The organism is Flavobacterium sp. CR10 (genome assembly GCF_055814415.1).
This window is the reverse complement of record NZ_CP185985.1, coordinates 1,035,865-1,093,535: the sequence shown is the minus strand read 5'-3', so window position 1 is coordinate 1,093,535 and position 57,671 is coordinate 1,035,865. Positions and strand designations below refer to the sequence as shown.

Below are 57,671 nucleotides of genomic sequence, written 5' to 3'. Positions count from 1 at the left end.
GTGGCGAATATGATACAGCTTCGGCTTTTGCTTTTTGGATGGCTTCTAAAATATTGAAAAATCAGGAAATCCCTGAAATTACAAAAGTAAATGCTGTCGAAAAATCAGACTACAAAAAGATTTTATTATACAATCAATTAAACGGAAAAAACCATAGTTTTACGCTGCTGTCAAAATGATAACGCACAAAAACATATCACTGTTTTTTATCTTTTTATTGCTTTTATTGTTTCTTTTGAATCTGTATAACGCAATTCATTTTCTGTGGTTTGTTGTTATAATTCTAGTTTGGATTGGAATAAATGCTTTTGGTTCTGCTAGAATTTCTTCTAATTATCATGTAAAAGCATTTTGCAGTAATCCTTTAGAAACAGAAAAAAAAATCGCCTTAACTTTTGATGACGGTCCGAGCATTTATACTTTGGAAGTTTTAGAACTTCTGAAAAAATACAACGCCAAAGCAACCTTTTTCTGTATTGGGAAAAACATCGAAACGCATCCTGAAATTCTCCAAAAAGTGATTGATGAAGGGCACTTAATTGGAAATCATTCCTATTCTCATTCTAAATTTTTTGATTTTTATAATGCTAAAAAAATAACCGAAGAAATTCAGAAAACAGACACGCTTCTAGAAAAATTCACTTCTAGAAAAATAAACTTTTTTCGTCCGCCTTATGGAGTTACAACTCCTTCCATCAGAAGAGCTTTAAAAGTAACCGGACATAAAACAATTGGCTGGAATATCCGTTCTCTTGACGGAGGAACAAAAGATCAGGAATTAATTTTCAATCGGTTAATTAAACATATTTGTCCCGGCGGAATTGTACTTTTGCATGATACGGGAAAACATTCTGTTTTAGTCTTGGAACAGTTTTTGCAATTTTTACAAAAAAATAATTATCAAGTCGTTTCTATTGAAGAACTTTTGAATCTTAAAGCTTATGAAAATTGAACGCGGATAAAACAGATTCGCTTGCGCGAAGATGCGGATAAAAACGGATTTTATTAAAATATGAAAACTCAGATAGCTATACTAATTTTATTTATTTCAGGCAATTTGTTCGCTCAGGAACAAAAAATGACCGATGCTGAAATTGCGTCTTTTAAGCAAGATGTAAATGTTGTGGCTAAAAAAATCAAAACTTTAACTACCGATTTTGTTCAGTACAAGCATTTAGATTTTTTATCAAAAGACATTGAAACTTCAGGAAAAATGGTTTTTAAAGAGCCTGCTTTACTTCAATGGCAATATAAGAAACCGTACAATTACAGCATTACTTTCAAAAACGGAAAAATCCTGATTAACGACGAAGGAAAGAAAAGCGCAGTTGATATTGGAAACAGTAAAATCTTCGCTCGAATCAATAAATTAATTGTGGGAAGCGTAAGCGGAAATATGTTTGATGATAAAGAATTTACGATTTCGTATTTTAAATTGAAAGGTCAGAATCTGGCAAAGTTTATTCCGAAAGATGCGACGCTAAAAAAATACATCAAACAAATCGAACTGACTTTTGACAAAGAAGAAGCAACCGTTGTTCAAGTAAAATTGTTAGAATCATCTGAAGATTATACTCGAATTGTACTTAAAAATAAAGTGATCAATGCAAAAATCGACGATTCAGTTTTTACTAATTAATTGCTTTCTGGCAATTGTTTTAATTTCTTGCGGCTCGGTCACAAAAAATTATACGCCTAAAAAATTAGACAAAACGTCTTATACCGTTCCGTATTTCACAGATTCAAAAACCGATTATGTTTATAAAACAAACATAACTGTATACGGAAATGAATTGTCTGGAATTTTTATTGCCAAGAAAATAAACGACACTACACACCGAATTGTTTTTACAACCGAATTCGGAAACAAATTGATGGATTTTGAAATTTCAGAAACCGATTTTAAAGTCAATTCTATTGTTTCAGAATTGGATCGAAAAATATTGATCAATACTTTAAAAGAAGATTTTAGACTGCTTTTAAAGAAAGAATATCAAATTCAGGAACAATTTGAAAACGAATCAGATGACATTTATAAATCGGCAGATGGTAAACGCGATAATTATATTTTTATCTCCAAAAAAGATCAGAAATTAGAAAAGATCGTTCATTCGTCAAAAACAAAAGAAAAATTTACACTGCTTTTCAGTTCAGAAAACAATATTTTTGCTGAGAAGATTCAGATAATTCACCAGAATATTAAATTGAAAATTGAGCTGAACTATTTCAAATCAGAATAAAAGCTTAATCTAACCCTAAACTTTAAATCAATTAGAAATGAAAAAATTTGTTGTACTTGCATTTATTATATTAATCGGAATCCAAGCAGAAGCGCAGGTAAAAGTTAGTCCTGGACTTAGAGGAGGTTTGAATGTGTCAACATTAACGAATATAGACGATAATAGTTCTAAAACCGATTTTTATGTTGGTGGATTGGTAGATATTAAATTCAATAAATTTTTCTCGTTACAACCAGAGATAACATATTCTAGACAAGGTGATGAAGGAAGAGAATATTTTGATAATGGCAGTTACCGTAATATAAATTATGAACTAAATTATATAACGTTTGGAGCTGTTGCAAAATTTAACTTTGGTGGTGGAGGTTTTCATGTTTTGGCAGGACCTTCTTTAGATTTAAAAGTTGGTGATAATTACATCAACACTGATCCTGAAGATTTTGATCTTGCATTTGTTGGAGGTATTGGATACACATTGCCAAACGGATTGACTTTTGAAGCTAGATTAAAACAAGGATTAGTTGATATTTATGGATATGAAGGTGTTCACAATGACTATTATTATGATGATGTAATTTTAAATCAGGTTTTTCAAATTGGAATTCGTTATACTTTTAAAACAAAATAAATAATGATTTTAGAAGATTTTTATAAAATACTATCAGAAGAAAAAGTATCTGATTCGAAATATACAATTACAATTTTAGTCAATGAAAATCATGAGGTTTTTAAAGGGCATTTCCCTGGAAATCCTATTATGCCTGGTGTTTGCATGATTCAGATTATCAAGGAACTTACAGAATCTATTACAAAAAGTTCATTGATGATTCAGTCTTTGGCAAATGTAAAATTCATGGCACTGATTAATCCTGAGGTTACACCAGAATTACGTTTGGAACTGGATATTACAACGACTGAAGAAGGTTTGGTAAAAGTGAAAAACACGACTTACTTTAACGACACAACTGCTCTTAAATTGAGTAATGTGTACAAAAAAATATAATTATGAAACTGTTACTGACATTACTTTTATGGGTTAGTTTTGCTGGAACGCCAGATTTGGCTTCTATCCGCAAAATGTATGCTGATGTAGCAAAATCAGAAAGCAATGCCAAAGATTTTGTCGCAAAACTTTCTGGAGTTTCAAATAACGATGATAAAATTTTAGTGGCTTACAAAGCAGCTTCAATTTTAGTAGATTCTAAATTTGAAAAGAAATTAAGGCAAAAAATGGACCGTTTTAAAGAAGGTGCAAAATTGCTTGAAGCAACGATAAAAAGTGATCCAAGCAATATTGAAATGCGAATGATCCGATTAAGCGTTCAGCAAGATGTTCCTGCTATTACGGGTTATAAGAAAAATATCAAAGAAGATAAAAAATTCATCACAACGTATTATGCATCACAAGGTGCCGCTTTGAAAGATTATCTTAAAGACTTTGTTTTACAATCTGAAAGTTTCTCTGAAAAAGAGAAGCAATTTGTAAAGTAAGCTCAATAAATACCACATGAAATCACAGCAGGAATTACTTAGTTCGATTCACTTTTGCGTTATTGTGCCTACGTACAATAACCAAAAAACGCTGAAAAAAGTACTGGATTCTATTTTAGATTTCACCACAAATATTATTATTGTCAATGACGGTTCAACTGATTCTACTAGCGAAATTTTAAAATCGTATTCGCAAGTGACTCAAATTCATCATCCTAAAAATTTAGGAAAAGGACGAGCGCTAAGAAATGGATTTAGAAAAGCGTTGGAACTGGGTTTTGAATATGCCATTACAATCGATTCTGACGGACAGCATTTTGCCGCTGATATTCCTGTTTTCTTGAAAGCAATACAAGACGAGCCAAACGCTCTCTTGATTGGAAGCCGAAATATGACACAGGAAAATGTTCCGAAGAAAAGCAGTTTCGGAAACAAGTTTTCCAACTTTTGGTTCAAGTTTGAAACTGGAATCAAGCTAGACGATACACAGTCCGGATTTAGATTATATCCGCTTCGATTGTTTCCAAAACGTTTTTTCACTAATAAATTTGAATTTGAAATCGAAGTTATTGTGCGTGCAGCATGGAAAGGAATTGTGGTAAAAAACATTCCGATTCAGGTTTTGTATGATCCTGCTGAAAGAGTTTCGCATTTTCGTCCGTTTCAAGATTTTACCCGAATTAGCATTTTAAATACGGTTTTGGTAACCAATGCCTTGCTGTATATAAAACCAAGAGACTTTTTTAGAAGAGCAAAAAAAAAAGGTTTTAAAAAATTCTTTCTAGAAGATATTTTAGAAAGCAACGATTCTAATTTTAAAAAATCAGCTGCAATTGCGCTTGGTATTTTTATCGGACTTTCTCCTTTTTGGGGATTTCAGACCGTATTGCTTTTTACGTTTGCAGCTTTGTTCAGACTAAACAAAGTCATTGCTTATCTCACTTCAAACGTAAGTTTTCCGCCTTTTATACCGTTTATTATTTATGCTTCGCTTCAAGTTGGGAGTGTTTTTGTCAGCAGCGAAACGCCACTGGTTTTGGACAGTTCAATAACTCTTGACGATATTCAAAAAAATGCTACACAATATATCGTAGGAAGTCTTATTTTAGCAACCGTTTCAGCACTATCAGTTGGCTTTATAAGTTATTTGCTTTTAACGGCTTTTAGTTCTAAAAACAAACCGAAAATTTAAGTTAAGTTTGCCACAGATTAAAAGGATTAAAATGATTTTTACATCTACTTTGTCAGGCTGAGCGAAGTCGAAGCCAACGTCCAATTGGAATGCCCTTCGACTTCGCTCAGGGTGACAGACTAAGACTAACCCTTTTAATTGGCAGCAAAAAAACAAAATAAATTTATGCCCTTTTTCAAATTAAGAATTCGTGAAAATTCGTGAAATTCGTGGCAAACCGACGCAGATTAGAATCTTTTTAATCCTTTTAATCTGTGGCAAAAAAAAATAATAAATAACCATGCATCAATACTTCTACGCCATTCATTTATTTGTAAACCGAAGAAAATCTCTTTCGGTGCTGTTGGCTGTTTTGATGCTTTTAGTTTTTGGATTTTTCGCTTCAAGATTAAAATTTGAAGAAGACATTACCAAACTTATTCCAACCAACGATAAAACCGACGTTACCGCCAAAGTTTTAAAACAGCTAAACTTTGCCGATAAAACTACCGTAATTTTCAGCTTAGATAAAAATGGTTCTGCCGAGGATTTGAAAGAAATGGCAACTATATTTTCTGACAGTGTTTCTAAATCCTGTAAACCTTACATAAGTGGAATTCAAGGAAAAATAGACGAAGAAAACATTCAGGAAACTATTGATTTTGTTTACAATAATTTGCCTCTTTTTCTAGATGATAAAGATTATGCAGCTATCGAAAAGAAGCTTCAAAAAGATAGTATCGCAGCGACTGTTCAAGGAAATTACAAATCGATTATTTCTCCGTCTGGATTTATTACCAAAGATTTTATTCTGCAAGATCCGTTTGGGATTTCTTTTATTGCTTTAAAAAAATTACAGCAATTAAATATTGGAGACGATTTTACACTCGAAAATGGTTTTGTAATGACTAAGGATAAAAAGAAATTACTGCTTTTTATCACTTCGAATATTCCATCAAGCGAGACAGAAAAAAATAGCATTTTTGCTGAAAAGCTTAAATCGATTCAAGAAAACTTAAATGCAAAATTTAAAGGCAAAACCTCTATTAGTTATTTTGGTTCTGCTTTAATTGCTGTTGCCAATGCCAATCAGATTAAGGGAGATATTATTTTGACAACATCGATCGCGATGTTTACTTTAATGCTGATTCTGATTTTATTTTATAGAAAAGTCTTAATTCCGCTGATTATATTTTTGCCGACCGTTTTTGGCGGTTTGTTTGCCGTTGCGTTTTTATATTTCGTTAGAGAACAAATCTCAGCAATTTCATTAGGAATTGGTTCTATTTTACTCGGAATTACAATCGATTATTCTATACATATTCTCACACATTACAAACACAACAGCGACGTAAAAACATTGTACAAAGACATTACAATGCCCGTAATTATGAGCAGTTCTACAACTGCGGTTGCTTTTTTATGTTTGCTTTTTGTAAAATCGGATGCTTTAAATGATCTCGGAATTTTCGCTGCGGTTATTGTTATGGCAACGGGCGTTTTCTCACTTTTGATTGTTCCTCATTTATACAAGCCAACAGAAAATCCGGCTGAACACAAGAAAAATGTGATTGATAAAATGGCTCATTTTTCTTTTCATAACAACAAAATCTTAATTGGGCTTTGCGTTATCATTACCATAATTTGCTGTTTTACTTATAATGATGTTGGTTTTAATAACGATTTATCTCAGCTGAATTTTATTCCGAAAGAAATTAAAGCTGCCGAAAAACAGTTGGAAGAAAGCACCAGTTTAACTTCCAAAACAATTTATGTCGCTTCTTACGGAAAAACAATGGAAGAAGCTTTACAACACAATAGCAAACTTTTTGCCGATTTATCAAAGGAAAAAAATCAAGATAAAATTTTGAATTTCAGTTCTGTTGGCGGCATTGTGCTTTCACAAAAGGAACAATTACAAAAAATTGAAAAATGGAATTCATTCTGGACTTCACAGAAAAAACAATTCATCCAATCAGAATTAATTGCTGAAGGTTCAAAACTTGGTTTTAAGCCCACAACATACAATCTGTTTTTTGATCATTTAGATTTTGATTTCAAACCTGTCTCGGCGGAAGAATTTTTAAAAATAAAAGCACTTCAGTTACAAGAATTTATTACAGAGAAAAATGGTTTTTACACCGTTTCAACTTTAGTAAAAGTTGCTCCAGAACAGCGAGATGCTTTTGTAAAATCAGCTTCAGCAAAAGAAAACGTAATTGCAATCGATCGTCAGCAGATGAACGAAACGTTTTTCAGCACTTTAAAAACCGATTTTAATTCGCTTGTAAATTATTCTTTTGTTGCTGTAATCTTAATTCTGTTTTTCTTTTTCCGAAGAATCGAATTGGTAATCATTAGCTGTATTCCAATTGCGTTGACGGGAATTGTGACGGCTGGAATTATGGGCATTTTTGGCATTCAGATGAACATTTTCAGTATGATTGTCTGCACCTTAATTTTTGGTCACGGAGTCGATTTTAGTATTTTCATGACTAGTGCGTTGCAAAAAGAATATACCAATGGAGTCAACGAAATTGCCATTTACAGAACCTCAATTATTCTGGCAGTTATCACGACAATCTTAGGAATTGGTGCAATGATTTTTGCCAAACATCCTGCGCTTACTTCCATTTCACTGGTTTCATTAATTGGGGTTTTTGCCGCGCTGATCATTACATTTATTTTCTATCCGATTTTATTTAAGCTGTTTTTATCAAATCGTCCGAAAAAAGGAAATCCGCCGTTTCAATTGCGAACATTTATTCATGGCGTAATTTCATTTGCTTATTATGGTTTGGGCGGAATCGTAATGTCTATTTTCAGTTTTACGATTATGCCGATTTTGCCTTTCAGCAAAAAATCAAAAATGAAAGTTTTTCGATATGTGGTTTCAAAATTCATGAAATCGGTATTGTATTCCAATCCGTTCATACGCAAAAAAGTCGTTAATAATTTCAATGAAACTTTCGAAAAACCAGCCGTAATTATTGCCAATCATTCTTCGTTTCTGGACATTTTAGCGATCGGAATGCTAAGTCCAAAAATCATTTTCTTGGTGAGCGATTGGGTTTACAACTCTCCTATTTTTGGCGGTGTTGTGAGAAAAGCGGGATTTTATCCTGTTTCTGAAGGTCTTGAAGGCGGAGTGGAACATTTGCGTAAAAAAGTCAACGAAGGATATTCTTTGATGGTTTTTCCGGAAGGAACAAGATCAGAAAACAATGTTGTAAAAAGATTCCACAAAGGTGCATTTTTCCTTGCTGAAGAATTTAATTTGGATATTATTCCTATTGTAATTCATGGCGCGTCAGAATTAATTCCAAAAGGTGATTTTGTCATTCATCACGGAAAATTGACGGTTACCATCTTAGAAAGAATTACACCAGAAAATCTTTCTTTTGGAGCCAATTATGCCGAAAGAACTAAGCAAATCAGTACTTTCTTTAAATCTGAATACCGCAAAATAAGACAAGAACTTGAAGGTCCAGATTATTTTAAAACAATGCACATTAACAGTTACGATTATAAAGAAATCGAAATTGGAAATAGCGTGAAAAAAGATTTGAAACAGAATCTGGAAGTTTATTACAACCTAAATAAACACATTCAGCCAAAAGCGAAAATCCTACATTTAGGAAACGATTACGGGCAATTGGATGTTTTGTTGGCTTTGCAAGAACCACAGCGAAAGATATTTTCTTTTATAAATGATGAAGAAAAATTACTGGTTGCCAAAACGAATTATATCGTTACAAAAAGAAAAATATTATATCTCGAGAATTTAGAATCGGCACTTGAAAATCATTATGATGTTCTTTTGGTTTCTGATGAAAGTCAAGAAGATGAAATCGAGAAAGTAATTTCGAACGTTACTTCTGTAATTTTAGTGAATTGTTCTCGTTTAAGAAATCAATTTGAAGATTTTGAAGTGGTTTCTAAAGAAAATGCCTTAGTTGTTTTAAAGAAAAAATAATGAAAAAACAGTACGATGTAGTTATAATTGGCAGCGGTTTAGGCGGACTGGTTTCTGCTGTTATTCTTGCAAAAGAAGGCTACAGCGTTTGTGTACTCGAAAAAAACAATCAATACGGCGGAAATCTTCAGACTTTCGTAAGAGATAAAACCATATTTGATACCGGAATTCATTATATCGGAGGTTTAGGCGAAGGCCAGAATCTTCACCAATATTTCAAATATATCGGAATAATGGATCATTTGAATCTGAAAAAAATGGATGAAAATGGTTTTGATATAATTTCTTTTGATGACGATAAAACCGAATATCCACACGCTCAAGGTTTCGAGAATTTCATTGAAAAACTCACTCAATTTTTTCCTGAAGAAAAAGAGAATTTAGAAAAGTATTGCCAGAAAATAAAAGCAGTTTGCAAAACATTTCCGCTTTACAATCTGGAATCTCAGGGAAAATACGATGATGAGATTTTAGCGCTTAACGCGAAAGAAACTATCGATTCTTTTACTAAAAATGAAAAACTGAAAGCGGTTTTATCTGGATCTAATTTTCTGTATGCTGGAATAGCTGAAAAATCACCTTTTTATGTACATGCACTTATTGCCAATTCATACATTGAAAGTTCTTGGCGATGCATAAATGGCGGAAGCCAAATTACAAAACAGCTTCTTAAACAATTAAAAAAATATGGAGGCGAATTCTTCAAACATAAAGAAGTCATAAAAATTGAAGTTGAAAACCAAAAGGTGAATTCCGTAAAAATAAAAGACGGAACTGAGGTTTCGGGAACGTTTTTTATTTCGAATATCGAGCCGAAAACGACTTTGAAAATGGCTGGTCAGGAAAACTTCAGAAAACCATTTTTCAATAGAATTCAAAATCTCGAAAACGTACTTTCTGCTTTCAGTTTATACATTGTTTTTAAACCCAAAACTTTTAAATACATCAATCATAATTATTACCATTTTAAAAGTGCAAATGATGTTTGGACCGCGCACGAATATGACGAAAACTCATGGCCAAAAACTTTTATGGCTTCAATGAATCCGTCAAAAAAAGATGAGGAATGGGCAGATGGAATAACGGTTTTGACTTATATGAAATATGAAGATGTCAAAACTTGGGAAGATACTTTTAATACCACTTTTGAAGAAAATGATCGCGGCAAAAGTTACGAAGATTTCAAAGCTGAAAAAGCCGAAAAGCTTTTAAAAGAAATCGAAAAAAAATTTCCCGGAATTAGAGATTGCATCCAATCCGTTTATACTTCTACCCCGCTTTCCTATCGCGATTATATTGGCGGAGACGGCGGAAATATGTACGGATATGTTAAAGATTCCAATAATCCAATGAAAACTTTGATTCCTAACAAAACTAAGATAGAAAATCTTTATCTTACAGGCCAAAGTATTAATATGCACGGTGTCTTGGGTGTTACGGTTGGAGCGGTCATAACTTGCTCTGAAATTGTAGGAAAAGAATATCTGCTGGAAAAAATTAAAAAAGCATCTGAATAAATTATTTATGAAAAACCGAATCTTATATATTTTCTTCGTCGGTTTTTTAAGTTTGCTGACTTCCTGCGGTACTTCAAAATCAAAAAAACACACTCCCGATCTTACGGGTTTAAACAATACAAAACCTGTTGTAAACAAATTATCTGACAGTATTTTTATTACTGGAAAAAATTCGCTTGTAAAAAATAAACAAGGCCTTTGGGAATTATATGTAGAAGGCGATCCGCTAGAAATTGGACTTTCGACTGGCGCTCTGACCGATTCGCTTTTGCACAAACAGCAGCGTATTTTTTTCTCTAAAATTACCGATTTAATTCCGTCAAAATTTCAGCAAAAACTGCTTCGTCAGTTCTTGAAATGGTACAATCGAAAATTGTATTTGAATGTTCCTGACGAATATCAAACGGAAATTTATGGCGTTTCGCAATACACTTCAAATGACTTTGATAATATCGCACCGCAATATCAGCGCAGTTTATATCTGCATGCCGCGCACGATATTGGGCACGCTTTACAAGATCTTGCTTTGGTTGGCTGTTCTTCTTTTGCGGCTTGGAACGAAAAATCGGAAGATGGGAATTTAATTTTGGCTCGAAATTTTGATTTTTATGTCAATGACGCTTTCGCGGAAAATAAAATAGCTGCCTTTATAAAACCAGAAGAAGGTTATCCTTTTATGATGGTAACTTGGCCTGGAATGATTGGTGCCGTTTCTGGAATGAATTATAAAGGATTGACTGTAACGATAAATGCTTCAAAATCTAAAATCCCGCTTAGCGCAAAAACTCCGATTTCAATCTTGACTCGTGAAATTTTACAGCATGCTAAAAATTTAGATGAGGCTGTTGCAATCGCAAAAAAAAGAAAAGTATTTGTCTCTGAATCAATTATGGTCGGAAGTGCCAATGACAACAAAGCGATTTTGATTGAAGTTTCGCCAAATAAAATGGACGTTTATGATGTTCCAAACAGTGATCAATTAATTTGTTCCAATCATTTTCAAGGTGAAGCTTTCAAAGAAGATAAAAGAAATCTGGAACAAATTGCCAACAGCCATTCTGAATACCGTTACGAAAGAATGCAGGAATTGCTATCTGAAAATTCAAAAGTAAATCCTGAAATTGCTTCGGAAATTCTTCGAAACAAAGAAGGTTTAAAAGATATTTTTTTAGGATATGGAAACGAAAAAGCCTTGAACCAACTGCTGGCGCATCACGGAATTATATTTAAACCAAAAGAAAGATTGGTTTGGGTTTCGGCAAATCCGTATCAATTGGGCGAGTTTATATGTTATGATTTAAATGAAATTTTTGGTGAAAACAGAAATGCAACAAAATCTTTTCAAAAGGAAAATCTAAACATTGCCAAAGATCCTTTTTTAGAAACAGTTGCCTTTCAGAATTTTAAAAAATTCAAAATGGAAGATCACAAAATAGACTCTATCTTGAAAAAGAAAGAAACTGTTTCTGCAGAATTTCTCCAAAATTATCAAGCATTAAACCCCGATTATTGGGTTGTATATTATAAGGTAGGATTGTACTTTTACCAAAAAAAGGAATTTCTTCAGGCAAAGCTTAATTTTGAAAAAGCTTTAAGTCACGAAATCACCACGGCTCCTCAAAAAGAAGAGATTGAAAAATATTTAAAAAAAGTCAAAAGAAAATTACAATGATTCCAGCAATAGAAAAAGATTCTTTAGAAGAGATTAAAATTTTTCAAGAAAAAAAATTAGCCGAACTTTTAGCTTATATCAGCGAGAATTCTCCTTTTTATAAAAGACTTTTTGCAGGACAGAATATTGATATTTTGAAAGTAAAAACGCTGGAAGATTTACAGCATTTGCCTGTTACAACCAAAGAAGATTTACAGCAATACAATGATGATTTTTTGTGTGTCCCACAGCATAAAATTATCGATTACGCTTCGACATCAGGAACTTTAGGAGATCCTGTAACTTTTGGTCTAACCGATTCTGACTTGGATCGTTTAGCCTACAACGAAGCCATTTCGTTTGCCTGTGCAGGAATTGCAGAAGGCGATGTTGTTCAATTGATGACGACAATCGATAGAAAATTTATGGCTGGTCTTGCCTATTTTCTCGGACTTCGAAAACTGAAAGTGGGCGTAATTCGGGTTGGAGCGGGAATTCCTGAAATGCAATGGGATTCGATTTTAAAATACAATCCGAGTTATTTGATTACGGTTCCTTCTTTCCTTTTGAAATTAATTGAATACGCCGAAATGCACGGAATCGATTATAATAATTCGAGCATAAAAGGGGCAATTTGTATTGGAGAATCTTTGAGAGAACAGGATTTCTCGATGAATATTTTATCCAAAAAAATTACAGATAAATGGAATATTAAGTTGTTTTCGACTTATGCCTCTACTGAAATGAGTACTGCTTTTACAGAATGCGAACACGGAAAAGGCGGACATCATCATCCAGAATTGATCATTGTAGAAGTTTTAGACGAAAATAATCAGCCTGTAAAAAATGGAGAAACTGGAGAACTTACTTTTACTACTTTAGGAATTGAGGCGATGCCTTTACTGCGTTTCAAAACAGGCGATATGGTTCAGTTTCATGACGAGCCTTGCGCTTGCGGAAGAAATACTTTACGTGTTGGCCCAGTTGTCGGACGCAAAAAACAAATGATTAAATATAAAGGAACAACACTTTATCCGCCAGCAATGAACGATGTTTTGAGCAGTTTTGATAATATCGAAAATCACTTGATCGAAATTTCAACCAATGATTTAGGTACTGATGAAATTCTAATTAAGATTGCAGCTAAAAATCAAACCCCAGAATTTTTACAGGAAATAAAAGATCATTTTAGAGCCAAATTAAGAGTTACACCTAAAATAGAATTTGCTTCAAAGGAAATTTTGAATCCATTGGTTTTTAATCCAATGAGCCGAAAACCAATTCGATTTTTTGACTACAGAACTTCGTTCTAAGTTGCTAAGATACTGAGATTCTAAGGTTCTAAGTTTTTCTTTTTTAATATTAAATAAGGATAAAAAACTCAGAACCTTAGCATCTTAGAAACTTAGAATCTTTTTAATTGAACTAAAAGTTGTAATTTTGCAAAAAATTACGAAGATGGTCAAGATTGGCAACATAGAACTACCCGAATTTCCTTTACTACTAGCACCGATGGAAGATGTTAGCGATCCGCCGTTTCGCAGATTATGCAAAACGCATGGAGCTGACATGATGTATTCTGAATTTATTTCATCGGAAGGATTAATTCGTGACGCTATAAAAAGCCGCATGAAGCTGGATATTTTTGATTACGAACGTCCTGTTGGGATTCAGATTTTTGGAGGTGATGAAGAAGCGATGGAAATGTCGTCTAAAATCGTTTCTACTGTAAAACCAGATTTAGTAGATATCAATTTTGGGTGTCCTGTGAAAAAAGTGGTTTGCCGTGGTGCAGGAGCAGGAGTTTTAAAAGATGTCGATTTGATGGTTCGTTTAACAAAAGCGGTTATCAAAGGAACTGATTTGCCAGTTACGGTAAAAACACGTTTGGGTTGGGATGAAAACTCAATCAATATTGACGAAGTTGCTGAAAGACTTCAGGATATTGGTGTTCAAGCTTTAACAATTCACGCTAGAACTCGTGCGCAAATGTATAAAGGTCATTCTGACTGGTCGCATATTGCGCGTGTAAAAAACAATCCAAGAATTACAATGCCAATTTTCGGAAACGGAGATATCGACAGTCCTGAAAAAGCATTAAAATATAAAAACGAATACGGAATTGACGGAATCATGATTGGTCGTGCTGCAATTGGTTATCCGTGGATTTTTAACGAAATCAAGCATTATTTCAAAACGGGTGAGCACTTGCCTGCTCCAACAGTTATCGATCGTGTTGAAGCTGCAAGAAATCATTTAAAATGGTCAATGGAATGGAAAGGCGAGCGCTTAGGAATTGTTGAAATGAGACGTCATTACACGAACTATTTTAAAGGAATTCATTCGTTTAAAGAATTCAAACAAAAACTAGTTACCACAGATGCTCCTGAAGATTTATTCGCGATTATGAAAGAAATCGAAGAAGTTTATGCTGGATATGAGTTTGTTTAAAAAGTAAAAGAAAAGCCTTCAGAAATTGAAGGCTTTTTTATTTAATATATTTTTGTCTAAAATTATTCTATAATATTTTTTCCAGAATTTCTTTTAGCAAGCTCAATTACTGAGTTTAATTCTGAAAAGAATAATTCAGCTTCTTTTTTATTTCGAATGGATTTAGTCAAATTATCACTATAATTTACTTCTGTAACATCTCTTTCATCAACAAGGTTTTTTTCCGAAGCAGAAGCTAAAGCAATTTCCTGAATTTTATTAATCTTATTTTGAATTGATTCTTTCATAAATCTCAAACTATTTATTTCTTTCAGATAAAATGTTGTTTATCTCATCTTTCTTATGAGAGTAATGTTTTTTCTGAGGATGAAAGGAAATCTCTTTTAAAGTTGGACATTCTAATAATGGTACTAAATCGCCACTCTTACAATTCCAAAAATTAATTTTTTCTACCTTCTTCATACTTCTCACAAAATCTAGTGAATCTAAATCTGAAATTAATAATTCTTTTATACTTTTATTATTATTCAAAAAAGAATAATCAATTAATTTTTTACTTCCTTCCAAGGCTAACCATTCCAAGTTATCTAATTTTGCTAAACAGTCTGCATTCAATAAATTAGAATTATTCATTAACCAACATCTTTTTAATTTTTTCAGGTTTTCAATGCCATTAAGTGAAACCAGATTCTTTGAATTATCTAATCTTAAAAAAGTTAATTCTTCTAAATGAGCCAAGTCAAAACAATTTTCCTTAAAATATCTAGAAAAATAAAGCTCTTTTAAATTTATCAGAGAATTTAAATTTTTATAACTTTCATTATTAAGGTATAATTTTTCTAATTGGTTTAATTCTGCAAAATCAATATCTACCGGCAAAGCTAATGTGAGATCACACAATTCCTTTAAAGAATAAACGGCCTCAATATTTCTAACACTTTGAAGTTTAAAAGAATTATCAATTGATAGCTTTTTAATAAAAGTCTTATTTTTTAAAGGCGATAAATCTAAATCGCATTTAAAATCGCAGTCATCAACAAAACCTTTTATACGGATTGAATCATACGTTTTTTTCTCCGCTACATCAATACCTTCTTCCAAATACCGGGGATCGATTTCATACGCATTTATCGAGTCATTGTAAGTATGTCTTTTCATTAGCAGTTTTTTACAAAAATAGATTATTTTTCTTACTTTTTAACAATCCTAATCTATAAAAAAAGACCTTCCAATTAGAAGGCCTTTTTTCGTTTTATTACACTTGAACTCGTTTCCACTTTCCTCTTTTATAGAAAAATATCCCTGCTAAAGTAATCGCAGTTTCTGCAACTGGAATAGCTATAAAAACTCCTGTTGGTCCCATATTGAAATGCTTCGCTAAAACGAAAGCAAGCGGAATTTGAAACAGCCAAAAACCAAAGAAGTTAATTCCAGTTGGTGTCCAGGTATCTCCTGCTCCATTGAAAGTGTTGATCAAAACCATCCCAATTCCGTAGAAAATAAATCCGATGCTCATGATCTGCAACGCTTCAATCGCAATGGTTTTTACCTGCTGATCATTCGTGAAAAACGAAATAATATATTGCCCGAAAACCAAAGTAATAATCATGATTGAAGCCATGAAAATTACATTATATCTGGCTGTTGTATAAACCGATTTTTCTGCACGTTCGATTTGTTTGGCTCCTAAGTTTTGTCCAACCAAAGTGGCTGCTGCATTACTTAATCCCCAAGCGGGAAGTATGAAAAACATCATAATTCTCAAAGCAGTCTGATATCCCGCAGAACCGTGGTCTCCACCAGTTGTTGCCACTAACTGCGCTAAGAAAATCCAGCTGCAAGAAGCAATTACAAATTGTAGAATTCCAGGAGCTGCAATTTTTACTAAAGCATTTATTTGAGTAAAATCTGGAGCGAAATATGGTATTTTGATTTTTAAAACTCCATTTCCAAAAAATAAATGATAAACTTGATACAAGACCCCAATACTTCTTCCAATAGTAGTTGCTAGAGCTGCTCCAATTAATCCGAAAGCTGGAACTGGCCCGAAACCATTAATTAAAATCGGACATAAAATGATATTGCAAATATTGGCAATCCAAAGACTTTTCATTGCAATTGCTGCATTTCCCGCTCCACGAAAAATTCCGTTTATCAAGAACAAAAGCATAATACACAAGCTCGAACCAATCATAATTTGCGTAAATCGGAAACCATGTTCGGCAGATTCTACAGAAGAACCCATCAGAATCAAAATCTCTTTTGCGTATATAATTCCGAAAATACTTAATACACTATTAATTGCAAATGCTATAATAATGGCTTGCATTCCAGCTTTTGCTGCTGCAACAGGATCTTTTTCTCCAATACGCCTCGCTACAACTGCTGTTGCCGCCATACTCATTCCTATGGCGAGAGAATAAATTACTGTCAACACCGATTCGGTTAAACCAACCGTCTGAATAGCAAAACTGCTGTGTTCCAAATGTCCAACAAAATATAAATCGACCAAAGCAAAAACCGATTCCATCATCATTTCTAAAACCATTGGAATGGCCAATAGAATTACTGCTTTTTTAATACTCCCAGAAGTATAGTCAAAAGATTCGTCGCCTTTTAAAGCCTGTTTAATTGTGGTAAAAATTTTGGAAATAAAACTTTCCTTTATAGATGTTTCTGTCATGATATTTTAGGATAAATGATAAAATTGGTCCAGATGTATCTTGAATCTGAACTAAAAAAGTAAAATGTAAGTATCCTAATTATTCTAAAAAATAAAATAGGATTAGGCAGAAACAATCATATGCTGTAGATTTTCAAGGCGGTAAATATAAGTAATATTTTTAAAGAAGAAATTAATCTAGTAATTTTTTACTTACGCGACTGCTTGCAATTAGCGAAGCAACAAACCCTAAAGAGATAATTGTTGTCATAACAATAAGAACATTTTCTACTGTAAAAACAACTGGGTAAGCCAGAGTTGGCGTAATCATGATAAGTTCAAATTTCTGCTGTAATATCACGAGAATAATACCTAAAATAAGTCCGATCAAGCCACCAAATACGCTTAATAAAGTTCCTTGCAACAAAAATATTTTTCGAAGATCACCAATATCTGATCCTAAATTGAAAAGTGTTTTTAGATTTCCTTTCTTTTCTAAAATCATCATAATCAAGGCGCCAATCAAATTAAAAAGTGCTACAATGATTACTAAGGTAAATATGAGATAAACCGCGATATTTTCAGTATTGAGCATTTTGTATAAAGACTCGTTTAACTGGGCTCTATTTTTTAAAGTGATCTTATTTTTAAAAATAGAATTAAGTTTTGATTTTACAGCGCTTTCATCTGCGTTTTCTTTTAATTTAAATTCTAATCCCGAGATTTGATTGTGCTTGTACATTAACAATTCTTGCACTAAACCTAAATCTGCAAATACGTATTTTGAATCTAAATCTTCGCTGATGGAATAAATCCCAACAGGCAAAACATCAGTTTTATTGAAAGCCTCTTCTGGATTTTCGATTCCGCCCTTTCCTGGTTTTGGAGCAAAAATCTGTAGCGGATTTTCAAAATCCAAAATTCCCATGGAGAAATTTTGAGCTAAACCATAACCAATTACAACTTGAAAACTATCTGGTTTTAGCCATTGACCATTAAAAAGTTTTTTCTTGATATCGTTAACAACTGGATATAAGCTGTCAACACCTTTTAAATAGGTAACTTGCTGTTTGTCTTTAAACAAAAACAAAACACGTTCTTCTATAATTTTGGTGTAAGAAGCGACACCATCTATTTTTTTGATTTGATTTTCCTGATCGGGCGTAATTAAAAATGATTTTCCATAAGTGCTTGTCAATTTTAAATCAGGATCGATTTCGTTTGTAAACGAAAGACTAAAAACCTTTAACCCACTGAAAACAGATAAAACTACAAACAAAGCCATTGTACCAACAATGATTCCCATGCTGGCAATACGGTTGATAATATTGATAGCATTATTTTTACTGCTGCTAAAAATATAACGTTTGGCTATGTATAAAGGGAAATTCAAATTATGATTTTCTTCTTTTTTCTAAAAGATCACGATTTTCTATTGGGTTTTCTTTTCCTGCAAGTGCATTGTCAATTTTCTCGATATAATCTAGAGAATCGTCTATAAAGAAAACCAAATTCGGAACACGACGTAATTGCAAACGTACACGCTGTGACAAATCATGTTTGATTAAATTTGAATTTGTTTTTATGGCTTCTAAAGTTTCTTTGGCTTTTTCTTGCGGAAAAATGCTTAAATATACTGTCGCTATAGATAAATCTGTAGTTACACTTACTTTGGATACTGAAATTACCAAGTTTGTAATTCCATTTTTTCTCACTTCACCTTGCAAAATGTCAACCAGATCTTTCTGAAGAACACCGCCTATTTTTTTCTGTCTATTTGTTTCCATACTGCAAAAATACTACTTTTAAATTTTACTCTCTACAATTTCAAATGAACAATGAAATGATTTTTATATTCTGATATCGTTTTCTTCAAAATAACTTCATTTCTTTTGCTAAATAACGCTAATTCGTCCTTTTTAATTCTCTCTATTTCAATATTTAAAGATGATAAAAATCATATTTATTGTCTGAAATATTTTACACCTTTAATATAAAATAAAAGCCAAAATATTATGAAAAAAAGAGAACCAATCAGTCACATTATGACAAAAACTGTAGTTACTGCAAACGAAAAAGATGATCTTAAAACAGTAGTCGAAAAATTAAAAGCAAATACAATCCGTCACATTCCAATTGTAAAAGGTAAGGAAGTAATTGGAATAATCAGCCGAACAGATATTAACCGATTGACTTTTGGTGCTTTGTTTGAAGGTCAACAAAATGCCGATGAAGCGATACTAGAAATGCTAACCATCTCTCAAGTTATGACTTCGAAACCGAAAACAGTATCATCTGATACTATCATTCGAGATTTAGCAGAAATTTTTGTGAAAGAAGATTTTCATGCTCTTCCAGTTGTTGATAAAGGCGAACTAAAAGGAATTGTAACAACTACTGATGTTGTAAGATATTTTCTAGAACAATATGATTAAATTATAATTGAATAAAAAAGGGAGCTAAATGCTCCCTTAATTTTTTATCTGCTTTGCAGCCATCCTTCCGGATTATTGTTTGATGTATTTTGTAGAATAAGGAATTTTATAATTGTTTTTCCTGTATCTCCACTTGTTCTAACTCTTCCTATAGTCTGTTTAGTTGTCACTTTATCTCCTTGACTTACCGAAACCGAACTTAAGTTTTGATATACCGTAAAGTAATCTCCATGCTGAATCACAACTGCTTTATTTACTGGCGACAATACGATAACTTTAGAAACTTCTCCAGCAAATACTGCTCTAGCGCTTGCTCCATCCTCTGTAGTAATCTCAACTCCAGAATTATGAACAGTGATTGAAGGATGTAGCGGGTGTGGTTGATCTCCATAACCAAGCGAAATAAATCCTTTTTCTACTGGCCAAGGCAATCTTCCTCTGTTTGCTTTAAAGTCTGCTGCTAGAATTTTATCTTCTGGAGTTAGTGCGATTTTTGAAGAAGAAACTGGTGCTTTTGCTTCACTAGAACCTGGATTTGCTTTTGCTCTTTCGGCTGCCGCTTTTCTATTTGCTTCTGCAATCGCTTCACGGATTAATCGGTCAATCTGTTTGTCAATTCTCTTCGCTTCATTTTGTTTTGATCGAATATCAGCAGCAATTTTATTTTTATCTTTTTTAAGGGCATTAACCAATTTCTGCTGCTCTTTTTTCTCTGCTTCTAGAGTAACTTTCTCCTTTTGATTTTCAGCAATAATCTTCTTTTTTACTTGTCTCTGCCCATCCAATTTAGCATTAAAATCAACTAACTGAGCTGTTTTTGATTGAATTTCAAGACCTTGATTTTTTCTGAATGCAGTATATTGCTTTAAATATTGTGCTCTTTTATAAGCTTGCAAAAAACTTTCAGAAGATAAAATGAACATTGCTCGGCTTTGCTCAGAACGGCTTTTGTATGATTTTAAAATCATCTCAGCATAGTCTTCTTTTAAAACTTTTAGTTCTTTTTTAAGTTTATTTACCTGAACCTGATTAATGTACATATCATTACTAATCAGCCTTTCTTGTTTTGCCGTTGTATTGATTAATTTCTCTTTAAGTTTGATTTTATTTGCCTGAATTAAATATTCGTTTACGGCAGATTTCTCTTTTTTTCGAACAGATTGCAACATCTTTTCGTTATCTCTGATTTCCTGCTGAATTTGAGCTTTACGCTGCTCCAGTTTTTCTTGCTGAGAATCCTGCGCCCATACAAATGTAGTGGCACAAATTAAAACTAGACTTAGGAGAAATTTTGGCATGTTTCTGTTTTTATTTTTGCAAATTTACTTAATTGTCATCTTTTTATAACCGCTCGGAACGCTATAAGGAAAAGTAAGTTGTTCATTAAATGAAATATTGTTGTAATTCAAATTAATACTTGTTTTGCCTTTTGGCTGAACGGCATTGATTTCTATACTCGTTGGAAGTATCCCTTGATCAAAAGTTTTGCTGTCTGAGTAAGCAATCTGTAATGTTCTATTTTCAGATGGTTGCGAAATCTCTTCTTTCTGAATTAAATATTTCTCTCCATCCAAGAAAAAAGTCTTTTTTAAATTAGCATCTTTTTCTTCGTCAAGTCTGAATAAATTATCTACGATTGTTTGAGTATATTTTCCTTTTCTTAAATCGTCAAAAGCTTCTCCAACCAATAGATTTTGAACTTTACTATAATCTAAATCTGTTCCTAACCATTTACTTAAACTAGTAAAATCTCCTTCGTAATAAGTACTGTTTATTTTCTCATAATAACTCACTGCATCAGGAGTTATTAAAGCTTTAGCCATTGTGATTCCTAAAAAACGAACACTTATTAGAATCTGCTTGTCTTTTTCAATTCTAATTTCAGCTGTAACATTCTGGCTTTGCTTTTCATCAACATATTTTGCACTTGCTTTTATGTACAAAGTCGAAAAATCTAACTTGTTGTCGTAATGTTTTTCAATTACTTTTTTGTCTTCTTTCTCTACAATTGTCTGGCTTGTATTTCCTTGCACTGCTACTGCTTTGGATTTGCATGAAACTACGGCAATAGACAATACTAGTATTGATATATATTTTTTCATCTAAATTTTATTTTTTCTTTTTTAATAATTCATTTGCCTTCAAAAAGTATTCCTCTTTTTTCTTCGCATCTCCCAATCCATTGTATGCCTCTCCTAACTGAATATTAAAATTTGATTCTAATTTTACGTCATCCACTACATAATCAAGACCCATTTCTAAGACGGTTTTTGCATTTTTAAATTGTTTCTGCTGATTGCTCCCTAAACCAGCATAATAGTAAAATTGAGCCTGACTTGGATAAACTTCAATCAGCATCATAGCTCTTTTGGTCATTGGCTCGTATTGTTTTGCCTGCGCATAAGCATCCAGCAATAACATATTAGTTTCAAGATCTGTATCTGAATTCGCTTTTAAATCTTTTTCATAATATTTAATAGCATTTTCAAACTGTCCTTTGCTATGGTAAAATTTTCCAATTTCTTTGGCGACATCAACATTCTTATCATTATCAAAATAAGAAATAGCTTTTTCTAAATCGGCAGAATACTGTGGATTTTTATTTACATAAATCAAAAATTCATTCAAAGTTCTATGTTTGATTTTTGAATCGATTTTTGAACTTGCCAAAATCACGTTCATCGATTTTATAGCTTTATCTGCCTGATTGGCATCTAAGTAGGTTTTGAACAAACTCACCTGTCCCCATTCTGAATTTGGAATTTCTTTAGCCAGCTGTTTTGCTACTTCCAGCGATTTCTCATTTTCATTGTTTTTTGAATACAATAAAATAAGATTCAAATAATTGGATTCTTCTTTCGGATCTTTTTTAATCTGCTGAATTAGATTGTCAATTTCAGCATTCTGATATTTCCCTTGCGATAAAATCTGAGCCTTGTAAATTTCGCGATCAGAAGATTTTCCGAACTTATCGTTCATTTCGTTAATCGCGATCAATGCCTTATCGTACTGATTGGTAATCATGTACAACGAAATCAAGTCATCTTTATATTCTTCGTCAAAAACAATTATTTTTTGAATAATTTCAATCGCCAAAGGATAGTTTTTTGTCTCGTAACTTACATCGTAAATTCCAAGCCAGAACCATTTGTTTTTAGGATCAAGCTGTGTGGCTTTCTCAAAAGCGGTTTGTGCATTTTGATATTCTTTAAGCGCAAAATAGTTTTTTCCTAATTCAAAATAAGCAACTGCATCATTGGGTTTAAGTTTAATACATTTCTCCAATGATACAATGGCTTTATCATAATTTTCAATTCCTTTTTGTTTTAATGATTCATAAAATGAGTCTTGATATTCGTCTGTTGCCATAGCAATATCCTCGGGTTCTGTCTGAGCAAAAACCGAAAATGATGTGCTGAATAAAGCAAAAACCAATATTGTAAAAACTCCTTTTTTAATCATTTCTAAAAATTACATTTTAAACAAAACGAAACTTTCTCAATTTTTATTTTATTCTAAAACAGCGTAATCTCCAATGCTGATGCTTGTAAATTTTCCATCGTAACTTACATGATTTCCGATCATTGCATTGTCTAAAGCAGCATTTTTAATTTGAGAATAAGTCTGGATCAAACTATTTTTGATTGTACTGTCTGACACGTGGCATCCTTTTCCAAGAGAAACATTTGGACCTATTGTCGTGTTTTTCAGAACAACATTTTCTCCAATATAACAAGGAGGAATAATTGTTGAATTTTCTAAAGTCACACCATAATCTACTAAATGCTCTCCATCATTGTGAAGAAAACCAAGCATTCTTGTGTTTGTTTCAACTGTAACGTCTTTGTTACCACAATCCATCCACTCATCTACGCTTCCTGTTTTGAAAACTTTTCCGTTTGCCATCATCGCTTTGATACCATCATTAATCTGGTATTCTCCACCATTCTGAATATTATTATCTAAAACATTTTGAAGTTCATTTCTCAAAATTCCAACTTCTTTAAAATAATAAATTCCGATAACAGCTAAGTCACTAACAAACTCTTTTGGTTTTTCAACCAATTCTATAATTTCATTATTTTGGTTCAGTTTTACAACACCAAAAGCCTCTGGCTGATCTACTTGTTTTACCCAGATTACCGCATCTGCTTCTGGATCTAATTCAAAATCTGCTCTAATTAAAGTATCTGCATAAGCAATTACAGCTGGACCAGAAAGAGATTCTTTTGCACACATAATAGCGTGTCCAGTTCCTAGTGGCTGATCTTGACGATAGATGGAAGCTTTTGCTCCTAATCCTTTTGCTAGATCTTCTAAACTTGCTACAACATCATCTCCAAAGAAAGCTTCGTCTCCTAAAATAAAAGCAACTTCTTCAATTGGTTCTTTTAATATTTTGGCAATATCTTCAACTAAACGGTGTACGATAGATTTCCCTGCAACTGGAATTAAAGGTTTTGGAACCGTTAATGTATGAGGCCTCAATCTTGATCCGCGGCCTGCCATTGGCACAATTATTTTCATTCTTTATTTGATTTTTATGGGAAGATCTCTAAAAATCTTCATTGGGTTTGGTCTTTGTTTTTCTATTATTTTTCTCCAGTGCTTCCAAAGCCTCCTTCACCTCTTGATGTTTCAGAAAGTGTTTCAACTTCAATCCATTCAGCTCTTTCGTGTTTTGCAATAATCAGCTGTGCAATTCGCTCTCCATTTTCGATTACAAAATCGTCATTAGATAAATTTACTAAAATTACTCCGATTTCTCCTCTGTAATCTGCATCAACAGTTCCTGGCGAATTCAAAACCGTTACGCCTTTTTTAGCAGCCAGTCCGCTTCTTGGTCTTACTTGTGCTTCATAACCAATCGGCAACTCGATAAAAAGTCCTGTTTTTACAATAGTTCTTTCTAAAGGTTTTAACGTAATTGGTTCTATAATATTGGCACGCAGATCCATTCCTGCAGAAGCAATCGTTTCGTAGTTTGGTAAATCGTGCTGTGATTTATTGATAATTTGAATTTTCATTTTTTGAATATAATTTTTTAAAGCGTCTTATTTTCTTTTCATTATTCCTTTAATAGTATCTTTTTCAAAATGGTAAACCATGTACATAAAGATTAAAAGAAGCGGAATTCCAACATAATATTTTTCTCTAAATCCGTAAAATGAGATTATTGAAAATACTATTGAAACGCCTAAATAAGCACCAATCTTGTTCATATCATAAGGAATTGGATAGTATTTATTTCCTAAAACATAAGAAATAAGCATCATACTTCCGTAAGCTGAAATAGTTGCAATTGCAGATCCGTAATAGCTGTATTTTGGAATTAAAAGATAATTTAAAATTAAGGTAACAATAGCTCCAACAATAGAAATGTAAGCTCCAATTTTTGTTTTGTCTGTTAATTTGTACCAAACCGATAAATTGTTGTAGATACCCAAAAAGAAATTTGCCAAAATAATTAATGGCACAACTTTCATAGCTTCCCAATACGATTTGTTATCTAATAATAAATATTTTAAAACGTCTGCAAAAACAATTACTCCTAATAAAATTAATGATCCCAAAATCACAAAGTATTTCGTAATTACCGCGTAAGTCTGGGGAGCATTTTCATTTTTGGCATGACTAAAAAAGAAAGGCTCAATTCCTAATCTAAAAGCTGTAGCAAAAAGAACCATAAACAATCCTAATTTGTAGCAGGCAGAATAGGCTCCAACTTCAGATTTTGCCAAGTTTTCAGGAAGTAAATATCCTAATAGAATTTTATCGAAATGTTCATTTACTGCAAAAGCCAATCCGGCAACCAAAATAGGAAGTCCGTATTTCATCATTTTTTTCCAAAGTACGGGATCGAATTTTCGTCCAAGCGAAAGATAATTTGGAGAAAGTACCACAAAAGTTGCTAAACTTGCCAGAAGATTGGCAATGAAAATATAAGCAATCTGGAAATTTTGAACATATAAATTATCCCAAATAGAATTTGGGTTTGCCTCTGCCAATTTTGGAAGATACATCAAGAAAAATATATTCAGCAATAAGTTTATAACAACATTTCCAATCTTGATAGCCGCATAAACCATTGGTCTCTGATTGGCTCTAAGTTTTGAAAATGGAATTAAAACTAGTGCGTCTAAAACTAAAATCCATACCGTATAAGTAATGTATTGAACATCAACTTCGGCTAAATTTGCTAGTGTATTTCTAAAAATCAATCCAGCAAAAAGAAAGATTATTGAGGTCCAAAATATAGAAATGGTAGAAGTTGCGATTACATTTTTCTTGTCCTCTTCGGCACTATAGAACCTAAAAAATGCCGTTTCCATTCCATAAGAAAGCACCACGTTAAAGAAAACCATCCAAGACAATACAATCGAAACTTCACCATACTCAGCTGTAGGCAAAATTCCAGTATATAATCTCACTAATAAAAAACTCAGCATTCTCGGTAAAACTGTAGCCAGTCCGTAAATTGCCGTTTGCTTGAATAGATTTTTATATAATCCCAAAATATAATTCTAATAATGTTTGTAAGACAAAAATAACCATTTCTTTTGTTTAATGGTGTTTTTGTTGATGCAATAAAGAAAACTTCTATTGTTTTTAAACCGTTAATTTCTTTTCGTCCAAAATTTTCACAAAATGAAATCCTTTCGGAGCATAACCCTGATTATAATAAAATCGATGTGCTCCAAAATTCCCTGTAAATGCATCTAAAACGATACTGCTGCAATTTAACTCAATGGCTTTTTTCTCTATATAATCGGTCAGCATTTTTCCAATTCCTTTAGATCGATATTCTGGATTAACAACAAAATTGTCAATCTCAAGATATTTTCCAGTCCAAAGTTTTGTTGCCGACCAACAGCCAGTCAGACCCAGACAAATGTCATCTTCAAATACTGCAATTTGAATATAATTATGCGGGAGCATTTCAGCCAGAAATGTTTCATATTTCTCAATAGATATATTTGGATATAAAAATCGAATCGTATGGATTTGAGCTACCATATCTTCAATGGTTTTAAGCTCTTTTATTTGTAAGGCCATTGTTTATAGAAATAGGATTCAAAAATACTTAAAATATAGACTAGGAGAACAGGTTTTGCTCTTTGAAAATAAATTAAACTTAACAAAAAAAGGAAATCCTTGACAGAAACTATTCTTAAAACACTTATATTAAGATAATTATGTATGATTTTTTAACACAACATGTGAAATATATAAAATAGAGATGAAAATTATGTAACATTTTTTTAACAGTCTTTTTTTAAATTTGTTACAAAGGGATTGGGAAAGCTAGATACAACCCTTCAAAAAAAGAAAGCACTGGGACTGATAAAGCTTGTTTGTTCCCATAAAAGACAAAGCATAAGGGATTGATTCAGCTGTATTGTAACCCTAATAAAAACAGAGCACTGGGACTGATAAAGCTTGTTTGTTCCCACAAAAGACAAAGCACAAGGGATTGATTCTGCTGTATTGTAACCCTTAAAAAAACAGAGCATTGGGATTAATAAAGCTAGTTTGTTCCCATGAAAGACAAAGCACACAGAGTCAATCTGTCTATTTTTATAAAATGGTAGTGATTCTCAACTTAATGATAATTTGAGAATCACCATTTTATAAAAGTATTTTTAAAAAAGAATAAAACTTCCAATAAAAAAGAAAAGCCAGCTAACGCTGGCTTTCTTTTTGTATATTATGGAATCGATTATCCGTTTAAAGCTTCTGCTCCACCAACAATCTCCAAAATCTCACTTGTAATCGCAGCCTGACGAGCTTTGTTATAAGTTAATTTCAATTGGTTTCTTAATGCTGTTGCATTATCTGTTGCTTTGTGCATTGCAGTCATACGCGCTCCATGCTCAGAAGCAAATGAATCACGAATACCTTTGTACAATTGTGTTTTTAAAGACTTTGGAATTAAAGCCAATACAATTTCTTCTTTTCCTGGCTCAAAAATGTAATCTCCAGAAGCTGCCGTTGCATCAGTATTAATTGGTGCTAACGGTAAAAACTGTTCTACTTGAACAATTTGAGTCGCAGCATTTTTAAACTGATTGTATACTAACTCAATTCTGTCGTATTCACCAGTTAAAAACTTTTGAGTTAAATTATCTGCAATTCCAGCAACATTTTCAAAAGTCAAATGATCATAAATTGCATTATGATGACCGTGGATTTTATGCGTTTTAACTAAAGCATCTCCACCTTTTTTACCAATGGCAAAAACGTCAACTTGCTTTCCAGCATAAAACTCTGTACGGTTTTTAATCTCTTTAATAATATTTGAATTGAAAGCACCGCATAAACCTCTATTAGAAGTTATAGCTACCAACAATACTTTTTTTACTTCACGTTGTGTAGTGTAATCTCCTCCTACTTCACCCTCTAGTGTTGCAGAAAGGTCTTGCAATAACTCCGTTAATTTCTCGGCATAAGGACGCATTGCAGTGATTGCATCTTGTGCTTTCTTCAGCTTTGCAGCAGAAACCATTTTCATAGCCGATGTAATCTGCATCGTCGATGAAACGGAAGTAATTCTATTACGGATTTCCTTTAAATTTGCCATCTATTAATTAGAAAATGTGACAATCTGAAAATTAGATAATTAGAATAATGCTTAACACTATCTAATTATCTAATTAACGAATTATCTAATTAGTTATATTTTGCTGAAACTTCTTTTGCTGCTTTTTCGATAACGTCTGTAATTGCGTCATCAAGTTTACCAGCTTTCAAAGCGTTAAGCGTATCTTTATGTTTACTATTTAAGTAAGCGATAAAATCAGCTTCGAATTCTTTTACTTTATTTACAGGAACGTTTCTTAATAAGTTTTTAGATCCAGCGTAAATAATTGCAACTTGGTTTTCAACAGGATAAGGATCATTTAAACCTTGTTTCAAGATCTCAACGTTTCTTTTTCCTTTTTCGATTACGTTTAAAGTAACAGAATCTAAGTCAGAACCAAATTTAGCGAAAGCCTCTAATTCACGGAATTGAGCTTGGTCTAATTTTAATGTTCCAGAAACTTTTTTCATTGATTTAATCTGTGCATTACCTCCAACACGAGATACAGAGATACCTACGTTAATTGCAGGACGAACCCCAGAGTTGAACAAATCTCCATCAAGGAAAATCTGACCATCTGTAATAGAGATTACGTTTGTTGGGATATATGCAGAAACGTCACCAGCTTGAGTTTCGATAATTGGTAAAGCAGTTAATGAACCACCACCTTTTACGATAGATTTAATAGAATCTGGTAAATCGTTCATGTTTTTAGCGATACCATCATCAGCGATTACTTTACAAGCACGCTCTAATAAACGAGAGTGTAAGTAGAAAACGTCTCCAGGGTAAGCCTCACGTCCCGGTGGTCTTCTTAATAAAAGAGAAACCTCACGGTAAGCAACAGCTTGTTTAGATAAATCATCATAAACGATAAGAGCTGGACGACCAGAATCTCTGAAGTACTCTCCAATAGCAGCACCAGCGAATGGAGCATAAACTTGCATTGGAGCTGGGTCAGAAGCATTAGCAGCAACGATAACTGTATAAGCCATTGCTCCTTTTTCTTCTAACATTTTTGCGATTCCTGCTACAGTTGAAGCTTTTTGTCCAATTGCAACATATATACAGAATACAGGTTTTCCTGCATCGTAAAATTCTTTTTGATTTAAGATTGTATCGATACAAACAGTTGATTTACCTGTTTGACGGTCACCGATTACAAGCTCACGCTGTCCACGTCCAACTGGGATCATAGCATCAACTGCTTTTACTCCAGTTTGTAATGGTTCAGTTACTGGCTGACGGAAGATAACTCCAGGTGCTTTTCTTTCTAAAGGCATTTCGTATAAGTCACCACCAATTGGTCCTTTTCCATCAATTGGAAAACCAAGAGTGTTAACAACACGCCCTACCATTTGCTCACCTACTTTAAGAGAAGCAATACGTTGAGTTCTTTTTGCAGTAGATCCTTCTTTAAGTCCAGTTGATGGCCCTAATAATACAACCCCAACATTATCCTCTTCAAGATTCAATACGATACCTTCCATACCGTTATCAAATTCTACTAACTCTCCATATTGTACATTAGATAGCCCGTAAACACGAGCAATACCGTCTCCAACTTGAAGTACTGTTCCTACTTCCTCTAGCGTAGCACCAGATTCAAAACCTTCTACTTGCTTTCTTAATATTGCTGAAATTTCAGCAGGTTTGATTTCCGCCATCTTAATTTATAATTTAGACACTTTTTGTGTTATAAAACTAATTACTTAACTCTCTTTTTAATACTTGTAATCTGTTTGCAACAGAAGCATTGTATTGATTATCTCCTATTCTCAAAATAAATCCACCAATGATTGAAGGATCTACAATATTTTCAATTGTAATTTTTTTATCTGATAATGTTGCAACTTTTGCTAAAACTTTAGCTTCTAAAGCAGCATCCATTGGAATTGCTGTTGTAACTTTTGCTACTTCAACTCCATTGTTTACATCAAATAATTTATTGTATTCTACTGCAATTGCATCTAGAATTTCAAATCTTTTGTTTTCAAATAATAAACGGAACAATCCTTTTGTTACTCCATTTACATTTGCAAAAACTTCTAAAAGAGCACTTTCTTTAACTTCAACAGTTGTTGTTGGGTTTTGAATAAATGTACTCAATTCTGTATTTGTCTCAATTGCATTTGCAATTGATTTCATATCGTTATTTACAGCTTCGGCAACACCTTTAGAGTTTGCTAAGTCCAGAATTGCTTTTGCATAACGAATTGCTGCTCTTGTACCTGCCATAATCTTAGTTTAACTTTACGTCACCTAACATTTTCTCAACCAATTTAGTTTGAGATTCTTTGTTAGATAATTCTTCTTTCAATAATTTCTCAGCAATACTTAATGATAGAGAAGAAACTTGAGATTTCAATTCTGCCATTGCAGCATTTTTTTCGCTTTCGATAGCCGCTTTAGCTTGATCAATCATTTTTTGACCAGCTTCTTGAGCTTCGTTTTTAGAATCAGCAATCATTTTCTCTTTCATTTCGCGAGCTTCTTTCAACATCGCGTCACGTTCAGCACGAGCTTCATTCAAAATTCTTTGATTGTCAGCTTGTAAGTTTTCCATTTCTCTCTTTGCATTTTCAGCAGAAAGCAATGCATTTTTAATACCTTCTTCTCTTGCAGTAATAGATTCCATAATTGGTTTCCAAGCAAATTTTACTAAAAGTAAAATCAATATTACCAAGATTAAAGCTTGCCAGAAGAATAATCCGAATGAAAAATCGTTAATTAACTTATCCATTTTATATAACTATATTAAATATTTAATTTCTTTTTTAAAAGTAACAACATCTTTAACCAACCGTTAAAGATGCTGTTATTTCTCTCTTTATTATTTTCCTAAGATTAAAGCAGCGAATGCTAAACCTTCTAATAAAGCCGCGATAATAATCATCGCAGTTTGAATTTTACCAGCAGCTTCTGGCTGACGAGCAATAGCGTCCATAGCAGATCCACCGATTTTACCTAAACCTAAACCTGCACCGATTACTACTAAACCAGCACCTACTAAAGTTGGAATTGTTCCCATAACTATTTATATATATAAAATTAAACTTCTAAAATTAAATAATCGCAGTTTCGTCTTCGTGGTGGTGAGCGTGATCATGATCTTGAACAGCCATACCAATAAACAATGATGATAACATTGTGAAGATAAACGCTTGTAAAAATGCAACTAAAACTTCAATAACAGAGATAAACAAAGTTAATCCTAATGAGATTGGTAAATCTGCTGCTAAATTTTTTCCAACAAAGATCATTGCAATTAAACTCATGATTACTACGTGACCTGCAGTAATGTTTGCGTACAAACGAATTAATAATGCGAATGGTTTTGTTAATGTTCCTAAAACCTCAATTGGAGCTAAGATAATTTTCATTGGAACTGGTACTCCTGGCATCCAGAAGATGTGTCCCCAATAATCTTTGTTTGCACTAAATTGAGTAATGATAAATGTAAATGCTGCCAAACAAACTGTAATAGCAATGTTTCCTGTTACGTTGATTCCTAGCGGAGTCATTCCTAATAAGTTTAAGATCCAAACAAAGAAAAATACAGTTAATAGGTAACCCATATATTTACGGTATTTTTTCTCTCCAATATTTGGAACTGCAATTTCATCTCTGATGAAAATTACAAGTGGTTCTAAAACTCTACCAAATCCTGTTGGGATTGGTCCTTTTTTGTATGATTTTGCTAAACCAGTAAACATGAAGAACAATAATACTGATACGAAAAGCATTGAAACAACATTTTTAGTAATCGAAAAATCTAATGGTTTTTCGTTTGATGGATGACCGTGCTCATCAAAGTTGATTGTTCCAGCAGCATCCGTTTTGTAAATTTTACCGTGAACTAATTTGTAGTAGCTACCATCAACTTCTGCAACTTCTTCTCCGTGGTGTAATTTTGAAGAAGAGAAAACTTTTAAACCTCCATCAATAAGGATAACTGGTAATGAAAAACCGTAGTGTTTATTTTCTTTTTCGTCTGAAAAGAAAACAAAGTCATGAGAATCTTGTAAGTGGTGATCAATAAAAGCATCCACTTTTGCCTTTGGGTCAAGAGCAACATGCTCTCCTTCTTCGTGAGCATTATGTGAAACTACTTTCTCTTCATGAGCAGTTTCAGTTTGAACATGCGTCGAGTCATTCTCTGGATTTGCAAAACCCATAATCGGTAGAGAAGCTACAAAAGCAGCAAGAATAAAGCTGAGTGGTTTGTTTGAAATCACCATATCGTGGAAAATCTTATTTTTTTACGTTTCTAAAATTTGGTGCAAAGGTACATTTTTTATTAATATTCAAAAGGATATGAAAAATTATTTTTAAACCTTGTTTTAAAGAATTGTTATTTTAAGGCTTTTCATTTAATAATCGGACAGTTAAAAGCGTCTGAAATAACAAAAACAGCACAAATGTTATAAAAAAACTGACTTTTTCAATATTGGTTTCCCCAGTTTGATTTTTTAAAATTGGCTGCAGAACTAAATAGGCTAATAACATTTGTGTAAAAGTCCCGAATAAAAACGTCATTCCAACGATTTCAAAATTCTTCTTTTTTACTACTAATAATATAAGGTATAATAAAGATGAAATTGCGAAAAATGATATGTACAGTAATTCTAAACTGTAATGAAATTTCTCTGTATTAATTTCACTAAAGAAAAAAACGGCTTTATGTAGAATATAGGTTCCTAAAGCAAGACATAACAAATAAAAAATCGGTTTGTAATTTTTTGAAAGCATTTGAAATAATTTTTGTGCAAAGATGCAACTTTTATCTCAAGACGTTTTACATACAAACTACTTTGTTTTATTGATATCATTTACTTGTCGGATTACATTATATAATGCAACTCCAACTCCGACTAGTACAAAAATGGTATTATAATAAACTTTCGGGCTCGGATGTTCTTCGTCAAGCCAAGTCCCGAAATAGGAGAATACAAAAATAATGACTCCCATTTGAAAAGGAATGTTAATAAATGCGAGCCATTTATTTCTTCTATTATTATTCGGTTCCTTTTCCATCTTCTAGCATGATTACAGGGTTCGAATGGGCAAGCATCGTGCAGGTTGCTGTGAAATCGGCTCCTGGTTCTATCGAAAGTTTTCCTACTGCCACTTCTCCGTGTATTTGAGCAGTCGATTTAATATTAAGGGTTTCTAGAACTTTTATCTTTCCGTGAAACTCTCCTTCAATATCAGCATTATTACAAATTATTTCTCCTTTAACAGCTCCTTTGGCCCCAATCACTATTTTGCCTTGCGAAGTAAAGTTTCCAATCAATTCGCCGTCTAATCTAAAATCGGCTTTTGAGACTATATCTCCTACTATTGATGTTCCTTCAACAATTCTATTTGTTCTTCCTAATTGTTCAGTTCCATTTTTCTTTACTTTTTCAAACATGGCGGTTAAGATTTAAGGGGTTTTCGGGGTCAAGTATGCGTCTAAATTCTTTTTGATCTGAACGATTTTATAATTATCATTTGATATTATTATTGCCTGATCTGGGATTTTGTATTTTTTATCATCTCTGAAAACTCCAGCAACGTCATTTGCGTAAGCCTCAGATTTTAAACCATGAATAACTACAAAGCTTTCTGTTTTATTGTATTTATCCAAAGATGTTGTCAATCTTTCGTAATTTTCAACTAATAAAAATACTCGGATTGCTTCTTCAATTCTTTTAACAGCTTTCGTGTCGTTATTAGAAACACGATATAATATTTTCCAGTTTTTAGTGTCAGTTGTTGTAAAACTAAGTTTTTCTAAAACAGGTACTTGTTTCTCAAGAATTTCTCTGGCATTTTTGCCTTCTTCACTATTTGGGTAATTGTCTGCCACATTCTCAAGTCCTTTTTTATAGGCTTCTAAACCGTTTACTTTTCCTAAAGTATTGGCTTTTAACAATTCGTATTTCGATACAATGTCATCTCCCGAATATTGATTAATCAGGTTATCAATATTAGCTAAGACTTCGTCGAATTTCTCTTCTTCAAAAAGTTTATACCATTTTTGGTATTCTTTATCAGGACTAGAATTTGGATCGTCTTCTTTATTGTTTAAAATGTGAGCATATCTCGAATCTGGATATTTTGTAGAAATTTCAGCTTTTATGGCTTCTGCTTTTGCCGGATTTGTAATCTGATAAATTTTGTACAGATTATACATCGATGGCAATACGTATTTTTCTTCAGGATTATTTTTAAGCAACTGCTCTAGTTTGTCGCTAGCCAGATTATATTCTTTAAACTTCTCCTTATATATAAGTCCTAATTGATAGTATGAAAAATTACGCTCTTTACCGATACTGTCCATAGCAGCTTGCGAAGTTGGAAGCTGTCCTACATAATAAGCTACAGTATATTTTTCAGGAACAATAGTGTCTTTTAGTGCATTGGCAACTTCTTTCGTATTAATAGTGTCGTTCATTGCCGCATCGTTTGCAGATTTTACTCCTGCCAATCTCCAATTACCGCCCAATGTTCTGCTTCCCCACATTTTTTTAAACTGTAGTTTTCCATAAGCAACAGTTGTCGGATTGTAAAAATAAAAAGTGCTTGCATTATCATTACCGCCAGGAGGCATGCCAATTCCTTCTGGTTCTGCTAGTTTACCTAGAGAATTGGGATTAACAGCTCCGTTTCCTGAAAAATCTGCTTGGGAATTTCGATCAATATTGGCCAATCGCTCTTTTTCTTTTTCTTCTAAAAGGCGTTTTGCTTCGTCTTTCTTTTTAAGCTCGGCAATATAATTTTCGAAATAATCTTTCTTTTCGTTTGGCGGCAAATTGTATACCTTAATAATACTGTCGTTGCGTTTTGCAATAGCTTCGTATTTAATTACGTCATCAAGATTTTTTCTATTTTTTTCTATAAAAGCGAATTCTCTAGTTTTAGGATCCAGTTTTACCAAAGTACTGTCATAGTATTTGGCTGCCATTGAGTAATCTGTATTTTTAAAATACATATTTCCAATATTTCTATAGGCAGAAGCCATCAAATATGGGTCTTTAGATTTTCTTCCTAAAGATTTATTGTAAAACTTCAAGGCATTTTCCTGATCTTTCTTTTTATCATAATAAACTCCCATTTCATAAAAAAGAACATCATAATAAGGACGATTTTCACGATCAGTCACCAATTTATTAAATGTCTTTAAGAAAATTGTATCATTATCTTTCGCGTAATCAAACAATTGCGCTTTTTTCGCGTAAGCGTGCATCATATATTTACGATCTGCCTTTCTGTTTAAATCAATAACGGCATCATAGAAGTAAATGGCGCTGTCACGTTTTCCTTCAGCCTGATACATTTGGCCAAGAATAAAACGGTATCTTGCACGTTCTTCATTATTTCTTGTAAATTGTTCTGCAACCCTAAGTCTAGAAACAGCACTATCTTTTTGTTCCAAATTAAGAAAAGCTTCTGCCAAAAGTGCATTGGCATCTGCGTAAGTCTGTTTATCTAAATCTGTTTTTTTAAGTAAAAGTTTAATGTTTTTAAGCGCAATTGCATCATTACCTAAGCGCATATTGGTTTTTTCTCGCCAAATTTTTGCGGTATAAATATTATTGCTTTCTGGATATTTGTATAAAATATAATTGAACGCCTCAATTGCTGGAATAAATCGCTGGTCATAATATCTTGCTTTTCCAAGCATAAGATACGCTTCATCAATCTGCCAGTTTCTTTCTCTACCGCCAATATTCATGGAGTGTTTTTGAATGGCTTTTGTAGCTTTAGTTTCTGCTTTTTCAAAATCAGGATTTTTAGCTTTTTCGCCTTCAGAAAAATTTTCATCAAACTGCATTTTCTCAATTGGCAGCTGTTTCCAAAAATTATCTTCGTTATTGGCCTGAATAGACTTTAAACCTTTATCAAGACCAATTCCTCCGTTATAAAGAATATTATATTTTGTCCCAATCGAGTGAGAACTTCGAGCCAAAAAGGTATTTTTTTTGGTAGAACAAGCTATCAAAAAGAATAAAAAAATGGGAATAAAACTATATTTAAGAGTATTCTTTTTCAATAGAAAAGAGTTTAAAACACATAACTACTAAAAACCAATTTTAGTATAATCACTTGTAAAAATACGCTTCTTTTTGAAATATAGAAATTCTTACACAGCAAAAAACAACTCTAGTTCTTGTAAGGTCTCTTTTGAGGTCTGAATATCTTTTACAATTTCTCCTTTATTAAGGGCAACTATTCGATCACAAACCTCTACTGTATGCTGTAAATCGTGGCTTGAAACCAAAACCGTTACATTTGGATTATCGGCTAATTCTCTAATAATTTTTTTTAATCTGCTAACTGTAGTCGGATCCAGATTAGCAAATGGTTCGTCTAAAATTACAACTTCTGGATTTCCAATAAGCGTCGCAATAATTCCCACTTTTTTCTGATTCCCTTTAGATAAATCACGAAGGTATTTTTTGTTCTTTAAAATTTCACCGTTAAAAAATTCTTCATGTTTCGCTAATAATGCATCTATATCTGCTTTGTTCTGGTTTCGTAAATCTCCGATGAAATAAAAATATTCTTCTGGAGTCAAATATCCGATAAGGAAATTTTCATCTAAAAAAGATCCTGTAAAAGATTTCCAGTTTTCACTTGTATTTACCTGAATATTATTACTTTTTATATATCCTGTTGAAGGCTGGATAAGATCTAGAAGCAAACTGAAAAATGTTGTTTTTCCTGCTCCGTTATTCCCCACCAAGCCAAAGCTCTGTCCTTTTGGGATTTCTAAATTGCTAATGTTTAAAACTGTAGTTCCGTTATATTTTTTTGAAAGTTGATTTACTTGTATCATGATGTAATTGTAGATTTTAGATTGTTGATTTTAGATTAAAAAATTGTCTTTTTTATTTGGATTTTCTAATTGCCAAATTCTCTAATTATCAAATTAACTCTTTTGTTTATAAGCACTTATTGTACTGTACTTTTCAATTTTGTATCTTCTTTCTATTAATGAAAATACTTTTTCTTTTAACACAAATCCTAAAACTCCAGCTCCGGCAACCAATGCTAAACCAAGATTTTTATTATTCAAATAAAGTCCAATTGCATAAAGCCCCAAAGGCAGTAAAATTTTTGGAAGCGTCAATAACATTGCATTTACATTAAAAGCTTTTTTATCTCCAAAAGCACCTCCAGCGTTACTTAAATCTATTGGTGTTTTGGTAAATGCACCGCCAAGAAGCACTAAATGAGAATTGACCCCAATGTTATAAATTGCTCCAACTACAATTGTGAGATAAATTTCCCATCCTAAAAACAAATAAAAAGAAGCCAATATCGTAGAGAGAAAAGTTACAATAACAATGAGCCACCATTTTGAAGTAATGTAACCTCGATACGGAATATTTTGTGTCATCATTAATTGATAATATGAACTGTCCCAGCTTGGTACAAACTGTCCAAATACAAACAAAAATCCGCCCGAAACAAAAATGCCAGCAAAAATGTGCATTACGGGAGGCTGATGAGAATTTCCGAAAAAGAGAAATCCGTAAAACAAAAACAAAACACTCATGAAAATCGTTGTTTTAGATCTTTTGTTCCTTTTTATCAGTTTAATGTCGTTTTTAAGAAAAGTTCCTAAAGTCCCAAATTGATTCAGCCAAGCCAGATTTTCTGTTGACGCAACATCTTGTTTTACAGAAAGTCCTGCATCGAGATATAAATTGTTTTTAAAATATTTGAAAGTGAAAGCATATAAACCAATTAAGATCAGAACAGGAATTAAAAATATTCCTTCAATATCATAAAAGCTCTGAAAGAACGGAGTTGTAAATGTCGTAATATCAAATAATTGATAGTATTGCGCTCCCGCCAAAGCCAAAATTAATATCACAAATACAACAAACAATTTGTCTATGTTACTTAAAATAATATTCAAAAAATTGTTGATATAAATAAAAGCCATCGCTCCGACATACCAAAAAAAGATTCCCACAACATCATATCCTTCCAAAATTAATACAACAGAAAAAGGCACAAAAAACAAAGCGTGAACCCAATTGAAAAACGACAAAGCTGTTTTTCCTAATGAAAAATGAACAATTACTGGTTTCTTAAAAGGCAGTACCAATAATGGTTTGATGTTTAAAACTGGTATTGATTGAAGTAACAATCTAATTACCAAATCAAACAGGAAATAATAAATTAAAAATTTGTTTATTGTAGCCAATGGTTCCAAATTCATGTCTTTAAGAACATAAAATGCGCCAACGCCCATTGCGACAAAAACTAATGAAAAATAGATCATCAGAAAACCTATTATAATTTTCATTGCCAGATTTTTACCAAAAGATGCCGACCTAATAAAAGCCTTCCATTCTAGATAAATAAATTTCTTAATCATGGTTTATGGTTTAGTATTTTTGTAGTAAGAGACCAAATGTAGGAAAACGTTACAAAAAAAGTTAAAAAAAATAATTTCGTGCTAAACTTTTAATAGTGGTTTGCTACTTTTGCATAAAAATTCTATCATGCCTTCATTCTTAAAACTTATAATTAAAGAGGTTAAACGCGAAACTGCAGATGCTGTTTCTATTCTTTTTAATGTTCCTGAAGAACTAAAATCAGACTATAAATTTATAGCTGGACAATATATAAATTTAAAACTGACTCTTGACAATCAAGAAATTAGACGTGCTTATTCTATTTGCTCTGCACCAGACAGCGGCGAATTAAGAATTGCTGTAAAAGCAGTAAAAAATGGTCTTTTTTCTCAGTTTGCCAATACAAAACTAAAAGCAGGAGATGTTCTTGAAGTTGGCCAGCCAGAAGGTAAATTTACTTTTGAGCCAGATGCTGAAAGACAAAAAAACTACGCGGCGTTTGCTGCAGGAAGCGGAATTACTCCAGTACTTTCTATCATAAAATCGGTTCTTAAAAATGAGCCAAAAAGTTCATTTGTATTGGTTTACGGAAACAAAACTCCTGAAAGCACAATTTTTCATCAAGAACTTCACGATTTGCAATTGCAATATGTAGGCAGATTTTTTGTGCATTATGTATACAGCCAGGCTAAAGCCGAAAACGCTTTATTTGGAAGAATTGAAAAATCGGCTGTAAATTTTGTTTTAAACAACAAACACAAAGAACTTCAATTTGATAAGTTTTTCCTTTGCGGACCAGAAGAAATGATTAATACTGTTTCTAATGTTTTGAAAGAGAAAAATGTAAAAGAATCTGCTATCAAATTTGAGTTGTTTACCTCTTCTTCTGAAGAACATGCAATTCAAGGTTCTCAAGAAGGACATACGAAAATCACAGTTTTAGTAGATGACGAAGAAACTACTTTCGAAATGTCTAAAAAACAAACTATTCTTGATGCTGCTCTAAAACAAGGTGTTGATGCTCCTTATTCTTGCCAAGGCGGAATTTGCAGCAGCTGTTTAGGTCGTGTTACTGCAGGAAGTGCCGAAATGACAAAAAATTCTATTTTAACAGACAGCGAAATTGCTGAAGGTTTAATTTTAACTTGTCAAGCGCATCCAACATCAGAAACTATTTATGTTGATTACGACGACGTCTAGTCTTATTAAATTCTAATATCAAAAATTCCAAATTCCAACCTTTCAATTGGGATTTGGAATTTTTTTTGTTTAATTGCGTTTCTACTCTTTGCCAAAGCTTAAAAATTTGGCAAAGATGTAACTTGGAATTTGGAATTTAAAAATTTGAAAATTAATTGTTTATGAAATCGGTACGAGAAATTTTTAGAAACAAAGAATATCTTCTGGATGAACCAGAAGTTATGAAGCTGGTTGATTACTGTGAAGAACTTCAGGATGATATTGTTGAACTTAAATTTCAAAAAACCGACAATAAAGAACTTGCTTTGCTTGACATGATTAAAGAAGTTATAAAAGGATGTGATGCCATTGAAAGAGAACAAATGGAGCATGAACGCTACGGTTATGATGCGCCAAATTACCAAGAAACCATTGCAAATCTTAAAAGTTATATCTACCGTCGTTGTCGTGATGAGAAGATTTGGCTATAAATGAAATAAAAGCAAAATTTTATCGAAATATTGCTAATTTTTCATTAAATTAGAGGTAAAATTATGGCAATCTCAATATCATTATTTTGAGATTTACAGAGCGAAATCAAATTTGTCAAACATTTAAACATTAAATATCATGACAGCTCACGTACAACACTTTCATCTCTATCTTTTTATTATGCTCGTTGTAACTGCTTCGCTGTGCGTTCTGGCAGTTATCATAAAAATGAAAAACAGAAAAGGTCCTAAGTTGCTTGAAAGAGAAAAATACAATTCAACTTTGACCGAAAAAATGGTAGAAGTAAAAAAAACAGATTCGAATGTTTTTAACATCTGGCCTTATGTAAGCAGACTTAAATCGGCTAAAATTTTATCTAAAAAAATTAAAGATCAAGACTTAATTTATAAAGTTTACAGAGATTCATCACAAAAATTCGAACATATTCTATTGTCAACCGAAGACAAAAATAACTTTGTCTCCATTATAGTAAATAAAAAAAGAAAAAAAACAATCGGATATTCTTTCCTCGATTCTAATGAAAAGTACACTTTAAACAAAAATATTGCATAACGATTAAAAAAAAACTTCTCATAAAAAGAGAAGTTTTTTTATTTTATGAAAGTCGCTCTACAACTTTGTCAACAACTTGTTGTGGTAAAATTGTCCTCATCGCATCCTCATAACCTTCAACAATTTTATTGCCATAAACTGATGTTGGCAATTTTGGATATATATTTCTATCAGCTGTTAAGGCATTTTCTAAACTTTGATTGAATGGTAAAAATCCAGCGTATGGATGTGTTGCACCCCAAAGTGTAATAACTTTTACGCCCAGCATTGCTGCAATATGGGCATTTCCAGAATCCATAGAAAGCATCACATCAAGATTGCTTATCAATTGTAATTCCTGCTGAAATTTGATTTTTCCAGCCATATTAATTACATTTTCGAAAGGTTCAGAAAGTGAATCTAAAATTTCGATTTCTTTCTTTCCTCCGCCAAAAAGCAAAATTTTATAGGATGAATTTTTAGCTAATTTTGTTATTACTTCTTGCATTAAATCCAAAGGATAAACTTTAGAATCGTATTGTGCAAAAGGCGCGATTCCAATTAATTTTGAATTTTCATTTCCGATAATTTGAAGAATTTCAGAACTTAAAACTGCTTTTTCTGGAAATGTTGGTTTCGATAAATCTAACGGAAAACCAAGTGTTGAAAACACTTTTGCATGTCTTTCGAACATGTTTGGCAATTGTTTGAAAATCTTGTTTTCTTCACGCGTTAATTCTTTTTTTCCTTCACGGCCTTTATCAACTGTTACTCTTTTATTTCCGCTTAAAGCGAAAAGCAAACTCACCACTTTTGATCGTAAAACATTATGAAGATCCGCAAAGGCATCAATTTTCAATTGTTTTACATCTCTAAATAATCTCAAAAGTCCTGGAAATCCTTTATGTCTTGCTTTTTCATCAAAAGCAAAAAATTCAAGATTCGGAATTCCATCAAAAAAAGGTTTGAAAAACGGACGAGAAATAACGGTCAATTTTACCGTCGGATATTGTTTTACAAAAGCACGTAAAACAGGAACCGTCATGGCGACATCTCCCATTGCGGATAGTCTCATGACGGCTATATGTTTGATTTTGTTGTTGGACAACGCTGCCAAATTATTTTTTATTTTGATATAAAACTGGGTTCAATTCATCGTCGTTGTACATTTTCATTTGTTTGTACACTTTCATGAATTTATCACCGTTTTCGATATCTGTCAATAATTCTTCAATTGCTGTAGATAAATCTGTTCTTTGTTCTAAAAGTACATTTAATTTTTCTTGGCATTTATCTCTATGTTCCTGAGAGGCTTCTGCACGATTTGCTTCTTCATGCATATGATAAATTTTTAAAGCCAAAATCGACAATCTGTCAAAAGCCCAAGCAGGACTTTCAGAATTGATTTTTGCCCCGTCTTTTACTTTTACATTGCTGTATTTTTGTAAAAAATAGCTATCAATATATTCCACCATATCAGTACGTTCCTGATTTGATGCATCAATTCTTCTTTTTAAAGTTAAAGCCGCTACAGGATCAATATTCGGGTCACGAATAATATCTTCAAAATGCCATTGAACGGTGTCAATCCAATTTTTTAGATATAACAAATGCTCGAACTTATCTTTTGGATAAGGGTTATTGATCGGCTGATCTACATTATCAAACTGGTGATAATCTTTGATGCTTTGCTCGAAAACAGAATATGCTAATTTTGAAAACATGTCTTTATTTTTTTATAGATACAAAGATACTTTTTATACTTTTATGCTGCGAAGAAAAGGAATTATTTTTCGTTTCATCATTATATCTCTAAATAAATTACAATTTCATCATGAAAATTCATTATATCTCTGAAAATAACAGCGTTTTAAATCATTTCTTAGGACAAATTAGAAATGTAAATGTTCAAAATGACAGCATGCGTTTTCGTAGAAATATTGAACGCATTGGCGAAATTATGGCTTATGAACTGAGCAAAATTTTACCTTATAAAAATGTAGAAATCCAAACTCCTATTGGAATTAAGAACACTACAGAAATTGATACGGATTTAGTTTTATGTCCTATTTTAAGAGCTGGACTTCCTCTCCATAATGGCTTTTTAAATTATTTTGATCATGCCGAAAACAGCTTTGTTTCTGCTTGCAGATTTCACCCAAATAATGATGATGAGTTTGAAATTCGAGTTGAATATCAAGCAATTTCAGATTTAAATAATAAAACCGTTTTGCTTCTTGACCCTATGTTGGCAACTGGTCAATCCATTGTTGCAGTTCACAGAAAATTAGTCGAAAATGCTACTCCCTCAGAAATACATATTGTTGTTGTTATTGCTGCTCCAGAAGGAATAAAGCATTTAGAGGAAAACCTTCCTGAAAACTGTCATTTATGGGTAGCTTCTTTAGATGATAAGCTAAACGCGAAAAACTATATTGTTCCAGGTCTTGGCGACGCTGGTGATCTTGCTTACGGAAGTAAATTATAACTGAGAGAAAAACGTAAATAAACTACACACAATCAAGGTATAATAAACAATTTCGTTATTCAATTTCTGCTGCATATATTCTACATGGCTCGTTGCCATAATACTTAATGGCGCAATACTAAACAATAATAAATCGTTGCTTTTATTTGGCGAAATGACGTAAACAAAAGCCGCTATAAAAAAGCAGGCTACTATTTTCTTATATGAAGAATGGACAATTTGCGGTCTGTTTGACAATGTCATTAGCATCGAAGTAACAAAAAATAAAGCGACAGCAGTGTATATTGAAAGTGCTGCATTTTCATAATTATTCTTAAAATAATCAATTCTAAAATCGATTACAGCTCTTTCCTTAATGAAAGCTACGGCATCAAAATTTAAAATTAAAGATGTCATGTAGAATAAAATTGTTACTGCCAAAAGCGCAATAAATGGCAAAACCCAGTTTCTATAATCTCTTGAAACATGAAAAATAATAGAAATATAAACCAATATTAAGAAGAGAATACTCCAAAATTGAAATAAAGAAGCTATAAAAATCCAAAATGCTGCGTCAAATATCTTCTCTTTTGATGCTTTTAGGGATTGTAGCGAGATTAATCTTCGAAGCGCCAATAAAATAAAGAAATTGGCATAGATAACATTTGAGTTATTAAATATGGTTGGGAAAAACAAAATAAACAACAAGTAAAAAAGTATCGCGTAACCATTGTCTTTACTGAGCCCGTTCTTTTTTACAATGAAATTAATCATAAAAAAAGAAGCCAAAATAAAGCATAACAAACTCACTTTTTGAAAAGCCAAAAAATAAGAAGTAACCCAAGATGGGTCTTTAATTTGGAACATAAAAAAGAAAACCAGTATTAAAATTACAACCAATGAATAATTTAATGGCGTAGATTTTTTAAAAACACTTGTTATCATAAGGATATTTTATACTTTTGTGATTGTAAAGATACTACTTGTTTAAAAGGAAAAACCTAACGAGTTGAAAAAAGATTTGGTTTACCGAATTTTATCTTCAAGGCATTACACAACAAATAAATAACATATAATTTTTAAAATTATGACAGCTTTTTTCGAAGGAATTCAATACCTATTCGTTAACATTTTGTTTGCTCCTCTTGACTTTTTACGTCGTTTGGAATTAATTACATGGTTTGGTGCAAACACTATTAACTGGATTTTCATGATCATCTGTGCGTGCGCAATTGGTTATTGGATTAAACAATTACGTATTTTTGATGATGCCGGAACAGAAAACCAAGATACAACAGCTCACTCATTTTTAAAATAAAAAACCAAACCCTTTAATTAAAAAGGGCTGGTGAATTTATTTTTTAAATTAGATCGAAGCCAATATCTTTTCTAAAATACATCTTATCAAAACTTAGTTTATCTATGTTTTGGTAAGATTTTTTTATGGCCTGTTGGAAATCGTCTCCATAAGATGTTATAGCAATTACACGTCCTCCATTAGTAACGACATTTCCGTTATCTAATTTTGTACCTGCATGAAAAACTATAGAATCTGTGATATTTTCTAAACCAGAAATTACTTTTCCTTTTTCGAAATCTTCAGGATATCCGCCAGAAACAACCATTACAGTTGTTACACTTCTTGGATCTACCTCTAGATTGAAATCTCCTAATTTCTGATCTGCAACAGACAAAAACAATTCAACTAAATCTGATTTCAATCTCGGAACGACAACTTCAGTTTCAGGATCACCCATTCTTACATTGTATTCAATAACAATTGGTTCTCCTTTTACATTGATCAGACCTATAAATACAAAACCTTTGTATTCGATTCCGTCTTTTTGGAAACCTTCGATTGTTGGTTTTACGATACGAGTTTCGATTTTTTCCATCAAAACTGCATCAACATAAGGAACTGGAGAAACTGCTCCCATTCCGCCTGTATTTAAACCTGTATCTCCTTCACCAATTCTTTTGTAATCTTTCGCTGTTGGAAGAATTTTATAGCTTTTTCCGTCAGTTAAAACAAAACAGCTCAATTCGATTCCATCCAAGAACTCTTCAATTACTACTTTTGAACTCGCTGTTCCAAATTTAGCGTGAACTAGCATGTTACGTAATTCTGTTTTTGCTTCTTCAAGATCCTGAATAATCAAAACACCTTTTCCAGCTGCTAATCCGTCTGCTTTTAAAACATAAGGAGGTTGTAATGTTTCTAAAAATTTACATCCTTCTTCAACCGTCTCAGCAGTAAAACTATCATATGCTGCAGTAGGGATATTATGTTTCATCAAGAATTCTTTGGCAAATTCTTTACTTCCTTCCAATTGTGCACCCAATTTTGATGGACCAATAACTGGAATATTTTTTAAACTTTCATCGTTTTTAAAATAATCATAAATACCTTTTACCAACGGATCTTCAGGTCCTACGACTACTAGACTTATATTTTCTTTAAGTACTAATGCTTTTACTGCTTCAAAATCTGTCGCAGATATGGCAACGTTTTCAGCGATTGCAGCAGTTCCTGCATTTCCAGGTACTACAAAAAGTTTTTCGCAAAGCGGACTCTGTGTCATTTTCCATGCAAATGCATGTTCTCTTCCGCCTGATCCCAATAGTAAAATTGTCATGTGTTGTTGTATTATTAGTTGTGGTGCAAAAATAATTGCTTTTGGACGTAAAAAATAATTAAATCTTAAAAACTTCGTGATTCTTCATTGTTAGTAATTGGTAAATATTATTTTTGACGAAAATTATCCCGAAAAATGATTCGCCTTTTTGATCTTTCCCTCAAGCTAAATGGTTTTCCAATAAAGAAAGCTAAAGCCGAATTGGATAAAATTGTTCATTTCTCTAAAGAAGAGTATGCTTCATTTATTGAAAAGAAAAAGAAAGAAATTGTTGATTTTCATTTAAATAACAATTCTTTTTATCGTGATTTGGTTGGAAACAAAAAGATTGAAAACTGGAATGATCTTCCGATTTTGAACAAACAGAATCTCCAAAAACCTCTTGAAAAAAGACTTTCAAAAGGATATTCAAAAAAAAACATTTACCTCAACAAAACATCCGGATCAAGCGGAACTCCTTTTGTTTTTGCTAAAGACAAATATTCTCATGCCTTGACTTGGGCTTCTAATATTATGCGATTTGGCTGGTTTGGTATTGATTTTAATCATTCGTATCAAGCACGCTTTTACGGAATTCCGATGGACTTTATTGGGTATAAAAAAGAACGTTTCAAGGATTTTTTGAGTCGCCGTTTTCGATTCCCGGTTTTTGATTTATCTGATGAAGTTCTAGAAAAATTTCTGCAGAAATTCAAAACCAAAAAATTTGATTACATCAACGGCTATACGAGTTCGATTGTTCTGTTTGCTAAATATTTAAAACAGAAAAACATCATTTTAAAAGAAATCTGTCCAACTTTAAAAGCTTGTTTTGTTACATCAGAAATGCTTTTTGAAACGGATAAAAGACTTTTGGAAAAACAATTCGGAATTCCCATAATCAGTGAATATGGCGCTTCTGAGTTAGATTTAATTGCTTTTGAAAATCCTCAAGGTGAATGGCAGGTAAACACAGAAACACTTTTTGTCGAGATTTTAGATGAAAATAATAATCCTGTTCCACATGGAACGGAAGGAAAAATTGTGATTACCTCTTTATTCAATAAAGCAAATCCATTTATAAGATATGAAATTGGCGACATTGGAATTTTAGACGAAAAAAGCACTCCTCAGAAACCAATTCTAAAAAAACTGATTGGAAGAACCAACGATGTTGCAATTCTTCCAAGCGGTAAAAAATCTCCAGGTTTGACGTTTTATTATGTAACCAAAAGCATTATTGAAGACGATGGAAACGTAAAAGAATTTATCATCAAACAAACCAAATTAGATACTTTTGAAATTGAATATGTCGCTGAAAAAGAATTAATTTCAGAACAAATTGAGAAAATAATACAAGCCATAGATTTGTATTTAGAACCCCATTTAAACTTCATTTTTACAAAAAAAACTGTTTTAGAAAGAACCAATCGCGGGAAACTAAAACAATTTAAATCTTACTTATAAACATAAATAAAATCTTACATTTGTTTTTTTATTGAAAAACTTATGGATGATCATTCTCTACTTTCTGAGGAAACAATTTCTAACAAAATATATTTTATTCGCGGGCAAAAAGTGATGCTTGATCGTGATTTGGCCTTACTTTATGGTGTTGAAACAAAACGATTAAAAGAACAAGTAAAAAGAAATTTAAATCGTTTCCCTAAAGACTTTATGTTTGAACTTTCCAAAACAGAATTTGAAAATTGGAGGTCGCAATTTGCGACCTCCAATTCAGAAAAAATGAGTTTACGATATGCACCAATGGCTTTTACTGAACATGGCGTTATGATGCTTTCAAGCATTTTAAAAAGCGACAAAGCAATTCAAACTAATATTCAAATTATGAGGATTTTCACGAAAGTGAGACAAATGCTTTTGGACACAACTGAAATTAAGGTCGATATTTTACAGATTCAGAAGAAGTTAGAAAATCATGATAAAAATATTGAATTGGTTTTTTCTTATTTAGATGAATTAACTGAGAAAAAAGAAAATGAGTCTGAAAGAGTAAAGATTGGTTATAAACAATAATTCTTTAAGATCACAAATTGTGACATCAAGTTTGTGATTAACTTTTAGAATAAGGCTTTAAAATTAGATTAAAATTGTCAAAAACATAGCCAGTAGCTTCAATCGCTGGACACCATAAATTTCCACAATACGTTTCCCACGGTTGAAACCGTGGGCTATGTTTTAAAGAGATGAAAAAAATTGGAGATCACAAATTGTGATCTCCAATTCTAAACGAAATTCTCCAAGGTCGCAAATTGCGACTTCAAGTTATATTTTAAATCTTCTTTATATATATTGGTTTAATTATCAACTGAGTAAACAAAAACCTCATCATCAATAAAATAGAAAAAACCAGATTATATCCATGAAATTCTCTATAAACACCAAAGTTGTGTTTTATCAATTTGAATTTTGATGATGAAATTGAGTTTTTCCTAATTCTGTAAAAAGCTAAAGGTTCTGGAATGGCTTCTGCAGTTTTTATTTGTTTTAAAATCGTAAGCCAAATTCTCCAATCTTGTCTCTTTTGAGTGGATTCAAGTTTTATTCTCCCAAAATATTCAGCATCGTAAATAGCCGTAAGATTGCCTACATAATTACAGAAAAACAATTGTTTATAAGTTAATGGATTTGGTGATTCAACCCTTCTTTTTAAACTATTTCCCTCTTCATCAATAGAATCGTAATAACTAAAAGTAAAATGCAGATTATTAATTTTTAAAAACTGAATCTGTTTTTCTAATTTATCTGAACGCCATAAATCATCAGAATCCAGATAAGCTATATATTTTCCGGATGCTTTGTCTAAAGCTGCATTTCGGGCAAAACCATTTCCTGAATTTTTGTCCAGTTTGAATAGCTTTATTCTGGAATCATTTTGAACAAATTCTTCTATAACAGAAACGGTTTGATCTGTAGAAGCATCATCAACCAAAATCATTTCCCAGTTTTTATAGGTTTGATTTTGAACTGATTCTATTGTTGCTCTAATGAACTTTTCAGTATTATATGTGGGCGTTAAAATAGATACTAAATCGTTCATTAGATTTATATACTTTCAGAATCTTAATTTATTTTATATAGCTTGAAAAGTCTTTATGCTCTTCTTTTGCAAGTTCATCAGGAGATAATGACTTGAAATATTCATAAGTAATTTTCATTCCCTCTTCACGGCTTACTTTTGCTTCCCAGCCTAATAATTCTTTGGCCTTTGTAGTATCTGGCTGACGCTGTAAAGGATCATTTATAGGTAGCGGATGATAAACCACTTTTTGATTAGTTCCTGTCAGTTTTATAATTTCTTCCGCAAAATCTTTAATTGTGATTTCGTCTGGATTTCCAATATTTACTGGATAAACATAATCTGAATGTAATAATCTGTAAATACCTTCTACCTGATCGTCTACATAACAGAAAGAACGTGTCTGCATTCCGTCTCCAAAAATGGTTAAATCTTCTCCGCGAAGTGCCTGACCAATAAAAGCTGGAATTACACGTCCGTCGTTTAGTCGCATTCTAGGTCCGTAAGTATTAAAAATACGCACTATTCTGGTTTCTACTCCATGAAAAGTATGATAAGCCATTGTTATAGATTCCTGAAAACGTTTTGCCTCATCATAAACACCACGCGGACCAATTGTGTTTACGTTTCCATAATATTCTTCAGTTTGTGGATGCACTAAAGGATCTCCATAAACTTCAGATGTTGATGCAATTAAAATTCTAGCCTTTTTTACTTTTGCTAATCCTAATAAATTGTGTGTTCCTAGAGATCCAACTTTTAAAGTCTGAATTGGAATTTTTAAGTAATCAATCGGGCTTGCTGGCGAAGCGAAGTGTAATATATAATCCAAATTGCCGGGAACATGGACAAACTTGGTTATGTCATGATGATAAAACTCGAAGTTTTCTAATTTGAATAAATGTTCAATATTCTTAAGATCTCCTGTTATCAGATTATCCATTCCGATTACAAAGTAACCTTCTTTAATAAATCTATCACATAAGTGTGATCCTAAAAATCCTGCCGCTCCGGTTATAAGTATTCTTTTCATTTTAATATTTTATGTTCATTACAATATTTTACCGAATTAAACATGCAGTAAAAAACTATAAAGAAAATTATTCCTCTTTGTCTACTCAAAAAAGATTCAGTCAAAAATAAGACTATCATTGTTACTGCAAAAGCAATATGAATAAAATCTTTATTTATAATCCCGCTTCTGACTGTGACAAATAACATACTTATAACTATCAAAAAACCAAATATCCCCAGCTCTGCAAATATTTGAATGTATTGATTATGAAAATTAAATTCCCCATAATTTGGATATAAATTATGTTCTTTTACTTTTTCTTTGATTTTATTCTGCGAAGAATCTAATCCAAATCCTGTAAAAAGAATATTTCGTTCCTTAAGCATTTCTATAAAAATCCTAATCTGGAACAATCGAAATGCTGTTCCTGGAAAAAAATCATTCTGCTGAAATTGATCCTGGCTCCAAGCTTGTTTTAAACTTACATTATAAACTGGCCCTTGGTTTTCTTTAGTATTTGTATTTAAAGAACCGTCAACAAATATTGTTTCAAACTCAATCATAAATCTTTCTCTAATTGGCTTAATAAAAAATATGGAACTTATCGATAGAATAATAACTGTAGAAAGTATTATGAGCTTTGCTTTTATTGAAAAAGTAGAAAAAAACAAATAATACATTATAATCAAAATCAAGTCAACTACAATAATATTTTTGGATGATAGTAGAAATATGAAAACAATAAGAATCGAAAATGTTGTTTTATCAATAATTGACTTTTCTTTCTGAACTAGAAAATAAAATAGTGCTAAAGAAGCAAAAACAGACATATAAATTGCATTCAATTCTAAAGTAACTAATTCGTGGTAAAAGAAAACAGCTTTGTCTCCAGAATTTATGAATCTTACAATTGCCTTTAAAAAATAGAAAATGGCAAAACCTACCATAGTAAAACTATACCACTTGATGATCTTATTTACATCATTTCGAGTTATTTTTGGCAATGTGCAAAAAGCAAAAGGAATTAAGAGTAGCAATACTTCCTTTTGCAATCCTTTGATGGTTAATTTATTGTCTATTGTCCAAATGAGCGATATAAACATCAGAACATACAATAAGATTGGAAGTAATAAAACTTTAGAAAACGAAAAATCTATTTTTTTTGCTTTAAAAAAAGTAAACAATAAAAAAACAATACAGGCTAAGCTCCCAATATTATGTTTCAATGGAAGTGTTACTAACGTTGCTGCTAATAGATAAGCTGGCAAGGTTTTATTCTTCCATAATTCATCCATTTTATTTGATACTTTTTTCAAACAATCTAAGGTATGATTCATTTATTTGGTTCCAATTAAATTCTTGAAGTATCATTTTAAAGTTATCTTCAACAATATTTTCGTAATCTTTTCTTTGTACGGTTTTTATAAAGTGTTTAATATCTTTTGCATTCGAAAAATAAAATGCATTTTCTTGTAAAATAGCACGATTAAATTCGTTGTTGTGTGCTATAATTAATGCTTTTGTGGCCATTGCCTCAAGCAATGAAGGGTTTGTCCCTCCTACTGAATGTCCATGAAAATAAAGATTAGAAAAATATCTTAGATTATCTAAATCGCCTTTATTATAAACTCCTCCTATAAAACGTATGTTTCGATAATTATAAAACTTTTTTTTGAGATAGTCTCCATAACTATTATCATTATTTCCTACAACCAACATAACTTTATTATCTTGACTTTCGGCAATACCATCCAAAATTATTTCTATATTATTTTCAGGTTCAAAACGAGCTATCAATAAGTTGTACTTATTTTTTTCAACATTATATTGTGAAAGCACCTCTTCTTTTGGATCAGAAAACAAATCTGCTCCGTATGCAATATAAACAGCTTCAGTATTGTACTTTTCTTTCAGATATTTCTTAATTCCTAGCGAATCTGCTACGAGATAATCACTACTTTTTACGGCTTTTTTCTCGGCAAGTTTTAAGAATCTTTGGATTGGCTTAGAATATTTGGTTCTTTTCCATTCCAATCCATCCATATTAGTAATAATGATTGATTTCTTTGGTAAAAGAAAAGACCATATAGAATTGCTTGTGTAGCCCAATTGCAAAATGATATCAAAATTTCTATTTCTGGAATCCAAAATACAATTCAAATCATAAATAAATTGTCCTACAGTCCCTATTTTATATTCTGGATCATATTGATGAATAATGTTTACCCCTTTATAATTTTTCTCCTTAAAAATGTGTTTATGTGAATTATAGACATACACATCGTGTTTTTTTTCAGTTAAATAAACAGCAAAAATTTCAGCAAACTGCTCAAATCCTCCATAATTATTAGGAATTCCTCTGGTACCAAGAATGGCTATTTTCATTTAAGTCTTATAAAATAGGACTCAAAAATAATGATTTTAAAATTCTGTAAAATTTTATTGCAAACAAATTCATTTATAATCAATATTCTTTTATTTAATTTCTACTTTTGTTCGCAAGCGGTTTAAAATAACACTTATGATTAATTTTGAATACCTGGAAAACCATTTAGATGATTTGCGCTTAAAGTATTTAACTGCCAGTCCGTTTCCACATTTAATAATTGATAACTTTTGTGAAGAAGAAAGGTTATTAAAAGCTCATGAAAGCATTCCTGAACTCAAGAATAAAAGCCGTGACTATTCTTTTGCAAATAATAAATTTGAAAAATCAAATTATAAAGAATTAGGTTCTGAAATGCATGAATTGTATGATGAACTCTCGTCTGAAAGATTCAATAAAATTATATCTTATATAACCTCAAAATCTGTTTTTGTTGACCCAAAAAATCATGGTGGTGGCTTACATCAAGGCAAGAAAAATAGTTTTCTGGATATGCACTTAGATTTTAACTATCATCCTATTAACAAAGATTGGTACCGGGAATTAAATCTGCTTTTGTATCTAAATAAAGATTGGAAACCAGAATATAAAGGCGGTTTAAAAATATTTGATTTAAGAACAGGGGAAAATACCGAAATTGATGTTCCTTTTAATCGCTTAATTATTCAGCAATGTGCTCCTTACACGCTTCATGGATATGATATGACAAATTTTCCAGACGGAAATTTTAGAACATCTATTGCAACTTATGCCTACCAAATTCATAAAGTACAAATCGAGAAGCCAAGAACAACAGATTGGTTTCCAAAAGAAGATGCTTCATTTTTAAAAAAGCAGTTTGCGAAGAATTACAATTTTTTAGTTCAAACTAAAAACAAGTTATTTGGAAGCAATACAGCAAAAAATCAATAATCAGTTTTTTATTGATTTTTTTTTATAAGACTATATAATATATCTGCTGATTTTTGCCAGCTATATTTTTCTTTAATCTTGTGCACCATGATCTCAAAATCTGATTCTGTATTCTGGTTTAAAATTTTCTGTAATTTTTGATTAAAATCCTCCTGATTATAAGGATCAAAATAATAATCTTCGAAAAAAGTAAAATCTGACATTGCCGTTTTATTGGAGCAAAGTGTTGGGACTTTTGCCGCGACAGATTCCAATGGAGGAATTCCAAAACCTTCAGCTAAAGAAGGATAAACAGATGCATCTGCCCCTCTTAACAACAATAACATTGTTTTTAAATCAGTGTTTTTTAAAGAAACAATCTGGCTTTTTATTTCAGAGTCCAATGTACTAAAAACCTCATCATATTCCCGATTACTTAATGTGTCATTTCCTAAAAACAGAAGCTTGTATTTTTTGTACAATTTCAGATCTAAAAAAGCTTTTAAAACCATTTGATGATTTTTTCTTGGCTCCCATCGACTTACATAAATAATATAATTTTCTAATGAAAACTTTTCTGCAACCTCTGTCTTCATCAGCTCCTTATCATATTCTTCAAAGAATACATCCTGAATTGCGTTTGGAGTTATCTCATAATTAGACAATGCGAAATGCTGTTGTATTTTCTGTTTAGAATATTCTGAGACTGTTAGTTTAACTTCTGACCTTTTTGCGCTTAATTTATATAAGAACGTATTGACAATTCTACTCAAAAATGTAAAATATTCTGGAAAATCAATAAACAATACATCATGTGTTGTAACAATATATTTACATCTTTTTATTGGTGAAACTATATATTGAAAATGAGCAAAATCAATTTTATTCTTTTTTACAATCTTTGGTACATCAAGAAGCAGTCTTAAATATTTATTATGATATTTATATTTTAAATAAGTGACGTTTGAATGGCTGCCAAAAATAGATTCTAAATGATCTGGATTAGAAGAAACTAAAAAAAAATGAAGATCTCTTTTTTTGATTAATTCAAAGTATAAACCTTTTATATATGTTCTTGTTCCTTGAAAACCGCTATCAAAAACATGACAGTCAACAAAAATACTGGTTGTGTTTTTAATACTCATTTTCTATTCTTTTTTGGCTATTATGCTCTTTTATAATTACTTCTCTAAGAGCAATCAAAAATCCTATTATTATCGATTTATTATCTAATTTTAAATATAAGCCTAAAAATACCCAGTTTGATATTATTAGAAAAACACTTGTCCCAATTAGCAAATAATTAATAGTCTGTACACTTTCAATCTCAGATTTTCTTTGCCTGTATAGAATAATCAAAAAAAGTAGAAGAAATAAAACCCCAAATAATCCCGATTTTAAAAATACAGTCATGTATGCATTGTGCGCAATTGGGATATACTGAACATTTTCGTGATCATTGGTCCAAATTTTCCTGCCCAAATTCAGTGTTGAACCTAAGCCTTCGCCAAAAAAGACAGCTCTAATTCCTTTTGCAGAAACTTGATTTACAGCAATTATATTTTCAAAGGATCTGTAATTGTCATTGAAATCTTTCCAATCATCTTTATCAATTTTTGTCTTAAAAGCTTCCTGAGGTGCAATTTTTATTTTATACAAAAAAGCCTGAATACCTTTTCCTTCTCTTTTTGGATTAATGTAAACAATCGCTGCATAGCCAATAATCGCTACCAAAAATACAGACAAAATTACTTTTAAAGATTTCTTATTAAAACTCAAATATCCCTTTAGACCAACGAAGAGAATAATAAATTGAATAAGGTTTGTTCTAGCCAAGTACAAAAAACTAGATAAACCAATTATTGCTAAAAATAATATTCTTTGTTTTTTTGATATTTCTAGTTTAAGATCTTTATAAAAAATAAGAATAATTAATACATAGATTTCGTAATCGCTAAAATAACCGCCATGTTCTCTGAGTAAATTAACACTTATAGTTTTGAATTCAATAACTGTAAAAGATAACATAACCAGATGCATTACAGAAATTGCTAGTCCGGTGTACACGATCACTTTTAAAGCTAATTTACTGCTAAATCTACACAGTTGATATCCTACCAATAATCCTAAAATTGGTTTAACTAAATAGGTAAAATCTCTTATGACTAAAAAAAGGGTCGTTGTGCTGAAGAATGTGGAAACAACTGCAATTAAAAGTATTATGAGAAAAATGACATTATATTGAATTAGAGTAAAAGAATATTTCCTTTTAACTGTTAACAATAAAGTTAAAGACCAAACAGCAAAAGTAAGTTCATAGTTAGCAAACAAAGAAACTCCAATGCAAAGCAAAAATAAAATCTGGTAAGGAAAATTTTTGTAAACTGTCATAATTTATTATTACTTGCTAAATCTAATTATTGATTTTAAAACTGCACAATATAAACCTATTACCATTATTTCGATAAAAATTGTAGCAATAAAAGCACCTTTCAATTCAATAGTTTTTACTAATATAAAAAATACAAGCAAACTAAAAATAGAAGAACCAATTGTAATATTTATATAGACCTTATTCTTATCTAATGCAAAAAGCAACTGTTTTAAAGCAAAAGAAATTGCCATAAATATAGGTATAATCAAACCTAACCTTAAAAAGTATACCATTGATTTCAGTTCATTTGATTCAATATTGAAGTATAATAAGATCTGTTCTGCCAATACAAATGCAATAATTACTAGTAATAGAACAAATAAATAATTTAAACCATTGTAATTCAACCAATTTAAAACTCCTTTTTTAAAATTTGTGTGTATTTGCAAACAAACATCGGCATAGATAAAATTGAAAAACATTTGCAGATAAGTTCTAAAAGTCATTACAATCTGTTCAATAATTCTATATTGTCCTGCCATTCCATTTCCTCCCACATAACTAATTATCATTATAGGCAGATATTGATAAAATGAAAGAAGCAATTGAGAAAAAGTGAGTGAGAACTCTTGTTTTAATAACAGGAATGCATCCTTAGCAACATGGCGATAGAATTGTAAATTGTATTTTTTTATCAGATAAATAAGTCCTATTAAGCTTGAAATAATCAGCCCAATTCCCAAATAAGCATTGGCATAAATATAATCGTCCTTTTTATTGATAAAAATAAAAACACAAGCAACATATATTGCTTTCGAAATAATATTAATAAAAGAAATCCATTTATAATTTTCCAATCCCTGAAAAATCCATGTTGGGTTTAAGAACTGACCAATTACGTACAAAAAACTAAAAAAGAAAATGGCTTGTTCTTTCCTAAAAAAAGGAATGAAATAAATAATCAGAAAAGCAATAAATGATGATATTAAAATCAAAAAAAATTTCATTACATATATAGAAACTATTTTTGTTCTTATAATATCAGGATTTTCTCTGTTTATTGATATTTCTTTGGTTCCGTTAATATAAGAACCATAATCAACTAAAACGATCAATACTAATGCAAACGAAAATCCTACTCCAATTTTTCCCAATCCTTCTTTCTCGCAAACAGCTACTAAATAAGGCATTACCAAAAGCGGACTTACCAGATTAACAATCTGACCAATTCCATAAATAACAAAATTTTTAATTCGGTTATTCTGTAATACATTTTGGTATTTTGATTTAAACAAGAGAATAGGATTTTTTTAGAAAATAGTAACAGCTGCAGATAAAAAAAGCCACATTTTTGTGGCTCTTAAGTCTTATATAGTTATTTTACAATTAATTGAATCTGATCATAAAGTGCTTTTTCAGAATAAAACAATGGATCGTATTTTCCTTCTTTAGTTTTGAAAGTCTGAACAATTGAGTTTTTCTTGTCTACAATTTTTACACAATCATTCGGAATAAAGTAATTAAAAAATAACGAATCTTTAGCTTCAAAACTTTTACTGTAATACTTCATTTTAAAATTCTTGATAATGATTTCCTTTTGCTCTTCATTTGTTCCAAAATCAATTCTGATATAATTCGGAATTACATCTTCAGGAAGATTAAAAACAATATCCTGTGGATTTTCATTTGCCTTTACAGCCATCCAAACCGAATTTTCTTCCTTATACGGAACTTCATAGGCATCCTGACTGTAATATAATTGGAAATTATCGTCTGTTTTTACTGTTGCTGTTAGGGTTACCTGAAAATTATTGTTTTGTTTTTCAACTTCAGCTGGTTTAACTTCTTGATTTTGGTCCACTTCTTTCTTACATGAAGTAAACGATACAATTAAAATCAAACTTGCAAAAAATAGTTTTGTTCTCATTTTAAATTTTTGGGCTAATTTAGTTTTTTAACTTTAAAAAAATCTTCATATCAACAATACTGTTGTTATATTTTTTAAACATCTTTTTTTTATGTGCTTAATAGTTTTTGTTTTCTGTAAAAAGCTTTAAAAAACTGCAGCATAATGTAAAGAAAAACAAATAGGAATGGGAATATCAGTTTTTTGTGTCCATAAAA

At 31.8% G+C, this 57,671-nt stretch carries 59 protein-coding genes (2 of these 59 only partly in view); 23 read left to right on the top strand and 36 right to left on the bottom strand.

Translation table 11 applies throughout. The features are described 5' to 3' along the window. From ACNRYB_RS05010 to dusB, 13 genes are all read left to right on the top strand, one after another. Positions 1-179: the 3' portion of a beta-ketoacyl synthase N-terminal-like domain-containing protein gene (locus ACNRYB_RS05010; RefSeq protein ID WP_473729414.1), read on the top strand. It extends 886 nt beyond the left edge of the window; the window shows 179 of its 1,065 coding nt (coding positions 887-1,065); the start codon falls outside the window, past its left edge; the stop codon is at positions 177-179. Between the two features lie 56 nt (positions 180-235). Beyond that, on the top strand, positions 236-952 hold the full coding sequence (locus ACNRYB_RS05005; RefSeq protein WP_473729413.1) for a polysaccharide deacetylase family protein: 717 nt from the start codon (positions 236-238) through the stop codon (positions 950-952). A gap of 60 nt (positions 953-1,012) precedes the next feature. Next, positions 1,013-1,639 (top strand): flexirubin biosynthesis/transport protein LolA2, encoded by a 627-nt coding sequence (gene lolA2, locus ACNRYB_RS05000; protein ID WP_129745845.1) that lies wholly within the window; start codon positions 1,013-1,015, stop codon positions 1,637-1,639. After that, positions 1,605-2,240, top strand: coding sequence for a flexirubin biosynthesis protein LolB2 (gene lolB2, locus ACNRYB_RS04995; protein WP_473729412.1), 636 nt, complete (start codon positions 1,605-1,607; stop codon positions 2,238-2,240). The genes lolA2 and lolB2 overlap by 35 nt, the downstream gene beginning before the upstream one ends. A 37-nt stretch (positions 2,241-2,277) precedes the next feature. Then, on the top strand, positions 2,278-2,868 hold the full coding sequence (locus ACNRYB_RS04990; protein WP_473729411.1) for a porin family protein: 591 nt from the start codon (positions 2,278-2,280) through the stop codon (positions 2,866-2,868). A gap of 3 nt (positions 2,869-2,871) precedes the next feature. Then, positions 2,872-3,243: an ApeI family dehydratase gene (locus tag ACNRYB_RS04985; protein ID WP_473729410.1), complete on the top strand. Its 372-nt coding sequence runs from the start codon at positions 2,872-2,874 to the stop codon at positions 3,241-3,243. A gap of 2 nt (positions 3,244-3,245) precedes the next feature. Next, entirely contained in the window at positions 3,246-3,731 is a 486-nt protein-coding gene (locus ACNRYB_RS04980; protein ID WP_129745841.1) for a hypothetical protein, read from the top strand. A gap of 16 nt (positions 3,732-3,747) precedes the next feature. Beyond that, a complete protein-coding gene (locus tag ACNRYB_RS04975; protein ID WP_473729409.1) occupies positions 3,748-4,923 on the top strand; it encodes a DUF2062 domain-containing protein in 1,176 nt (391 codons plus the stop codon). Between the two features lie 280 nt (positions 4,924-5,203). Then, positions 5,204-8,878: a 1-acyl-sn-glycerol-3-phosphate acyltransferase gene (locus ACNRYB_RS04970; protein WP_473729408.1), complete on the top strand. Its 3,675-nt coding sequence runs from the start codon at positions 5,204-5,206 to the stop codon at positions 8,876-8,878. After that, positions 8,878-10,395: a phytoene desaturase family protein gene (locus ACNRYB_RS04965; RefSeq protein ID WP_129745838.1), complete on the top strand. Its 1,518-nt coding sequence runs from the start codon at positions 8,878-8,880 to the stop codon at positions 10,393-10,395. The genes ACNRYB_RS04970 and ACNRYB_RS04965 overlap by 1 nt, the downstream gene beginning before the upstream one ends. A 7-nt stretch (positions 10,396-10,402) precedes the next feature. Beyond that, complete coding sequence (locus ACNRYB_RS04960) at positions 10,403-12,067, top strand: C45 family autoproteolytic acyltransferase/hydolase (protein ID WP_473729407.1); 1,665 nt, start codon at positions 10,403-10,405, stop codon at positions 12,065-12,067. After that, positions 12,064-13,359 (top strand): flexirubin biosynthesis putative acyl-CoA ligase FlxY, encoded by a 1,296-nt coding sequence (flxY, locus tag ACNRYB_RS04955; RefSeq protein ID WP_473729406.1) that lies wholly within the window; start codon positions 12,064-12,066, stop codon positions 13,357-13,359. Before ACNRYB_RS04960 ends, flxY begins: the two co-directional genes overlap by 4 nt. Positions 13,360-13,504: 145 nt before the next feature. Further along, positions 13,505-14,497, top strand: coding sequence for a tRNA dihydrouridine synthase DusB (gene dusB / locus ACNRYB_RS04950; protein WP_473729405.1), 993 nt, complete (start codon positions 13,505-13,507; stop codon positions 14,495-14,497). A gap of 62 nt (positions 14,498-14,559) precedes the next feature. Here dusB and ACNRYB_RS04945 read toward each other — a convergent pair whose 3' ends face one another. The 5 genes from ACNRYB_RS04945 to rbfA form a co-directional block, all read right to left on the bottom strand. Beyond that, positions 14,560-14,784, bottom strand: coding sequence for a hypothetical protein (locus ACNRYB_RS04945; protein WP_473729404.1), 225 nt, complete (start codon positions 14,782-14,784; stop codon positions 14,560-14,562). Positions 14,785-14,794: 10 nt separating this feature from the next. Then, on the bottom strand, positions 14,795-15,655 hold the full coding sequence (locus tag ACNRYB_RS04940; protein WP_473729403.1) for a hypothetical protein: 861 nt from the start codon (positions 15,653-15,655) through the stop codon (positions 14,795-14,797). A 97-nt stretch (positions 15,656-15,752) separates the two neighbouring features. After that, a complete protein-coding gene (locus ACNRYB_RS04935) occupies positions 15,753-17,180 on the bottom strand; it encodes an MATE family efflux transporter (RefSeq protein WP_473729402.1) in 1,428 nt (475 codons plus the stop codon). Positions 17,181-17,352: 172 nt separating this feature from the next. Next, positions 17,353-18,552, bottom strand: a complete 1,200-nt coding sequence (locus ACNRYB_RS04930; RefSeq protein ID WP_473729401.1) for an ABC transporter permease — start codon at positions 18,550-18,552, stop codon at positions 17,353-17,355. 1 nt (position 18,553) lies between these two features. Beyond that, a complete protein-coding gene (gene rbfA, locus ACNRYB_RS04925; protein WP_201999183.1) occupies positions 18,554-18,946 on the bottom strand; it encodes a 30S ribosome-binding factor RbfA in 393 nt (130 codons plus the stop codon). Positions 18,947-19,174: 228 nt separating this feature from the next. Between rbfA and ACNRYB_RS04920 the strand changes: the two genes are divergently transcribed. Further along, entirely contained in the window at positions 19,175-19,594 is a 420-nt protein-coding gene (locus ACNRYB_RS04920; RefSeq protein WP_263523773.1) for a CBS domain-containing protein, read from the top strand. Between the two features lie 44 nt (positions 19,595-19,638). Here the strand turns inward: ACNRYB_RS04920 and ACNRYB_RS04915 are convergent, their stop codons facing one another. The 18 genes from ACNRYB_RS04915 to ACNRYB_RS04830 all read right to left on the bottom strand — a co-directional run bounded on the left by ACNRYB_RS04915 (position 19,639) and on the right by ACNRYB_RS04830 (position 38,556). Beyond that, positions 19,639-20,892: a murein hydrolase activator EnvC family protein gene (locus ACNRYB_RS04915; protein WP_129745831.1), complete on the bottom strand. Its 1,254-nt coding sequence runs from the start codon at positions 20,890-20,892 to the stop codon at positions 19,639-19,641. A 24-nt stretch (positions 20,893-20,916) separates the two neighbouring features. Beyond that, positions 20,917-21,696: a lipoprotein insertase outer membrane protein LolB1 gene (gene lolB1 / locus ACNRYB_RS04910; RefSeq protein ID WP_129745830.1), complete on the bottom strand. Its 780-nt coding sequence runs from the start codon at positions 21,694-21,696 to the stop codon at positions 20,917-20,919. A 7-nt stretch (positions 21,697-21,703) separates the two neighbouring features. Further along, positions 21,704-23,056 carry a tetratricopeptide repeat protein gene (locus ACNRYB_RS04905; protein WP_473729400.1) on the bottom strand — a complete coding sequence of 451 codons (1,353 nt, stop codon included), beginning with the start codon at positions 23,054-23,056 and terminating at the stop codon, positions 21,704-21,706. Between the two features lie 48 nt (positions 23,057-23,104). Further along, the gene (locus ACNRYB_RS04900; protein WP_091129097.1) at positions 23,105-24,121 is read right to left on the bottom strand and encodes a sugar phosphate nucleotidyltransferase; all 1,017 of its coding nucleotides are present in this window, start codon (positions 24,119-24,121) and stop codon (positions 23,105-23,107) included. A gap of 65 nt (positions 24,122-24,186) precedes the next feature. Then, positions 24,187-24,621, bottom strand: a complete 435-nt coding sequence (gene dut / locus ACNRYB_RS04895; RefSeq protein ID WP_473729399.1) for a dUTP diphosphatase — start codon at positions 24,619-24,621, stop codon at positions 24,187-24,189. Between the two features lie 27 nt (positions 24,622-24,648). After that, positions 24,649-26,109, bottom strand: coding sequence for a lipopolysaccharide biosynthesis protein (locus ACNRYB_RS04890; protein WP_473729398.1), 1,461 nt, complete (start codon positions 26,107-26,109; stop codon positions 24,649-24,651). Between the two features lie 94 nt (positions 26,110-26,203). Next, positions 26,204-26,650, bottom strand: a complete 447-nt coding sequence (locus ACNRYB_RS04885) for a GNAT family N-acetyltransferase (RefSeq protein WP_129745826.1) — start codon at positions 26,648-26,650, stop codon at positions 26,204-26,206. A gap of 664 nt (positions 26,651-27,314) precedes the next feature. After that, positions 27,315-28,175 (bottom strand): ATP synthase F1 subunit gamma, encoded by an 861-nt coding sequence (gene atpG / locus ACNRYB_RS04880; protein ID WP_343705113.1) that lies wholly within the window; start codon positions 28,173-28,175, stop codon positions 27,315-27,317. An 89-nt stretch (positions 28,176-28,264) separates the two neighbouring features. Further along, positions 28,265-29,842 (bottom strand): F0F1 ATP synthase subunit alpha, encoded by a 1,578-nt coding sequence (atpA, locus tag ACNRYB_RS04875; protein ID WP_129745824.1) that lies wholly within the window; start codon positions 29,840-29,842, stop codon positions 28,265-28,267. Positions 29,843-29,879: 37 nt separating this feature from the next. Then, positions 29,880-30,413 carry an ATP synthase F1 subunit delta gene (gene atpH, locus ACNRYB_RS04870; protein WP_343705112.1) on the bottom strand — a complete coding sequence of 178 codons (534 nt, stop codon included), beginning with the start codon at positions 30,411-30,413 and terminating at the stop codon, positions 29,880-29,882. Between the two features lie 4 nt (positions 30,414-30,417). Further along, positions 30,418-30,918, bottom strand: a complete 501-nt coding sequence (locus tag ACNRYB_RS04865) for a F0F1 ATP synthase subunit B (protein ID WP_008465836.1) — start codon at positions 30,916-30,918, stop codon at positions 30,418-30,420. A 90-nt stretch (positions 30,919-31,008) separates the two neighbouring features. After that, the gene (atpE, locus tag ACNRYB_RS04860) at positions 31,009-31,206 is read right to left on the bottom strand and encodes an ATP synthase F0 subunit C (protein ID WP_008465835.1); all 198 of its coding nucleotides are present in this window, start codon (positions 31,204-31,206) and stop codon (positions 31,009-31,011) included. Between the two features lie 34 nt (positions 31,207-31,240). Then, on the bottom strand, positions 31,241-32,416 hold the full coding sequence (atpB, locus tag ACNRYB_RS04855; RefSeq protein WP_473729397.1) for a F0F1 ATP synthase subunit A: 1,176 nt from the start codon (positions 32,414-32,416) through the stop codon (positions 31,241-31,243). 568 nt (positions 32,417-32,984) lie between these two features. After that, the gene (locus ACNRYB_RS04850; protein ID WP_008465831.1) at positions 32,985-33,212 is read right to left on the bottom strand and encodes an AtpZ/AtpI family protein; all 228 of its coding nucleotides are present in this window, start codon (positions 33,210-33,212) and stop codon (positions 32,985-32,987) included. Beyond that, the gene (locus ACNRYB_RS04845; RefSeq protein WP_111368379.1) at positions 33,193-33,591 is read right to left on the bottom strand and encodes a bactofilin family protein; all 399 of its coding nucleotides are present in this window, start codon (positions 33,589-33,591) and stop codon (positions 33,193-33,195) included. Before ACNRYB_RS04845 ends, ACNRYB_RS04850 begins: the two co-directional genes overlap by 20 nt. A 12-nt stretch (positions 33,592-33,603) precedes the next feature. After that, positions 33,604-36,165, bottom strand: coding sequence for a type IX secretion system periplasmic lipoprotein PorW/SprE (porW, locus tag ACNRYB_RS04840; RefSeq protein ID WP_473730235.1), 2,562 nt, complete (start codon positions 36,163-36,165; stop codon positions 33,604-33,606). A 141-nt stretch (positions 36,166-36,306) separates the two neighbouring features. Beyond that, positions 36,307-37,002: an ABC transporter ATP-binding protein gene (locus ACNRYB_RS04835; RefSeq protein WP_129745820.1), complete on the bottom strand. Its 696-nt coding sequence runs from the start codon at positions 37,000-37,002 to the stop codon at positions 36,307-36,309. A gap of 93 nt (positions 37,003-37,095) precedes the next feature. Then, positions 37,096-38,556: a DUF5687 family protein gene (locus ACNRYB_RS04830; RefSeq protein WP_473729396.1), complete on the bottom strand. Its 1,461-nt coding sequence runs from the start codon at positions 38,554-38,556 to the stop codon at positions 37,096-37,098. A gap of 127 nt (positions 38,557-38,683) precedes the next feature. Between ACNRYB_RS04830 and ACNRYB_RS04825 the strand changes: the two genes are divergently transcribed. The 3 genes from ACNRYB_RS04825 (at position 38,684) to ACNRYB_RS04815 (ending at position 40,780) form a co-directional block, all read left to right on the top strand. Then, on the top strand, positions 38,684-39,736 hold the full coding sequence (locus ACNRYB_RS04825) for a 2Fe-2S iron-sulfur cluster-binding protein (RefSeq protein WP_473729395.1): 1,053 nt from the start codon (positions 38,684-38,686) through the stop codon (positions 39,734-39,736). Positions 39,737-39,897: 161 nt separating this feature from the next. Then, positions 39,898-40,206, top strand: a complete 309-nt coding sequence (locus ACNRYB_RS04820; protein ID WP_111378759.1) for a hypothetical protein — start codon at positions 39,898-39,900, stop codon at positions 40,204-40,206. A 139-nt stretch (positions 40,207-40,345) separates the two neighbouring features. After that, entirely contained in the window at positions 40,346-40,780 is a 435-nt protein-coding gene (locus tag ACNRYB_RS04815; RefSeq protein WP_473729394.1) for a hypothetical protein, read from the top strand. 43 nt (positions 40,781-40,823) lie between these two features. Here ACNRYB_RS04815 and ACNRYB_RS04810 read toward each other — a convergent pair whose 3' ends face one another. Both ACNRYB_RS04810 and ACNRYB_RS04805 read right to left on the bottom strand, forming a co-directional pair. After that, positions 40,824-41,834, bottom strand: a complete 1,011-nt coding sequence (locus tag ACNRYB_RS04810; RefSeq protein ID WP_473729393.1) for a glycosyltransferase family 9 protein — start codon at positions 41,832-41,834, stop codon at positions 40,824-40,826. Positions 41,835-41,877: 43 nt separating this feature from the next. Beyond that, on the bottom strand, positions 41,878-42,483 hold the full coding sequence (locus tag ACNRYB_RS04805) for a DUF4254 domain-containing protein (protein WP_066033168.1): 606 nt from the start codon (positions 42,481-42,483) through the stop codon (positions 41,878-41,880). Between the two features lie 110 nt (positions 42,484-42,593). Between ACNRYB_RS04805 and upp the strand changes: the two genes are divergently transcribed. Then, the gene (gene upp / locus ACNRYB_RS04800; protein WP_473729392.1) at positions 42,594-43,247 is read left to right on the top strand and encodes a uracil phosphoribosyltransferase; all 654 of its coding nucleotides are present in this window, start codon (positions 42,594-42,596) and stop codon (positions 43,245-43,247) included. Here the strand turns inward: upp and ACNRYB_RS04795 are convergent. Further along, entirely contained in the window at positions 43,242-44,171 is a 930-nt protein-coding gene (locus ACNRYB_RS04795) for a DUF6427 family protein (protein WP_473729391.1), read from the bottom strand. The two genes, upp and ACNRYB_RS04795, sit on opposite strands and share 6 nt — an antisense overlap. Positions 44,172-44,313: 142 nt before the next feature. Between ACNRYB_RS04795 and ACNRYB_RS04790 the strand changes: the two genes are divergently transcribed. Beyond that, positions 44,314-44,544 (top strand): DUF6341 family protein, encoded by a 231-nt coding sequence (locus tag ACNRYB_RS04790; protein ID WP_008465813.1) that lies wholly within the window; start codon positions 44,314-44,316, stop codon positions 44,542-44,544. Positions 44,545-44,587: 43 nt separating this feature from the next. Here the strand turns inward: ACNRYB_RS04790 and purD are convergent, their stop codons facing one another. After that, positions 44,588-45,862: a phosphoribosylamine--glycine ligase gene (gene purD, locus ACNRYB_RS04785; RefSeq protein ID WP_473729390.1), complete on the bottom strand. Its 1,275-nt coding sequence runs from the start codon at positions 45,860-45,862 to the stop codon at positions 44,588-44,590. 135 nt (positions 45,863-45,997) lie between these two features. Here purD and ACNRYB_RS04780 point away from each other — a divergent pair, with 135 nt between their 5' ends. Together ACNRYB_RS04780 and ACNRYB_RS04775 are read left to right on the top strand one after the other, a co-directional pair. Further along, positions 45,998-47,308, top strand: a complete 1,311-nt coding sequence (locus ACNRYB_RS04780; protein WP_473729389.1) for a phenylacetate--CoA ligase family protein — start codon at positions 45,998-46,000, stop codon at positions 47,306-47,308. Between the two features lie 42 nt (positions 47,309-47,350). After that, the gene (locus tag ACNRYB_RS04775; protein WP_129745809.1) at positions 47,351-47,878 is read left to right on the top strand and encodes an ORF6N domain-containing protein; all 528 of its coding nucleotides are present in this window, start codon (positions 47,351-47,353) and stop codon (positions 47,876-47,878) included. Positions 47,879-48,134: 256 nt separating this feature from the next. On the opposite strand, the gene ACNRYB_RS04770 is transcribed toward ACNRYB_RS04775, so the two are convergent. The 3 genes from ACNRYB_RS04770 to ACNRYB_RS04760 are packed head-to-tail and all read right to left on the bottom strand — an operon-like array spanning position 48,135 to position 50,726. After that, positions 48,135-48,902 carry a glycosyltransferase family 2 protein gene (locus tag ACNRYB_RS04770; protein WP_129745808.1) on the bottom strand — a complete coding sequence of 256 codons (768 nt, stop codon included), beginning with the start codon at positions 48,900-48,902 and terminating at the stop codon, positions 48,135-48,137. A 28-nt stretch (positions 48,903-48,930) separates the two neighbouring features. Beyond that, positions 48,931-49,914, bottom strand: a complete 984-nt coding sequence (locus ACNRYB_RS04765; RefSeq protein ID WP_473729388.1) for a UDP-glucuronic acid decarboxylase family protein — start codon at positions 49,912-49,914, stop codon at positions 48,931-48,933. Further along, positions 49,911-50,726: an O-antigen ligase family protein gene (locus tag ACNRYB_RS04760; protein WP_473729387.1), complete on the bottom strand. Its 816-nt coding sequence runs from the start codon at positions 50,724-50,726 to the stop codon at positions 49,911-49,913. The genes ACNRYB_RS04765 and ACNRYB_RS04760 overlap by 4 nt, the downstream gene beginning before the upstream one ends. A gap of 100 nt (positions 50,727-50,826) precedes the next feature. Here ACNRYB_RS04760 and ACNRYB_RS04755 point away from each other — a divergent pair, with 100 nt between their 5' ends. Further along, complete coding sequence (locus ACNRYB_RS04755; protein ID WP_473729386.1) at positions 50,827-51,156, top strand: hypothetical protein; 330 nt, start codon at positions 50,827-50,829, stop codon at positions 51,154-51,156. Positions 51,157-51,192: 36 nt separating this feature from the next. On the opposite strand, the gene ACNRYB_RS04750 is transcribed toward ACNRYB_RS04755, so the two are convergent. After that, on the bottom strand, positions 51,193-52,281 hold the full coding sequence (locus ACNRYB_RS04750) for a DUF1972 domain-containing protein (RefSeq protein WP_473729385.1): 1,089 nt from the start codon (positions 52,279-52,281) through the stop codon (positions 51,193-51,195). Positions 52,282-52,417: 136 nt separating this feature from the next. Between ACNRYB_RS04750 and ACNRYB_RS04745 the strand changes: the two genes are divergently transcribed. Beyond that, positions 52,418-53,194 carry a 2OG-Fe(II) oxygenase gene (locus tag ACNRYB_RS04745; RefSeq protein ID WP_473729384.1) on the top strand — a complete coding sequence of 259 codons (777 nt, stop codon included), beginning with the start codon at positions 52,418-52,420 and terminating at the stop codon, positions 53,192-53,194. Between the two features lie 8 nt (positions 53,195-53,202). On the opposite strand, the gene ACNRYB_RS04740 is transcribed toward ACNRYB_RS04745, so the two are convergent. The 5 genes from ACNRYB_RS04740 to ACNRYB_RS04720 all read right to left on the bottom strand — a co-directional run. Next, positions 53,203-54,318 carry a glycosyltransferase family 4 protein gene (locus ACNRYB_RS04740; RefSeq protein WP_473729383.1) on the bottom strand — a complete coding sequence of 372 codons (1,116 nt, stop codon included), beginning with the start codon at positions 54,316-54,318 and terminating at the stop codon, positions 53,203-53,205. Next, a complete protein-coding gene (locus tag ACNRYB_RS04735; protein ID WP_473729382.1) occupies positions 54,308-55,564 on the bottom strand; it encodes a hypothetical protein in 1,257 nt (418 codons plus the stop codon). Before ACNRYB_RS04735 ends, ACNRYB_RS04740 begins: the two co-directional genes overlap by 11 nt. 9 nt (positions 55,565-55,573) lie before the next feature. Beyond that, positions 55,574-56,842, bottom strand: coding sequence for an oligosaccharide flippase family protein (locus tag ACNRYB_RS04730; RefSeq protein ID WP_473729381.1), 1,269 nt, complete (start codon positions 56,840-56,842; stop codon positions 55,574-55,576). 80 nt (positions 56,843-56,922) lie between these two features. After that, positions 56,923-57,474 carry a hypothetical protein gene (locus tag ACNRYB_RS04725; RefSeq protein ID WP_129745800.1) on the bottom strand — a complete coding sequence of 184 codons (552 nt, stop codon included), beginning with the start codon at positions 57,472-57,474 and terminating at the stop codon, positions 56,923-56,925. Positions 57,475-57,563: 89 nt separating this feature from the next. Next, positions 57,564-57,671: the final stretch of a hypothetical protein gene (locus ACNRYB_RS04720; RefSeq protein WP_129745799.1), read on the bottom strand. The gene runs 873 nt beyond the window's last position; only the last 108 of its 981 coding nucleotides appear in the window; its start codon lies beyond the right edge, outside the window; its stop codon occupies positions 57,564-57,566.

Coding starts and splice junctions, on each gene's coding strand:
- ACNRYB_RS04900 (WP_091129097.1), bottom strand. CDS start 24,121: ATGAAAATAATTGTGCCAATGGCAGGCCGCGGATCAAGATTGAGGCCT.
- ACNRYB_RS04985 (WP_473729410.1), top strand. CDS start 2,872: ATGATTTTAGAAGATTTTTATAAAATACTATCAGAAGAAAAAGTATCT.
- atpH (WP_343705112.1), bottom strand. CDS start 30,413: ATGGCAGGTACAAGAGCAGCAATTCGTTATGCAAAAGCAATTCTGGAC.
- ACNRYB_RS04980 (WP_129745841.1), top strand. CDS start 3,246: ATGAAACTGTTACTGACATTACTTTTATGGGTTAGTTTTGCTGGAACG.
- ACNRYB_RS04755 (WP_473729386.1), top strand. CDS start 50,827: ATGGCAAAACCTACCATAGTAAAACTATACCACTTGATGATCTTATTT.
- ACNRYB_RS04825 (WP_473729395.1), top strand. CDS start 38,684: ATGCCTTCATTCTTAAAACTTATAATTAAAGAGGTTAAACGCGAAACT.
- upp (WP_473729392.1), top strand. CDS start 42,594: ATGAAAATTCATTATATCTCTGAAAATAACAGCGTTTTAAATCATTTC.
- ACNRYB_RS04865 (WP_008465836.1), bottom strand. CDS start 30,918: ATGGATAAGTTAATTAACGATTTTTCATTCGGATTATTCTTCTGGCAA.
- lolB1 (WP_129745830.1), bottom strand. CDS start 21,696: ATGAAAAAATATATATCAATACTAGTATTGTCTATTGCCGTAGTTTCA.
- ACNRYB_RS04745 (WP_473729384.1), top strand. CDS start 52,418: ATGATTAATTTTGAATACCTGGAAAACCATTTAGATGATTTGCGCTTA.
- atpG (WP_343705113.1), bottom strand. CDS start 28,175: ATGGCAAATTTAAAGGAAATCCGTAATAGAATTACTTCCGTTTCATCG.
- ACNRYB_RS04775 (WP_129745809.1), top strand. CDS start 47,351: ATGGATGATCATTCTCTACTTTCTGAGGAAACAATTTCTAACAAAATA.
- dusB (WP_473729405.1), top strand. CDS start 13,505: ATGGTCAAGATTGGCAACATAGAACTACCCGAATTTCCTTTACTACTA.
- ACNRYB_RS04735 (WP_473729382.1), bottom strand. CDS start 55,564: ATGACAGTTTACAAAAATTTTCCTTACCAGATTTTATTTTTGCTTTGC.
- ACNRYB_RS04765 (WP_473729388.1), bottom strand. CDS start 49,914: ATGAAAAGAATACTTATAACCGGAGCGGCAGGATTTTTAGGATCACAC.
- atpA (WP_129745824.1), bottom strand. CDS start 29,842: ATGGCGGAAATCAAACCTGCTGAAATTTCAGCAATATTAAGAAAGCAA.
- ACNRYB_RS04835 (WP_129745820.1), bottom strand. CDS start 37,002: ATGATACAAGTAAATCAACTTTCAAAAAAATATAACGGAACTACAGTT.
- ACNRYB_RS04780 (WP_473729389.1), top strand. CDS start 45,998: ATGATTCGCCTTTTTGATCTTTCCCTCAAGCTAAATGGTTTTCCAATA.
- ACNRYB_RS04905 (WP_473729400.1), bottom strand. CDS start 23,056: ATGATTAAAAAAGGAGTTTTTACAATATTGGTTTTTGCTTTATTCAGC.
- ACNRYB_RS04850 (WP_008465831.1), bottom strand. CDS start 33,212: ATGGAAAAGGAACCGAATAATAATAGAAGAAATAAATGGCTCGCATTT.
- flxY (WP_473729406.1), top strand. CDS start 12,064: ATGATTCCAGCAATAGAAAAAGATTCTTTAGAAGAGATTAAAATTTTT.
- ACNRYB_RS04990 (WP_473729411.1), top strand. CDS start 2,278: ATGAAAAAATTTGTTGTACTTGCATTTATTATATTAATCGGAATCCAA.
- ACNRYB_RS04940 (WP_473729403.1), bottom strand. CDS start 15,655: ATGAAAAGACATACTTACAATGACTCGATAAATGCGTATGAAATCGAT.
- ACNRYB_RS04885 (WP_129745826.1), bottom strand. CDS start 26,650: ATGGCCTTACAAATAAAAGAGCTTAAAACCATTGAAGATATGGTAGCT.
- ACNRYB_RS04760 (WP_473729387.1), bottom strand. CDS start 50,726: ATGTCTGTTTTTGCTTCTTTAGCACTATTTTATTTTCTAGTTCAGAAA.
- ACNRYB_RS04740 (WP_473729383.1), bottom strand. CDS start 54,318: ATGAGTATTAAAAACACAACCAGTATTTTTGTTGACTGTCATGTTTTT.
- ACNRYB_RS04965 (WP_129745838.1), top strand. CDS start 8,878: ATGAAAAAACAGTACGATGTAGTTATAATTGGCAGCGGTTTAGGCGGA.
- ACNRYB_RS04970 (WP_473729408.1), top strand. CDS start 5,204: ATGCATCAATACTTCTACGCCATTCATTTATTTGTAAACCGAAGAAAA.
- ACNRYB_RS04790 (WP_008465813.1), top strand. CDS start 44,314: ATGACAGCTTTTTTCGAAGGAATTCAATACCTATTCGTTAACATTTTG.
- ACNRYB_RS04920 (WP_263523773.1), top strand. CDS start 19,175: ATGAAAAAAAGAGAACCAATCAGTCACATTATGACAAAAACTGTAGTT.
- ACNRYB_RS04770 (WP_129745808.1), bottom strand. CDS start 48,902: ATGAACGATTTAGTATCTATTTTAACGCCCACATATAATACTGAAAAG.
- ACNRYB_RS04725 (WP_129745800.1), bottom strand. CDS start 57,474: ATGAGAACAAAACTATTTTTTGCAAGTTTGATTTTAATTGTATCGTTT.
- ACNRYB_RS04815 (WP_473729394.1), top strand. CDS start 40,346: ATGACAGCTCACGTACAACACTTTCATCTCTATCTTTTTATTATGCTC.
- ACNRYB_RS04750 (WP_473729385.1), bottom strand. CDS start 52,281: ATGAAAATAGCCATTCTTGGTACCAGAGGAATTCCTAATAATTATGGA.
- atpE (WP_008465835.1), bottom strand. CDS start 31,206: ATGGGAACAATTCCAACTTTAGTAGGTGCTGGTTTAGTAGTAATCGGT.
- ACNRYB_RS04915 (WP_129745831.1), bottom strand. CDS start 20,892: ATGCCAAAATTTCTCCTAAGTCTAGTTTTAATTTGTGCCACTACATTT.
- lolB2 (WP_473729412.1), top strand. CDS start 1,605: ATGCAAAAATCGACGATTCAGTTTTTACTAATTAATTGCTTTCTGGCA.
- dut (WP_473729399.1), bottom strand. CDS start 24,621: ATGAAAATTCAAATTATCAATAAATCACAGCACGATTTACCAAACTAC.
- ACNRYB_RS04935 (WP_473729402.1), bottom strand. CDS start 17,180: ATGACAGAAACATCTATAAAGGAAAGTTTTATTTCCAAAATTTTTACC.
- atpB (WP_473729397.1), bottom strand. CDS start 32,416: ATGGTGATTTCAAACAAACCACTCAGCTTTATTCTTGCTGCTTTTGTA.
- ACNRYB_RS04805 (WP_066033168.1), bottom strand. CDS start 42,483: ATGTTTTCAAAATTAGCATATTCTGTTTTCGAGCAAAGCATCAAAGAT.
- ACNRYB_RS04830 (WP_473729396.1), bottom strand. CDS start 38,556: ATGATTAAGAAATTTATTTATCTAGAATGGAAGGCTTTTATTAGGTCG.
- ACNRYB_RS04960 (WP_473729407.1), top strand. CDS start 10,403: ATGAAAAACCGAATCTTATATATTTTCTTCGTCGGTTTTTTAAGTTTG.
- rbfA (WP_201999183.1), bottom strand. CDS start 18,946: ATGGAAACAAATAGACAGAAAAAAATAGGCGGTGTTCTTCAGAAAGAT.
- ACNRYB_RS04845 (WP_111368379.1), bottom strand. CDS start 33,591: ATGTTTGAAAAAGTAAAGAAAAATGGAACTGAACAATTAGGAAGAACA.
- ACNRYB_RS04820 (WP_111378759.1), top strand. CDS start 39,898: ATGAAATCGGTACGAGAAATTTTTAGAAACAAAGAATATCTTCTGGAT.
- ACNRYB_RS04975 (WP_473729409.1), top strand. CDS start 3,748: ATGAAATCACAGCAGGAATTACTTAGTTCGATTCACTTTTGCGTTATT.
- ACNRYB_RS04795 (WP_473729391.1), bottom strand. CDS start 44,171: ATGATAACAAGTGTTTTTAAAAAATCTACGCCATTAAATTATTCATTG.
- ACNRYB_RS04810 (WP_473729393.1), bottom strand. CDS start 41,834: ATGAGACTATCCGCAATGGGAGATGTCGCCATGACGGTTCCTGTTTTA.
- purD (WP_473729390.1), bottom strand. CDS start 45,862: ATGACAATTTTACTATTGGGATCAGGCGGAAGAGAACATGCATTTGCA.
- lolA2 (WP_129745845.1), top strand. CDS start 1,013: ATGAAAACTCAGATAGCTATACTAATTTTATTTATTTCAGGCAATTTG.
- ACNRYB_RS04945 (WP_473729404.1), bottom strand. CDS start 14,784: ATGAAAGAATCAATTCAAAATAAGATTAATAAAATTCAGGAAATTGCT.